This window comes from Halobaculum gomorrense (genome assembly GCF_900129775.1).
In the GTDB taxonomy this organism is placed as follows: domain Archaea; phylum Halobacteriota; class Halobacteria; order Halobacteriales; family Haloferacaceae; genus Halobaculum; species Halobaculum gomorrense.
Genome location: NZ_FQWV01000008.1, coordinates 1 through 57,671 on the forward strand (window position 1 = coordinate 1; position 57,671 = coordinate 57,671).

A 57,671-nucleotide genomic window follows, 5' to 3' on the forward strand; every position below is an offset into this window, starting at 1 on the left:
AAACTCTAAGTTGATCTGGTCGATACTCCCGCTGAGGCGTGTGTTTTCGGGCATGAACCACTCAGAAAACACACCGCCTCACTCTTCATCCTTATTTGAACACGATGTTTCACACTGTCATCAGATAGATAGGCTTTCATCTGTCGATTAGGGTCAAGTCACGGAGTATGTCGTTTAGAAACGTTTTCTGAGTGATAGAAATGTCGAACCACAAGACTGCTCCTGTTTCACAGATTTAACACATGAACAGAAGGCACACATCAAAACCATCCTCCGAGGTTGTGGATCCCCGGTACGACGGGGAGTTGAGACTACAGTGGGTTTAGTGGGGCTGTGATGCGTGGTTTCGGGCGAATTTTCGAGGCGAAGCTGCTTCGGATCTACTCTCGATAGTCTTCTTGTGTCGTACTACCAACTAGACCGGTGAATTTCTAAGATCCCCGACAGCGTTGCCACTCAGGAATCCGGATTGTCCCGGACAGAGTATCTCTCTATCCGATTCCGGTCTCCTTCTTCAGCAGCGTGAGCGTATTGTCGGCTGTCACAATGGGTGAGTGCTCGTACTCATCGGTCAACTCAACCTGCACGAGCAGATCGACCGCTCGCCAGATAGAGTACAGCAGACACGCAAACGCGAAGTAGAAGAATCGAAGCCCGAAATCCTTCGACGTCGTCGCTGCCATGAACCGTTTGATCGACCTGTACCCACTCTCGATCTCCCAGCGATAGCCATACTCCGTGAGGTGCCCACTCCCGCAATTCGTCATGAACACCGAGTACTGCCGGTGATCGTCGTGCTCGGAGTCTTCATTCCGGCGGTAGACCAGCGTCGTTTCGTGCCACTCGTTCTTGCCCAGATGGAGCGTCCGGTCGGTTTCATACCGGTCTTGGTCCCGCTGGAGTAATCGCTTGGCTTGGGCTTTCTCGCTGGTCTGCATCCGCTTCGGCACGACATACGACAAGCCACGCTGGCTAAGCATCTCCAGGACGTGCTGACTATCGAACTCTCGGTCCATCAGCACGTTATCGACGTGGACGAGCTCTTCAGCCGAATCCAGCAAATCCCCGACGATCTCCTTGCGTGACTCGCCTTTCCGTACCGGGCGGGCATCAAGCACGAGTGGGATAGCGTTGCCGACCAACTGGACTGTCGCCCATTGGTAGGCGTACTCGTCGGTCTTCTCCTTCGTCCCGATGATTTCGTCTTCGTGGCCCGTTCTATCACCGGTGAAGGGGTTGGCCTCGGTGATATCGATGGCGATGATTCCGGCTCGGAAGAACTCCTCTGTCTCCTCGACTTCGCTCAGGAGCGTGTTGACGGCCTGTCGGTACATCTCGCGAGTCTCTGATACCGAGAGATTACGAATCTGCTCGCGATGGGCGTGACCTAACGGCGTCCGGTTTCGAGTTGACTCGTAGGTGAAGCTACGAGCGCCCTCGTTAGCAGCCAGCCGCTCGCGAAGCCCCAGATACGTCTGTAAGTCCCAGTAGGCGTTCTCGTGGATCTCGCAGCCGTCCCCACGATCCAGCGAAAATGCCGGGAAGACGACGCGGCTGACGTGGTCGGTGACCTTCTCTGCCTGCTCCAACGTAGTTTGATCGTCCGGGTCTGACTCACCAGACTCGTTCCCGTGGTATCGGAGCTTTCGTGTCGGTTCACGCGGAACCCCGACACCTGCATTCTGGGCTTTGATGAGGATCGTTCGAGCGGCTGTCTCCACTGTCTCTCGGAGGTCAGGGGTGAACCGCTCGTGCCAGCTTCGCCACAGTGTCGACTGGTCCGGGATCGTCCCGAAACCCAGTTGCTCGCAGAGGTCAGGACGATTCCCGAGATAGTCGACGAGTGCGGTTTCGTGCTCCCACCCGTGGCATTCTTGCAGGACGAACACCCGGAAGAGAGTGGCCATCTGGTAGCGTGTCGGCCCCGCATATCGATCGTGGGCGCTGAACCGGAAGTAGGCTAGCGGGAGTGCACAGACGAACTCCTCAACTGAGTGGTGGCCCTCGTGGTCGAACCACGTCTCTGAGACTGTCCTGACATCCGATTCCAGTCCAGCGAGCGACGTTCGATCATACAGTGGTGTCGAATTATAGGTCGGCCACTCGTGGTACGACATCATCGCAATCGATCGAAAGACGTCTCGGCGCGTGTGCTGAGTCGATTCCATTCGGTATAGCGAGAAAGGATCGCAAGAATGCATCTGTCGTCGTAGCACATCCACTACATTGGGGCTCAAATCCATCGCCCATTTTGGCAACTACCGACAAAAAACGAACGAATTATGAGCTCATATCGCCCCCTAGCGAGATGATAGGTAGGCGTGTGATGCTTTCACTCTGGATGAGGAGACATGATCGCGTTGTCGTGGAACAGCGGGTCGAACTGGTAGAAGACGAACCCAGCCGCTCGCGCTCCTTCGATGGAGGTGGTGATGTCGTCGTTCCCCCCCACCGGGGTCCCCTGGGAATAGGTCTCGTCAATCCAGTAGCCGTCGCTGCCATCGGTCCCGTTCTTGAAGAGGGTACCGTTCTCCGGGCTCAGGTACCAGAACGGCTTCCAGAGCGGCGTTGGCGGAATGATATCGCCACCGCCGTCCGCGGGATTGCGGAGGAACTTCGGGAAGATGAGCTCCTTGTCGCCGTCACCGTCGATGTCCATGTTCGTCAGGTTGCGAGGGTGAACGTCGCTGAGGTCGCCCTTCGGCATCTTTGCGACGCCGAACTGCTCTGTTTGACGGCCCATCAATAGCCCCTCGGTGCCATCGCTCTCGTGGAGTTTCTCCTGGCTGGGGTTGTCGGCGGTCCCGATGATCTTCTTCGGCGGGTTGAACCGCCAGGTGTTGTCGCCGCTCGTCGTCGAGAACCGGTAGCCGGTGTGGGATTCCCCATCGCCGTCCGTGAATGATTCCAGCTGCTCGCGATCAGTCGATCGCGGGAACACATCGTACTGCTGGATAACGTCTTTGTGCGGACGGAACCCCCAGCCAGAGCGCCACTGCATCTCGCCGCTTTTGGGCGCGCCATACAACGGCTTGAGATTCATGATCTCGAAACTGTGGCTCGCCCCCGACAGGTCCAGCGAGTCCGGGGCCGTCCGGATGTCGTCACCGACGCGGTAGCCGAAGTCGACCGCCCTGTAGTAGTGGGTGTGATCGTCGAGATTGATTACCTTCACGTCGAGCTGGTCGCCCTGGCTCCAGGGCTCCATCGTCTTGGCGCCGTCTGGCCCGTCGCCGTACATCTCGTTGTTGGCGTAGACAGTAACGTAGCTGTACGGCCCGAACTTTCCGCGGTCGATGCCTTCCTTCTCGAGGACATCCCAAGCTTCCGGCGGGAGCTGGAGTGGGTCGGCCATGAGATCGACCCACCCGTCGGCCGTTCCCCGCGGGTCGGTGCTGGAGTCGGTGAGCATCGCGTTGACCTCGCTCGGGCTGGCCGTGTCGTCCAAAACCGCACTAGCGACGGTGTAGGCTTTCTTTTCAGGGGCAGCGTCGCCGATGTCGTCAATCGAGAGGTTTCGGTTCCGGACGGCGAAATTCTTGCTTGGCGGATCGAGGACCACCTGGCCGTCGATATCGGTCTCGAAGACAGGCTGGAGAAACTGAATCTTTGGCGGGTGATCGCGCCAGCCCCACGTGTAGATGCCCCGAAGCAGTCCGAGGGGGGGCTTGTTGACCGAGATGTGTGCGACCTCGTCAGTGTGGACCTCGCTCCAAGTGGAGTCGAAAATCTTGAACGGGAGTCCGGCCGCGTCGTTGACGGCTGTTCCGGGGGAGAGTTCTTCTCGTTCCAATGAGTAGACATGGTAGTTCACCCGGAGCAGATCGTTCGGATGGGCATCGACAGGGACCCGCAGGAGGAACGTGTCGGCGTCGAACGACTCGCCGTACCAGAGCATGTTGACGTCGACCTCCCAGACGGTACGCTCCTTGCCGCCGATGCTCGTCTGGGTCTCCCCGGAGTCCCGCAGGCGCTTCATCTTGTACTCGCCGTCAATCTGGTCCTCGAGGTGGCCGCCCTGCGAGTAGTTCAGCAGCGGGAATCCATCGTAGATCCGCCCCTCGGTGTTGCCTTTGAGGATGGCCTCGATCTCATTGGCGGCGTCATCCATGGCGGCGGTGTCGCCGTCGTCGGCTGCCGTTGCCAGCTCGTCTAGTGCAGCCTGAAGGTCGTCGTGTGGGTCGCTGACTTGGGTGATCTCGTGGCCACGAACGCTGGTCGCACCGTCCGCATCCTCGACCGTATGACTGACCACCTGGTGAAGTTCCCCGTCTTTGACCTGATCGGTATTCGGGATACGGATCTCCGATCCGGACAGTTTCGTCTTGAGGGGTTCGAGGATTCCCGGATCATTGGGATCAGTCGATGCGGCCGCTGCTGTTCCGACTGCTGGCAGTCCAGTTGCCGCAAGTCCAGCTGCACCGCCCACTAGTCGCATGTAGTCTCGTCGGCCTAGGCCCGCACCTGACGTGTTCGATTTATTGTTTTCTGTCATAGATTGGTTGTCCGTGGCCGCAGTTTGTTCAATGTGCCACGGCTACCTCCTACATTGGAGTGAGAGGATATATAATCTATCTAACAATAACGTAACGTAGTACCGTCCTGATTACCGAGCAAGGGATTCCTCCTCTAATACCGTCCAGTCAACCGAATATAGCTGCTCAAATGCTGTATCAACTGGCATAGTTACTTACGCTGCAGTAACCGAGTCTAATCAAGACATCATAAATAATGAATATATCTCACTTTCGAGACCCGGCGATCTTTGATCGACTAATTTCTCTATTAGAGAGTATATCATGAGAAATTAAAATATCAAGGTGGTATAACGAGGACTATTCGAGCTAAACGAATTCGCCGAAAATACGGTTGGAAAATCGTGTAAGCGGCATTTCGGAGCGTCGATCAAGCAACCCGAGATATTGAATCCGTTGTTTGGGCCCGTTCGCAGAAAATATTTGTAAAACGACTACTTCTCATAATCGCAAGACGGGGAAATGATAGCAGAGTCGAAAACGGATATCGAAAGTGAGAGTAGACGTGTAATAGAGGTACACACGCGGGGGGCATTGATATCCTAGTCGAACAACTATTAGCACGGATGTCATCCGAAACAAACGAAGCTCTGGACTTCGGCGACTCTGTCGGCAAGGCCAACACGTCACGAGTGAATGTGAACTGGCGTGCCGTCAGAGCGACACTTGACCAGATAGGGCACAAGTGGCATCCATCGATAATTGATGAGTTGCTTGTGGAGAGCCCACAACGCTTCAGCGAACTTGAGGAGAGACTCGATGGTATTTCGAGTGCAACGTTATCGAACAGTCTCGAAGATCTCCAACAGAAAAAGCTAGTTACCCGTAGTGTTCAGGGTACAAGACCAGTTCGAGTTCAATACGGGCTAACCGAAAGGGGAAGGTCATTTGAACCAGTACTGGTTTCATTAAAGAATTGGGGGAAAGCCAACGTTTGCACGAAACGATTCCTCCAGAATAAATATCACCCCGAGATTATTTATTTACTAATGTTCAATGAACGCCTTTATTTCGCCGATTTAAAAGATTCGATCGGATTGGCAAATAAGTCACTCTCTGATAGTCTTGAACGACTGGAGAATATTGGAATCGTAGCTCGAACAGTTGAAAATAAAAAACCAGTTCGTGTCTCGTATTCGATCACGGAGAGGGGAGAATCCCTTTCTCCGGTCTTCCAGTCGTTATCCACCTGGGGAGAACGGGAGCTCGAAATCGAGAATCGATAATATGCGACGCTCTTGTGGCGAAGATTGTCGGTAGGGAATTTCCGTAGTGATCGGATCCACTCGAACCCCGATAGAAACGGTGATGGCTACGCTCTATCCTGTCGGTAAGGAAGTCGTCCCTACAGTAGTTAGTTATTGTGCTCTATTGAAAATGCGGTACGGTAGTACGATCATAGCTTCTCGGTGATCTTCTTGATGTTGTGGATCGCGAACATGAGGATGATCTCACGGAACTGGCGGTACCAGAACCGCGAACGCAAGGCGGAGTCTTGCGTTCGCTTGATCGTTGAGTAGGACGTTTCTGCCATCCAGCGTTGCGTGTACCCCTTCGCTCGGTTGAGGGCGTTGTGAGCTGCTGCCATCGGTGTTGAGCCGCGGTGGTGAACAAGATAGTCGAGATCTAGCGCAGCCAGCTCGTACTCGGTGTGCCAGTCCTGGAAGCCGTTGTCGGCGAGTACGGCCCGCAGGTCGTCCGCGTTCCGGCGGACGACCCGCGGGCCAGCCCTTGTATCGTGTTCCCGCTCGATACAGCAGTGGACGTCCAGCACCGCAAGTGACTCTGTATCGGTCAGCGTTGTCGCTTTGATCGTCTTGACGGTCCGTCCACTTCGCTGGAGGTAGTACTGGGAGGCTTGCTTGCGTTCGAAGAACGTGCTATCGAGGGCGACCTGTCCAGACTGGCGGAGTTGCTGCGCCGACGCGCGCAGCAACGCCCGCCAGACGTACATCGCGTAGCGGTCGAGCGAGTGATAGAACGTCGTTGGATCAGGCAGCGCATCCGGGTGAAGTCCAAGGAGTGCGCACACCTCCGGCATGAGTCCAAGCCGGTCGACGAGTTCGGTGAAGGTGTGGCTCTCTTCTTTGCGAATACAGTGGGCGACGATGTGGGCCTCGCGGGGAAGCCCGCCGGAGGCGGGCCTTCCCGCTCGATCCCCTAACGCTTGTTTAGCTACGCGTCGGACGTTCCGAACGAAGTCGAGGAGTGCGATTGCCATATCCCCCTCCTCGGCTTCGACTTCTCAAACGCTTCCGGAGTCATCCCGACGCAGTCCGTCGTTTTCAATAGAGCAGTCCAGAGCCGTCCCTACTCGTCTGGAAACGAGTTCCAGAAGATATCGGGGAGCTCCCGATCAGGGCTCTCCTCGAGATATCGCCGTTTCGTCAGGTTCGCTTCCTCGATCAGCGTGGCCGCCTCTCCCGCCCAGACGAAGAATCCGACGAGGCTCTCGCGGCGCATCCGCTCGAGATCGACCGAGTGGTACACGTTCACTACGCCACCGCCCTCCCGGTTCAGTTCGGCCCGCTGGAGAAGCCCGAGTTCAACGAGCTCGTTCAGGTATCGCGTCACCGTACTGCGGTCGTAGCCGAGCGCGTCGGCGACGTCACTCGCCGGGAGTGGGCCGTCCCCGATGACCCGCAGGCAGATGTCCAGTCCTGCCTTCGGGAGCCCGAAGGCTTGGAGGAGTACCTGCCTGACGTCCGGCCGCCGCACGTCCATCTCCGGGTCGGTCACGGGCTCCATCGGCTCCCCGTGACAGGTCATCGATGCCCCGTCACGACCGAGCGAGAGGACGGTGTTGTCACAGTGGGTGCATTCGAGGATCGTGTACCGGCTCGTCGACCGGTCGTACTGGACCCCCTCGTCGGTGTCGTCGCCGGGATCCGGCGTGCTTGACGACGTTGTCCGGTACTGGTGGCTCATGGTTCGGGGACGAGGACCCCCCGGAGTTCATCACGGGCACGCTCGGTCCACGCGTCGAGTCCGTCGCGGAGCAGTTCGCGGGCCTCTTCGATCTCGGTCGCGGTGTAGACGTAGCAGTGCCCGCCCTCCTGGAGGAGCCGTTGACGGCGACGAACGAGGTCGCGTTCGCGGAGTCGACCGAGCGAGCGGTTGACGTTCGAGCGGTCGATACCGACGACCTCCGCGAGCTCGTGGGTAGTCGCGCTGGGCCGGTCGATCAACGCGTGGTAGACCCGGAGGTCGTGCGTGCCCAGATCGAACGCCACCGAGAGGACGTCGTCGACCTCTGGCGAGACCGAGACGACGGTCCGTTCCTCCCGACTGGGGAATCCGCCTGCCGGGGATTCGGCGGTGTTACCCGACATCTCAGGCCACCTCCGGGTCCATGTGCTCGGTCGCCCAGTCGAGCATCTCCCCCAGCAACGGGTCGAGCGACTCGCCGCGTTCGGTCGGTTCGTACGTGACCCGGAACGGACGGTCGCTGACGACCGACCGCTCGACGAGTCCGTACCCAGTTTCGAGGGTATCGAGGCTCTCGGTGAGCATCTTCCCCGAGATACCGTCGATGTCACGTTTCAGTTCGCTGAACCCCATCGGGCCGTCGCGAAGCACTCGATAGAGGACGACCGGACACCACTTCCGGCCGAACAGGTCGGTCATCGAGATCAGTGACGCCTGGGGATGGGCCACGGTTCCGTTCCACCCGTGCGTGAGTCGTGATTCGGTGCTGCTCATAGTGATTCGCTCTACTCCTCTCGTGTGTGGACATCCTCCTGAAACGCGTCCCTGTGATCGTCGGTCGGCAGTACTCGAAACACGTTGGTACCGACACTCGCATCGATTCGACCACCCCGAGGCTACCAATGTACGTTGGGTCCGTGTCCGTATTCCGGCCGAGAACCCCTCGTGACCCCTAAGGCACCGTTCAGCCGACAGTAAGCAACCGGTAGCCGTCGGTCGCGAGTCGACCCACGTCGGGGCCATGCTCGTCTGGCCCGCCGTATAGTCGGAGTCCCGCGTCCAGACAGGTATCGCCGACGCCGTACCTGTGGGCACAGAACCCGCACGCACCCGCGATCAGCGACCGTTCTCGAGCCTCGTCGTAGTACTCCCGGAGCGGGTGATCGGCCATCGATTCCAGTTCACCGGGCCACTTGGTCGCCGGGCCGTCGAGGAACACCGAGACCTCGTGACCGTGGTCATCGAGCCTGAGGGCGTACTGGAGGGCGTTGACCGGCGGACCCACGCCCGCCGGGCCGGCGTTGAGCAGGATCGCGTATCGGGCCATCACCGACGGTTAGGAAGGGTGGAACATATGTCGCTCTCACCTGGGAGTGGGGGCGTTTCACGAGCGTAACCGGGGGTCGGTTCCCGATTCGGCAGTCCGACCCGGACGATCGCTGAACCCGACGTGGACGTGACTGCGGTCGAGAACGGGTAGACGCGGCACCCCGCCGGTACTGGCAGCGGCGAGAGCGACCTAGCTCACTCGCTGGCTAATTCGAGCGGGACGATCGCCTCGACGTCGGTATTCGTCGTGTTTCGCACGAACTCGTCGAGACCCGAGTCCGGCGGTGAGGCGACGAGATCGAGCAGTGCCTGACCGCCTTCGATCCGTAACGCTTCGCCATTCGTCCGCCCCACGAGAACGTCGCGGCTCCCGTCGTCGGCTTCCTCCGTCAGTGTTAGGTCGGTTCCGGCCCGCTCGCCCGCCGTCTCGCTCAGCACCTGCAGGTCAGCCCCGGAGAGGTCGCGGACGTGACCGGGCGGGGTGTCGAGGAACAGGTAGACGCCTCCCCCCTCGTGGGCTCCGATATCGCTGTCCGGGACGCCGACGACCACGTCCGGACCATCGCGCCCGGTCAGGTCGCCGACCGCGACGACGTAGTCGGGACGCGCCACGAGCGGGACGTCGTCGGCCCTGTCGGGGAGCGGATGGGTACCTCTCTCGGAGGTGGTCCCCTCGACGTGCTCGTTCCCGACCCGGAGTATCCCCCACATGCCGGACTCCAGGCGGCGGCGCTGTTTCGTCTCCTGATAGATGTAGTCCCCCGGCGTCTCGGTGGACCCGCCCGCACCGCCGATGAGTTCGAACGCATCGCATTTGCCGGGGATGTACTGCCCGTCGACGCCGATGACCGGCGACTCCGGGACGCCCTGGTACCGCTGCCACTGGTGGCCCGCGAGGTGGAACGAGACCCCACGCGCCTTGTCGGCCGCGTGAGCCACCCGGAACACGACGGGGTCGCCCGGGTCCGTCCGCAGGATCGGCGTGGCCGGGTCGCCGTGGACCCGTGAGCTGTAGACGAGGTGTTGTCTGTCGTCGGTCTCGAAGCGGCGGGCGAACGGCGCCGAGCGGTAGTTAACCGCCCCGTATCCCTGGCTCTCGTCGTTCCCGAGCTGGTTGCACGGTGCCCCGGCGTCCATCTCGTCGCCCGGTGGGACGACACACCTTGATGAGTCCTCCTCGTTGACGATGTACTGTGCGTCCGCGAACACCAGTGCCTCGGTCCGGAAGTCCTCCTCCCCGTCCGGGGTCTTCACCATCGCGGCCGCGGCGGTCCCGGACGCCTCGGCCGTCCCGTTCTCGAGGGTGATCGCGTCCCGCTGCTGGACGATCAGCTGGCCGTAGGCACCGTGGTGACGGTTGTTCCGCACGTCGGCCCAGTCGTTCAATACGACCGTCCCCAGCTCGATGTCGGCGTACCACTCGTAGGTGACCGTCTCCCCTCGGCCCACGGTCGTATCGTGGTTGAACCCCACCGCCGCCCCGTCGGAGCCGTTCACGTCGTAGCGGATCTGGTTGGGATGCAGCGATATCCGGGTCGAGCGGTCCCACTCCCGGTCGACTCGCATCAGCGGATGCGCGTGGTCGTCGTCGAGGCTGGCAGGGAGGTCGTTCGTGAGGTTGATCCTGATGCGCTCGCCGGCGTTCGCGCGCAGGGTCAGCGGTTCGGGCTCCCGCACCCCCTCCCTGATCTCCTCGACGTACCGGTCGGGGGCGAAGACGATTCCGTGAGGATCGTGGTCCCCGTGGTCGTTGTACGGGATTTCCGTCTGGAACGCCGTCACGTCGAACTCCCGGACAGGAGCGTCGTCAGGCGAGGGCTCTCCGGGACCGTCGGGGGACTCGGGGGGCTCCCCGACGTTGGGGTTCCGTCGGGCCGACTCGTCGGCCGGCAGCAGCCGGTCGTCGCCCTCTGCGTAGAGGCGTCTGGCACGCTGACCCGTCTCGGTCCAGTCGAATTCGGCGAACGGTGCCGGGTGTCCCATCTGTTCCAGGTCCTCGTTCGTGACCGTCTCGCTCGGCGACCCGTGGTCCTCCAGCGGCCGGAGGTGATCGACCTCGCCGCCCCAGACGCGCACGAGCCCCCACATCCCGGTGAACAGGTCGTCCACGACGTTCGACCCGTACCGGTAGTCCCGGACCGGCAGGCCGTCCGGGTTGGTCATCCTCTCGAACGGGAGCTGGGTCGCCTCCGGCTCGACGTCGAAGGTGAACGCCTCCGACGGGCCGATGATCTGCGAGACGCTGTCGGAGGGGGCGAACCCCTCCGGATCGATCCGGAGCCCGTCGAGCGCGAAGTTGTGACTGTCCTCGTAGGCACCCTGCAGGATCCGTATCTTCAGCGGGTCCCCCTCGTACGCTTCCAGGACTGGCGTCGCCGGATCCCCGTGGACGGCCGAGCTATGGACGTACGCCGAATCCGCGTCGTTCCGGTCGTAGAAGGGCGCGTTGCGGTAGTTGATGGCGAACGTCCCGAGGTTGACGTCGTGCTCCCGGTTCGTGTTGATGAGCTCCCCGTTCCGGTCCCGCAGGGGCACGAACCCGTGGTAGTGCAGTCCGATCTCTCGGAAGTCCTGCTCGTTGGCGTCCTCGGGGGTCAGGATGTCGGCCTGTGCGCCGCTGAAGATCGGGTCGCCCGAGTGGGGGTCGCGCCACTCCGAGTCCTGTGGCTCGACGAAGATGCCACAGAACATCCCGTGCATCCCCTCCTCGATGGCGAAAATATGGTCGTGGAAGAATATCGCCCCCGTCTCGTCGGCGTACCAGCGGTACTCGTTCGTCTCCGTGGGGTCGGTGCCTTGGCGATAGTTGTAGCCCATCCCGAGCGAGTCCGACCCGAGCACGTCGTACCCGACGAAGTGCGGGTGGATGGAGGCGCCGACGTCGAGTTCGTTCTTCAGGCGCAGCACCACCTCGTCGCCGACGTTGGCCCTGATGAACAGCGGTTCGGGGTTCATCTCCCCGTTCCGGACCAGTTCGGCGTCCTGAACCGGCACCGTCCCGTCGGTCACACCGGGGACGTTCGCCTCCTCGAGGACGTAGACGATGCCGTCCGGGTCGTGTTCGCCGGCGTCGTTGTACGCGACGGACGCCTCCATCACCGCGATGGTGTACTCGACGGTCCGGTTCGGATCCTCCGGGATCGGGTCGGCGTACGGCGCCCCCGGCCGGACGTCGTCACCGAGGGCTTCCCGTTCCTGCTCCGTCGGGTCACGCGGGTCCGTACGGGACAGCTCGGGGGGCTGGGGGGCATAGTAGCCCACCGGGTCCTCGACACCCTCGACCGCCTCGATGGCGTCGCCGACAAAATCCGGATAGCCGGGCGTAGAGGAGTCCGCAGGGACGAGCCCGCTCGTGTTCGGGAGCGACCGGAGGGACTCCCGTTCCTTGTCGAACACTCGCATCCCCGCCCACATCCCCTCGGCGTAGTGGGGAAAGAGATGACAGTGGAAGAGGACGTCACCCGCACTGCCGTGGACGTACCCGGCCCCGACTTCGAACGCCTCCTCGAAGCTCATCTCCGGGCGGACCGTCCCTTCACCGTGTCCGGCGACGAGGAACGACTCGAACGCGTCGCCGAGCCCGATCGTCTGTGCGTCGACGGTATCGGCGTCGGTTCTCGCGGCCTCCTTGTACCGGTGGTTGTGGAGGTGGTGGACGTGGTTCTCCTCGTGGCTCGCGCCGACGAAGACCAGTTTGACTGGGTCACCCGAGTACGCCTCGTAGATGTTGTCCCCGCCGCCGGGGTCGCCGTTCGTCCAGGAGTGGTAGAACGCCTCCTTCAGGTCGCCGTCGGGCAGTTCGTCGTTGACGCGCTGTCCCATCGGGTCCGACCGGTAGTTGATGGCGTGGATCGACTGCTCGGTGTCGCTGTCCGGCCACGTGACCTCCGGGGCAGTCCCCTCGGGGGTGTGGTACATGGCGACGAACTCCCGGTAGCTCGTCCCCAGCCCGTTCGGGTCGTGGACGTCGGCACGGAGGCCGCTCCGGAGCGGCTCTCCCGTCTGCGGATCGGTCCACGTTGCACCCGGCGGTTCGACCACGACGGCCCCGAACAGCCCCCGCGAGAGGTGGTTGGCCTCCTCGGGCGGCTCGGCGGCGCTGTCGATGGCCTGATGGGCGCCATCGTAGAAGAAGTGGGCTCCCTGGTGAGTCGCCTCCCAGCGGTAGGTCCGCGACTCGCCCGGCGCGACCGTCGTGTCGTTGTTGTATCCGACGGCCATCCCGTCGGAGGTCCGCACGTTGTACGGGAGGCCCGTCTGGTGGATCGAGGCACGCTGGTCGAGGTGGTTGACGAACTCGATCTCGATGGTATCGCCCTCGTTTGCCCGGATGACGAGCGGCTGGATCGGGGACGGGTCCTTGCGGTTACCGTCCTCGACGGTCGCGTAGGCGTCCTCGAGCGGCTCGCCCGACGCCTCTCTCACGGCGTCGAGGTCCTCCTCGAGGACGTACATCGCGCCGTTCGGCACGTGGAGGTCGAACCGGTTCATCACGATGTCGACCTCGACGGCGTGGACGGTGAACGTCCGAACCTCGCCGCCGGCCGTCCCGCGCGAGAGCTGGAGCCGCTCTCTGACCCGTTCGTCGTCGAGGAGTGACGTCGAAATCGGTAGGAGTCCGATACCCTGGACGAACGTTCGACGCCGGATCTGCTCCGAGAGGCCCATGAGCGAGGGTGATGTCGTCGTCGGTTATAGTGATATCTGACCGAACGGTGACCGACTGAGGTGGAGGTAACCCGCAGGGTCCGAGTGTTCGTCCGGACGCGAGATCTCGGAGGCGCGCCGGCCCGAAAGGAACGGAGCGGGGACTTGCGGGACAGCCCCACGGTAAGTCGTCCCAGCAGTCGGTCGGGCTACTCCGGATGGGGTGACATGATGGCGTTGTCGTGGAACAGCGGGTCGAACTGGTAGAAGACGAACCCGGCCGCGCGTGCGCCCTCCATGCTGGCGGTGATGTCCGCGTTGGCGCCGACCGGCGCACCCTGGGAGTAGGTTTCGTCGATGCGGTAGCCGTCGCTGCCGTCCGTCCCGTTCTTGAACAGCGTGCCGTTCTCCGGGTCGAGGAAGAGGAACGGCGCCCACAGCGGCGTCGGCGGGATGATGTCCCCCCCATCGTCGGCAGGATTTCGCAGGAACTTCGGGAAGACCAGTTCCTCCTCGCCGTCCCCGTCGACGTCCACGTTCGTCAGCCCGCGGGGGTGGACGTCGCTCAGGTCGCCCGTCGGCATCTTCCCGATACCGTACCCGGGGGTCTGCTGGCCGACGAGGAGCCCCTCGGTCCCGTCGTACTCCTTCAGCCGCTGTGAACTGGGATCGTCGGCGGTACCGATGATCTTCTTCGGGGGGTTGAACCGCCAGGTGTTCTGGCAGTGCGTAGAGGAGAACGTGTAGCCCTCCCGTTCGTTCCCCTCGCCGTCCGTGTACGGCGAGAGGTACTCGCTGTCGCTTCCCCGCGGGAAGACGTCGTACTGCTGGACGACGTTCCTGTGCGGGCGGAAGCCCCAGCCGGTCCGCCACTGCATCTCCGCGCTCTTGGGCGCACCGTACAGCGGTTTGAGGTTCATGATCTCGAAGCTGTGACTTGCCCCACTGAGGTCCAGCGAGGTCGGGGCGCTCCGGATGTCGTCACCGACGCGGTAGCCGAAGTCGACCGCCCGGTAGTAGTGGGTGTGGTCGTCGAGATTGATCACCTTCACCTCGAACCGGTCGCGCTGTTCCCAGGGCGTCATCGTATCGGCGCCGTCCGGCCCGTTGCCGTACATCTCGTTGTTGGCGTACACCGTGACGTAGCGGTAGGAACCGAACTCACCCCGCTCGATTCCCTCCTCTTCAAGCACGTCCCAGGCCTCGGGCGGGAGCTGCAGCGGATCCGACATGAGGTCGATCCAGCTATCGTAGGTCCCGCGAGGCTTCTTGTCGGCGTTCGTGAGCATCCCGGAGACCTTGCCCGGCCCCGCGTTCTCCTCGAGGACCGCGTAGGCGACGTGGTGGGCCTTCTTTTCGGGGGCGGCATCGCCGATATCGTCGAGCGAGAGGCTCCGGTTCCTGACGGCGAAGCTCGCACTCTTGGGGTCGAGGGTGACGTTCCCGTCGACCTCGGTCTCGAAGACGGGCTGGAGGAACTGAATCCTCGGGGGGTGTTTGCGCCAGCCCCAGGTATAGATGCCCCGGAGGAGGCCGAGTGGTGGCTTGTCGACGGAGATGTGGTGGACCTCGTCGCCGCCGACCGCACTCCACGTGGAGTCGAAGATCTTGAATGGGAGCCCGCCCATGTCGTTGACGGCCGTCCCGGGGGAGAGTTCCTCGCGGACGAGCGAGTAGACGTGGTAGTTCACCCGGAGCAGGTCGTTCGGGTGAGCCTCGACGGGGACCCGCAGGAGGTACGTATCAGCGTCGAAGGACTCGCCGTACCAGAGCATGTTGACGTCGACCTCCCAGACGGTGCGCTGGGTACCGTCGAGGCTCTCTTTGGTCTCGCCGGAGTCCTGCAGGCGCTTCATCTTGTACTCCCCGTCGACGTGATCTGGGAGATCACCACCTTTCGAGTAGTTCAACAGCCGGAACCCGTCGTAGATGCGGCCCTGCGTTTCCCCGGTGAGGATGGCCTCGACCTCCTTGGCAGCCGCTTCCATCGCGGGCTTGTCGCCATCGTCGGCCGCGTCGGCGAGGTTTCCGAGCGCGGTGCTGAGGTCCTCGTGTGGGTTACTGACCTGCGTAATCTCGTTGCCACGGACGCTAGTTGCCCCGTCGGCGTCCTCCGAGGTGTGGCTCACGACCTGCTGGAGTTCGCCGTCCTTGACCTGGTCGGTGCCGGGGATCCGCACCTCGTTGCCGGATAGTTTCGTCTTCACAGGTTCGAGGATCCCCGGCTCGTTTGGATCGAGCCCTGCTGCGGCAGACGTTTCGCCGAGGCCGATCCCAAGCGCGGACGCGCCTGCGAGCCCACCGATCGTTTTCATGTAGTTCCGTCGCCCAATGCTGAACGCATCGCCGATGTCCTTCCGTTCCATTGTCTTGTCTCCGGGACGGGATGTGGGGTGGTCATCGTCGCGGGCGAGTGTTCCTCTTCGATAGCCGACGTGCCCTGTGCCCCGTCCGCGTGAGAGCCGACGGCTGACTGTGGTATATGTCTAAAAGAGCTGAAAGTTAGAGACTGACCCGCACGGAATTACAGCCGTGTTATCGGATTACCTGTCCGAAAGTCCGCGGACCGTTCCGTTCATCACCCTCGGCGAAGACCTTTCCAGAGCGAACACGGAGACACACGAAACAAGAACCTATTTTCGATGCAGTCATTCAACAGGAGTGATGATTATCCCTGAAAACGAACGCCTCGTTCGGGACTTTGTCGCCGACGTGTTGAACGACAAGCGATACGACGCTATCACGGAGTACTGTCATGAGGACGTGGTCATGCACCGGCCCGGTGACGTCGACGAGGTAGGTCTGGATGCATACATCGAGCACTACCGCCACCTTCACCGGGCGTTTCCCGATTTCCACGCGACGATCGAAGATGCCCTCGCCGATGGTGACCGTGTCGGGCTCCGGCTCGCTCTGACAGGTACCCACGAGGGGGAGTTACTCGGCCGAGCCCCGACGGGCACGAGCGTCTCGTTCTCCGCACAGATCATCTACCGGCTGTCGGACGGTCGGATCGCCGAGGAGTGGCACGAGAGCGACCGGCTCGGACTCCTCAGACAGCTCAGCGCGCTCTGAGCGACGACTCCGTATCCGACGGCCGTCCCGCTCGTGTTGGTTGGGAACGTCCCTGAAGCCTGTGTCTACCCCCGGCATCGGGAGGATGGCCGACTCGGCACCGGCGGCATCACCGATCTGTAGTATGGACATCATTTATCTGCCTACGACGCCGGATGTGCCGTTAAGTAAGTGTTCGCTCATGGGTAGAGGATTGTTGGTCAGGTTGCAGCAGTAGCTGAAAGTCGTAGCGGGCAAGGGTGGCGCGTTCACGCCACCCGACGAAAGCATGATTCCACTCAAGACGTTCGTCTCGGAGCGTCGCGCCGCGAACCTGCTCCGACAGGTTCGCTGGCGTGACGGCGTCTATTGCCCACGCTGCCGTGCCGAATCTGTGATTCGGTACGGCAGCTATCGGGTGTTCCAGCGATACCGCTGTAAGAATTGCGACCGCACGTTCAACGACCAGACGAGCACCGTCTTTGAACACTCGGCGGTCGAACTCAGGAAGTGGTTTCTCGCGGTCTACACCTACATCCGCTTCAACACCAGTCTTCGGCAGTTAGACGTTGAAATCGATGTCTCCTACAAAACTGTGTACCGGCGCGTCCAGCGCTTCCTGCGAGCGCTGGACGCGCCTCATCCACAACTCGAAGGGCCGGTCGAGATTGACGAACTGTACGTGAAAGCCGGGCTCAAAGGCCGCGAGCGCGACCGACCGTCGCGCTCGCGTGGCCTGTCCACGCGCGGACGTGGCACGTACGAACAGGACAAGCTACCCGTGTTCATTCTGGCTGATCGCGGCACCGGCGAGCGCTACGTGATCCCAGCGAAAGCCGCCGACGAATCGACGATTCGACTCTTGCTTGCTGACCGCAATGAGGAGTCGCTGACCGTCTATACTGACGGCTTTCGGGCGTACGAACCACTTGACGAGGACGACGCATTCGACCGCGAATACGTCGTCCACGGCGACGGAGAATACGCCGATGGAGACGTTCACGTCAATACCTGCGAGAGCCACGGATCGCTGGCGCGATCCTGGCTCTCGCCCCATCGAGGCGTCTCCAAGGACAAGCTCACACCGTATCTCAGAGCCTTTCAACTTCGTCGTCGTGTCTACCGAAAACCAGGGAAAGAAGCGCTCAAAACCATTCTTGAAACTGTACTCTAACTCACCAACAATCTACGCCACAAGAGCGAAGTGTTTATGACGAAGGAATACGGTAGGTCCTATGTGTGGCAGCAGCTGTGTTCCGGGACGGCGGGACGAACGACGGGAACCCCGACGGCTCGGATCAGAGGATTCCTTTCCGTCGATACGTGAGGACTTCGCGAGACACCGCAGGGAGCTTCGATGGCGAGTGACCTCGACGTCGCGACGGTCGTCGCGGTCGGGGGGTATCTGTGTCTGGTGGCCCTGATCGCCTACTACGGGTACACGCGGACCGTCGACGAGGCGGACTTCCTGGTCGCGGGCAGAGAGGTCGGGCCCATCGTCGGCGCGGGCACGCTACTCGCCTCCCAGATCAGCGCCAGCACCGCCATCGGGGCGGTCGGCATCCACTACCTGTTCGGGCTCGGATTCATCTGGGTCTGGCTGGGTATCCTGGTCGGCTGGCTCGTCGCGCTCGCGTTCATCGCCCCGCAACTCAGGCGGTTCAGCGGCATGACCGTCCCGGACTTCGTCGGCACCCGGTACGCCGACGACGGGGCCGACGGCGACTACGCCCGCGCCATCAGCACGGTCCTCATCGTGGCCGTCTTCACGCTGTTCCTGACGGCACAGTACACCGCCGGCAGCCTCGTTTTCCGTGAACTCCTCGGCGTCCCAGAGCCCGTCGGGATCGGCCTCACAGCCGCCATCGCCATCGCCTACACCGCCTTCGGCGGGATGCGTGCGAGCGTCGTGACTGACTTCCTCCAGGCGGTCGTGCTGGTCGGCGGCCTGGCGCTCGTGGTTCCGGTCGCGCTGGCCGAGGTCGGCGGCGTCGGGACGCTCCTCACGCGACTGGAAGCGATCGACCCAGTGCTGGTCGGGCAGGCGTTTCCGCTCCCCCGGATTACCGGGTTCGTAGTGGCGTCGGCGGTCGGAATCGCCGCTGCGCCGGTCGAGATCTCCCGCTTTTATGTGATGCGCGACGAGGACACCGTTCGGACGGCTATCCGCATCTCGCTGGTCGCACAGGGTGTCATCGCCCTGTCGGTCGCCGCGCTGGGGCTGAGCGCACGGGTCCTCTTCCCGGAGCTGGGGACGCCGGACATGGCGGCGTTCGTCCTGACGGGACAGCTCCTCGGACCGGTTCTCGGCACGCTGTTCGTGTTAGCGGTGCTATCGGCGATCCTGAGCACCATCGATTCGGTGATGCTCGTCTCGAGCGCCGGGATCGCCCACGACGTCTACGCGCGCCTGATCCGGCCGGAGGCGTCCGAACGGCGGAAGCTCTGGGTCAACCGCGCTGCCGTCCTCCTCGTCGGGACGCTGCCGGTCGTGCTAACGCTCTACCGGGAGTTGTTCGGTGGGCTGATCACGCTAATCACGCTGTTGAACCTCTCCCTACAGGGCTCGATGCTGTTCGTCCCCGTCCTGCTGGGGATGCACTGGCAACGGGCGACGACCGCGGGCGGGATCGGAGCGATGGTATCTGGGTTCTTTACAGTCGTAGCGTGGCACGTCGGCACGGAACTGACCGGGGTCATTCCGCAGACACTCGCCGCGAGTATCGGGGATCCGGTCGTACCCGGGATATCCGTGAGCTTCGTTGTGTTCGTCGGGCTCTCACTGGCCACGGCCCCTCCATCGGATCGGTCGACGGAACCGTTCTTTTCCGAGACGGAGTGACCGTCGAGGTCGAGGGTCCGACCGGGGTTGCGAACGGTCGCGGCCGACAGCGAGTGTGAACGTCACGCGGACCACGACGCGTGGATGCCGACGTCTCTACGTGCGTCGGCAATCCTCCCGTCCCGGGGCGCGGGCACGGACGCGGTGGGTGTCCGGAATGCCGAACGGGACGGCGAGACCGCCGGTGCGGCCCGCCTCGTCCACCGTGAGCAGTACCCGTGCGAGGCGCGAGCGGGCGCGTCACTCGGTCTCGTCCCCAGCGCCGGTCTCGACCTCGGCCTCGATCCCCACCGGTTCGGCGGTCCCGTTCGGGTCGTCATCCTCGGCGCGGTCGAGACGGTGGAACGTCTCGCTGTACCGGCGGACCTTCCGGAGGAGGTACAGCCCCCAGACGCTGTCGTAGACGATCACGTACCCGATGAACCCCACGAGGGGCGGGACGCCGAGGAGGCCGGCGATGAGCGACGACCCGATGCCGACGGTCGAGTTGTACGTCGCGTGGATGAACGCCGCGATCAACAGCCCCTTGACGATTATCGGGCCACGGTTCTCGGGATTGAACTTCGCGAGGCCGAGGTAGTAGCCGGCGACCGCCGAGTAGATTACGTGGCCCGGCCCGGCGAGGGCACGAACGGCGGTGATCCCGCCCCCGACGCCGATGAGTTCGAGGACGCCGACGCCCATCCCGAGGTCGCCGACCTGCCGGGTAATGAACAGCGAGTTCTCGACGGTCGCGAAACCGAGGCCGGCCATCGCGCCGTAGACGGCACCGTCAATGACGCAGTCGAACGTGGGCCGGCCGTAGGCGTACAGCCGGACGGCGAGGAGTTTCACTGTCTCCTCGACCGGCCCGACGACGAGGAAGAACATGACGACCATCCCGAGGAAGCCGAACGGGTCGAACAGCGGCCCGAGGAGCGTGTTGACGACCGCAGCGAAGTTCGCGGTCAGGATCCCCAGCAGGAACGTCGCGACGAGCGCTGCGAGCGGTTCGCCGCTCGTCGTATCGCTGTAGTAGACGTAGAGGGCGAGGCCGAACGCCGGGATCGCCGAGAGCGCCGTCAGGGTCCCGACCTGCGGGTCCGTGAGCGCCGACAGCCCGCCGATCCCCAGCAAGATGAGTAACGCCACGACCACGACAGTCGCCCGGAACGTCAGCCTGAGGAGCCGATAGATAGTCGCGGCGAGGCGGTCGATCGGGGTACGCCGCTCCCACGTCGCGATGTCGTACAGGTCCAGGGAGCTGTCGTCCATGGCCCTGACCGGTTCTCGCTCGTCCATACCCGTGTCCTCTCGGAGTAGCGACTAATCCCTTGATTACCCGTGCGTAACTCCGAAGACGGTCGAGTCGAGGGTCGACAGTCGAGTCGGGCGTGGCGGGAATCACAGGGACCGTCCGCTACGTTGGCTACGACCGTCCGGAGAACGGAACGGTTGAGGCACGTGAAGGAACCATCAGTTCGGGTTCGAAGTGACTGGCGTCATACGGTCGTGCGTAGTCTTTTACCGGCGATAACCGATCTCGTCCGGGTAATCGCCAGTAAATCGTTACGCACGACCGTATCAGTCCTCAAGGACGGCGGCCAGCAACTTCCGTTCTGCCGTCCGGAGGTGCTGGTGGAGGGTCGCGGAAGCGACGTCCAGCGACTCGGCGAGCTCCTCGGCCGTGCTCCCTCGCGGCCAGTCGTAGTAGCCGGCGTAGTACGCCGCGGTGAGCGCGGATTCCTGCTTCTCGGTGAGCTGTTCGTCGAGTCGCTCGCGGACGGCGGCCGTCGTCTGCACACCTCGGTCGGTTTCGCGCTTGGCGACCAGCGACGACTCAGGGTTCCGGGCCGTGTACCCGTCGATGACCTCCCGGATGTCGGCGTCCGGCGGGGCCTCGACCACGAGGGTTCCGACCCCGTCCTCGGCCGTCGCCCTCGTGATGGTCGCGCCGACGTCCATCATCGCCTCGGCACCGGATTCGGTCTTGCGGACCTCAAGGAGACAGCCGTCCTCGTACTCGTCGACCACCCGGCAGTCCGCGACCGCTGTCGCCTCGGCTGTCACGGCCGCAGCTGTCTCGGCATCCACCCCGTCGACCCGCAGGTAGCAGAGGTGGTTCCCCTCGCGGGTGAGTACGGCCTGCTCGATGGCTGCGTAACAGCCGAGCTCCTCGGAGACGTCGACGGCGAGACACCGCTCGTCGGTCACCTCGAACTCGAGTTCGACCACCTCGTCGGAGAGAAGCAGCCGCCGGCTCTCGACGGCGTGGATGGCGAAGCCGATCGTGTCACCCAGCACCTCCAGGCCGGGCCTGATATCCGGGCCGAACGCGTCTGGATCGTCGGCCTTCAGCACCAAGACACCGTAGAGCCGGTCGTCGTAACTCAGCGGCACGGCAGCGGTCGAGTCCACACGAGTCGGCTCCGCGACGGTGGCCGCGCCCGGCGCCCCGTCGGTCCGGTAGTTACTGGTCACGCCGAACTCGCCGGTCTCGGCGGTCCGGGCGACGACGCCATCGTCGACCTGTTCGAGCGGGAGTTGTTCGACGAGCGTGCGGTACCCTTCGGAGAGTCCGGCGCTAGCCTTGAGCACTCGCCAGTCACCGTTGACATCCGTCTCTGCAAGCCACGCCCCCTTGTACCGGTCAGTGTCCGCGAGTCGTTCGCAGACCCCCTGCTCGAGTTCCTCTCGCGTGGGCGCTTCGATGAGTTCTCTGATCAGGTCCTGGACGAGTTCGTTGACGCGGTTGAGCGAGCTGAGTCGATTCCGTTGCTCGCGGACGGTTCGCTCGCTCTCGCGGAGCTCCCGTTCGCGCTCGGCCCGTTCAAGGTCGGCTGTGACGGTCTCTGCCAGCGCCTCCACCAGTCGTTGGTCCCCCGCAGAGAGCGTCTCGTCCGAACCGATCAGAACAGTGAGGATCCCGTACTCACTCAGGGGGACGTGGAGACTCCCCCACTTCGGCGTCTCGACGAACGGGTCGTCGGGATTCGGTCGGTCGAAGACCGGCTCGCCGGTCCGATACGACCGGCCGGCGAGCGTGGACTTCAGGTCGAACGCCGAACGGGACTCGACCAGCTTCGATGCATCGTCGGTCATCGCCGCCAGTTCGAACGAGTTCGAGTCCCGGTCGAACAACCGGACACAGGCGACGTCAGTCTCAAGGAGGTTTTCGGCGGTTTCGACCGCGGTCTCAGCGACCGCCTCTGCGGTGCGTGCCTGTGAAAGGTCGTGACTGGCCCGGTTGAGCACCTCCAGACCGCGGGTCCGTCGCCGGGGTTCACTGACGTCACGAACGACACAGACGTACCCGCCGTCGTCGAGCCGACTAATCGAGACCTCCTGCGGGAACGTCGAGCCGTCGGTGCGCCGTCCGGTCGCCTCGCCGCGCCACTCCCCTTCCTCGCGGACGGTCGGGAGGACGTCCCAGCGGAACCGTCTGGCCTCCTCGGCCCCATAGAGGATCTCCCACGATTCACCGACGAGATCTGATGACGACTCGCAGCCGTAGATCTCCGCGTGCGCCTGGTTGACGTAGACGAACTCGCGGTTCTCATCGAGGATCGCGATACCGTCCGACGCGGCGTCCATCGCCTCGGATCGACGGCGCAGCCGTGCCTCGCGCTCTCGATGCTCGGTAACGTCCCGGAGGTGGACCAGTACGTGACGATGCCCACCGACCGAAAAGAGCGAGAGGGTGATTTCCACGGTCGGTCGCTCGTCCCTGTCCGTACAGCAGTTGAGCTCTCCGGTCACTCGCCGACCGGTCTCCGCGAACTCCAGGAGCGACTCCGGGTCGTGCGGGAGGAGTTCGGCCGGTCGCCGGCTGAGCAGGCTCTCGCGTTCACAGCCGAGCAGGGCACACGCCCGGCCGTTGCAGTCGGCGACCCGGTCGGCAGTCGGGTCGATCACGAGCAGCCCGTCGTTACTCTCCTTGAAGACCCCCCTGAGGACACCCCCCGTCTGATCGAGCGCCCGTGACCCGGCCTGCCGTGGCGGCTCCGTCAACGAGAGCGTGTAGTGTTGCTCTCCGTCGTGGTCGGTCGTTCCGACCTCGATCTGGGTGGGGAAACGACGGCCCTCGGCGTCGGCGAGGTGGACGGTAAAGGTCCCGTCGAGGAGTCCGCCGTCCGACCGTGCAGCCTCCCTGACCCTCCGCATCACGTTGCCGTCCTCGTCGGCGAACAGTTCGTCGAGGGGTCGGTCCGACAGCCTCTCGGGCGAGCGTCCGACGAGCTCTCCGGCGGCGTCATTAGCAAAGACGATCGTCCCCAACCCGTCGACGACGACGAGACCGCTCTCGAGGCTCTCAAGGACGCCACGGAGAAACGTGTCCTCCTCCGTGCGAGTAATCGACATACACGATATAAGATGGATGAGGAGTAAAAATCCCTACCTAAGCACGTTGGTACCCGGAGGAACCGATTTCGGGGCCCACGTTTCCCTCGTCGAGCGCAGTCAGCGAGAGGTATAGGAACTCCTCGCCGGTGACGGTCACCCTCACCAGTCATCAGGGTACACCCATGCTGAGACACTCCCCTCGAACAGTTACTCGTCCGGGGATGACTCCCAGAAGATATCCGGCAGCTCTTGATCGGGGTTTTCTTCGAGATAATCCTGTTTCGTCAGATTCGCGTCTTCGATGAGGGAGGCTGCCTCCCCGGCCCAGACGTAGAACCCGATGAGCGTCTCGCGGCGCATTCGTTCGAGGTCGACCGAGTGATACACCTTGACGACGCCGCCACCCTCTCGATTGAGCTCGGACCGTCGGAGCAATCCCAGATCGACGAGTTTGTTGAGATACCGCGTGACCGTACTTCGGTCGTACCCGAGCTGTTCGGCAACTTCGTTCGCCGAGAGGGGCCCCTCACCGATAACGCACAGACAGATATCCAGTCCGGCCTTCGGAAGACCGAACGCCTGGAGGAGAACCTGTCGCACATCCGGGAGTTTCACACTCATATCCACCTCTGTCACCCGCTCCATTGGTCGATCGTGACAGGACATCGGTGGATCGTCGTTCCCGACCACGAGAACGACGTTGTCACAATCGGAGACGGTGCATTCGTAGATATCGTACCGACCGGAATTCGGATCGTACTTGACCTCGTCACTCTCGTCGTCGGACTGGGTTGTACTTCGATCAGCCATCGGTAGTGGGTACCTCCATTTATATCGACTGTTATGTGGGGAGCCGATAAATACTGGCCTCTCGATCGGTTCGCAGCTCCTAATTCGAATCGACGATCACCAGTTCATCGGTATCGAGAGCCAGTAGCTCTTCGCCGGTAATCGTTATCCTGACCCGACCGTCCGGGTACGTTCGGACCAGTTCGCACGCTGCGAGTCCATTCAGATGGGATTCGATCGTCCCTTCGTCGATCTCGAGCATCGCTGCGAGCGCCGCCGTCGTCGTCGTCTCTCTCTGGTCTGCGTCGCTTGCTGTGGCGAGTTGTTCCAAGACGGCTCGTCTCGTTACGGACATGGTTGAAAGGCGTCTGTGTGTACCGTACGGGTCGACACGGGCGGTTGTACCGGGGGTAGCGAGTTGGAGACAAGGATTCGCTCCGGAGATGGTCCATCACTTCGATATCCAACGACGGATCGACTTCGCTGCATGTGGTTATTCCTCGACTGTCTGGCTGATATCGAGCGTGTACGCTTCGAGGACGTCACGTCCGAGAAGGACAGGATAGGTCATCTCGGACCGATCGGTGATACTGGCTGTGACAGTCCGCCAGCTCCCGTTCAGACACAGATCCACGTCGACGAGTGGGCGTGTTTCGGTTCCACTGACGGTCCCCGAACGCACCTCGGTCGTCCCGACCATCGGGCCAGCCCCGATTTGACCCGCCAGGTCGGTGTCAATGCTCGTTCGCTTCGCACCGGTGTCCGACTTGGCGACGGCCTTCTCTGTTCCGTCCCGGCCGTGAATCCTGATCCGGGTGGTGTACCCGAGTACGTCCTCGTCTCCCTGATCCTCAACGAGCGGTGGCTTGCACTCCGGAACGGAATCGTCGAGGGTCGATTCGAGGTCGCTGATTGCAGAGTCCTCGACGGACCCGCCGGGCCGTTCGATCGCCAGTCGGGCGATGTGCGGTGCCGCAGAGATCCCAGTCGCGGAAAAGAGGCCCTTGAACCCAGCCGTGGCGTTCACCTCCAGAATATACCACGAGCCATCGATCGACATCAGGTCGACGCCGGCGACGTCTAATCCGAGCACCTGTGTCGCTTCACGCGCGAGCCGACGGGGTTCCGACTCGAGTTCATCCGTTATGCCTTCGACCTCACCACCGAGGGCCACATTCGTCCGCCAGTCACCGTCCGGAGCGTGTCGTCGCATGGCGCCGACGATGTCGTCACCGACGACGTACACCCGAACATCGGAGGGACGGTCACCACGTTCCTCGAGGAACTCTTGCACGAACGATTGCTCGTCGTCGATCGTCGGGCCGACAGGCTCGTTCTGGGAGACCACGGACATCCGCTGTCCGTTGGTTCCGATCGTGTGTTTGTGTGCGGCCTAGTCGGGCAGATGCTCCGGCCACTCCTCGAATGTTCGCGGTGATCGGCCGAAGTAGGCGTCGGGCACCGGGAGCCCCGCTGTGGCGAGTTTCGTCCCCGATCGGTATTTGTGGAGTGTGTTCGCGACTGCCTGCGGTGGGTTCACAACGGGTGTGGTGTCGGCGTAGAGTGCGGCCAGCTGGAGGTCCTCAAGCTGTTGGTCGCTTTTCGTGAGCAACAACCGGTTGACGAGCACGTCGACCTGCGGCGAAAGTTGAACGCTCCCGTTCTCGATCCACGAGCTAACGTTCTCATCGCGAATCCAGACCGGTTCGTGACCCAGAACGCGAACGGCGTTGAGGATCGCTTTGGTCTCCTTGCTATTGTGTGGACTCAACACACCGACACGGCACACTCCCGTTGCAGTCTGGGCACAATCGACGCTCGCAGACCGCGTCGTCTCCGTCATCCCGTCCGACTGTGATGAGTCGGGAGAAGCGCTTGTCATGGGAGTTGCCTCCCGTCTAGATCATCGGTGCCATCTATTACCGGTTCGGCGGGCGTGCAAGACAGTTACACCCGTTCTTCTCATTTAATTCGTAAGCCGTCCGAGTTTTGGGGCAATGAGCGATCAGCCGGAACCATTCACGTACGACGGTGGGCGGGTCGAACCGGGGGAGACCCAGCAGCTGCGCTACGCGGTGAGCGAGACGTATCTCGGTGACCCGGTTCGGATTCCCGTGACGATTATCAACGGGCCACGTCCTGGGCCGACAGCATTTCTCTCGGCAGCCATCCACGGCGACGAACTGAACGGGATCGAGGTCGTGCGTGAGGTCGCTCAGGAGTGGAATCACACGGACGTCTGCGGGGCCATCGTCTGTCTTCCCGTGTTGAACGTTCAGGGATTTACTGCGCAGGAACGCTATTTACCAATCTACGAGCGCGACCTCAACCGGGCGTTCCCGGGGAAACAGAACAGCACGAGCTCAAATCGCATCGCCCACAGCATCTATCACAATTTCATCGCCCCGTGCGACTTCGGTCTCGATTTTCACACCTCGACGCGTGGCCGGACCAACATGTTCCACGTCCGTGCCGACATGGACGATGAAGGTGCTGCTAGGCTCGCTCGGGCGTTCGGGACGAACCTCATCATGGCCGGTGAGGGTTCCTCGGGGATGCTCCGGCGCGAGGCGACCGAGGACGGAATTCCCACGATTACCCTCGAGATGGGCGAGGCCCACCGCTTCGAACGGGAGCTTATTGACCACGCCCTCGACGGCGTTCGAAGTGTCTTCGCCGAGTACGGAATCTATCAACAGGAGACCGTCCGCTGGCCGGGATGGCGAACAGTCATCGAGGGTTGGAGCGAGAAGACGTGGCTCCGGGCTGACGCCGGCGGCATCGTCGAGATGCGGCACGAGCGGGGCGATCTCGTCCACGATGGAGAGACGATCTGCCGGATCACGAATCCGTTCAAATCCGATGCGACAGTCGTCGAGGCGCCGTTCACGGGACTACTCGTTGGCGTGCTCGAAAATCCCGTGGTCTATCCAGGAAACCCGCTCTGTCATTTCGTCAAAATCGAGGAGATGCAAGAGCGGATCATCGAAGAACGAACGGGACAGACACACGAATCGACGGCGTAATTGCGTGAGAGGATGCGTTCAATATCCACACGCTGATGCTGGGACCGGCGCTGACCGACCTGATCGAAGACTATCTCCTACTGTGGATCCTGCTCTCGGTCGGAGCAGTTTCATGATATTGACGCCCGGACGCTCGGCCTCGTTCTCCCTGGGTACCTCACGGACCCGGTTTTTTGACTTCAATGTCGCCCAGGGATTCGGGTTGTCGCAGGAACTGGCGGTTGGGTTCGTCGTCCTCGTCGCAGTCACGCCCGAATTCGTGACCCTGGTGATGGCCAATCTCGCCGGCGGCGACATGGTACTCTCAACGACTGCACCGGTCGTCATCGGCGCACGGACGTACCAGCCTGAGCGCGTCGGCAGCTAGGACAGCTACTGTCCGGCGGTTTCGGTGTCGATAGTAATCCTCATGATCGGCAGAGTGACCGCGACGAACGCCGAAATCATTCGGACGACCCTGTCGTGCTGGTCGGAGTCGGGGCTGGCGTCGTCACGCTGAACGGCCTCGGCTACACAGTTGGGTTTCTTGTCGGCAGTCGGGGTTTGAGACCGAAACGAATCTTCTCGATCCTCTCGACCGGGATGCGGGACTTCGCTGTTGCAGCCGCACTCGTGAGCGCAGCCGGTCTCCAGACGATCGCGGCGCTTCCAGCAGTCGTGTTCCGTATCGTCAAGATGACGACGGGTATCGGTCTCATAAAATAATTTAGTCGAGGGACCTGAATTTTAAATCTAGGGAATGCGGGCTCTTTCGGTCACGAATCGTGTCGAGTCATGCCTGAATACGCCAAGCAACTGTCGCAGCCTCGAGGACCTCAAATGCGATCTCACTTCCGTCGGCGTCCCCCTTCTCAAACTCGGCGTCACCCTGTCCCATCTCATTCGTCACGTATGCGAAACAGACGACTGGCCGGGATGGCTCTCTAACAAAGGTATAGAGCGCAGGGACTTCCGTTTCGACGGAAAGAATCTCTTCCGACCGTGCGCGGTCGATTGCCGCCTGCGTTTCGCGAAACGGTGCGTCCGTGGTCCACGTCGCCCCAGTGTACACCGGCCGGGACACCAATCGACTCAGGAGTAAATCCGTTCGCCTTCTTGTTCAAACTCGAAGCGAGTCTCTCCACTCACTTCCCCTGTACCGGTGTTTGCAACGCCAACAAGCGTCCGACCATCGAGTGAGAGACCGTCTGTCATAGCCCGTTGTGTGCTCTATGGGGGCAAAAACCCTCGAATAGCGTTGCTGGCCACACTCTCTGGATCGCTCACGGTGGTAGTGGCAGACGAGTGGGCTCTCGGCTGTCCTTGTCGAATCGCGAACGCAGCTCTCGCGGCGACCCGACGTGTCGTGAATAGATCGGGTATCCAATCAAACCAGTCAGAGACGACCGGTGTCACTCTTGCTTCTCGCGGTCGTCACGACGGGTGTGGCACCGACCATCCACTACGAGGAGACCCAGTACTTTCGACAGGCGTGGCTGTGGGCGCTGCTGGTGGGAAGTGGCATTCCCGCCGCACTACTGGGTATTGGCGCCGTCGTCGCCGATGCGGAGGCGAGCACGAACGCCCCGCTGTGGGCCGCGGTCGTCCTCGTAGTCGTGTTCGGCCCCCTCATCTTGTTCTCCCGGTCAAACCTTCAGATCGAAGTCCACGATGATGTCTTGTTGTTGCGGCTGTGGCCGTTCCACCTCAGAGCGCGGCGCGTCCCACTTGGGGAGATAGACTCGATCACTGCGATGGAAATCTCGCCGATGGGTGATTTCGGTGGCCTCGGAGTACGGATTGAACCCACGTTCTACCGCTGGGGCATCCGTTTTGATGGGCCTGTTGGCTACATCGTCGAGGGAAACCGAGCCATCCGCATCACCCGGACGGATGGTCGTGAACTCGTCGTGACTTCGACCGACCCGCACACGCTCGTCCGAACGGTCGAACGGGTCGGAGAGAGTGGAAGGTGAAGCGACTTGGGCACTCGTGTCGTCCCCACAGTACTGCTGCGATACCGACGCGAACGGTGAAACGGATGCGAGCGCGGGGGGTTGCGGCGCCTGAACTGTCGCGTACGGTCCCTCGATGCAGCCGATCTCAACAAGTCCAAGTACGACGCCAGAACTCCCGCGCTGGTTCAGTTCAACCCGACCTCAAGAAGAGCTCACTAAGTCCACCGCCTGTATCTCGCACACCCGTTCTGACTGGATACGAGGCGTTCGTCAAGGCCGTGCTGGATAGCGGGCGTGAGTGGCACTGTTGAAACCCTCAGCAACTGATACGAATCGTGTGCTGAATACAGAGGATGTATTGGGCGATCTGTCACCCTTCATTTGGTGCTTGAAGGAGTGAACTGGCCGATAGAGACAGAATAGGTGGTTAGGATTGGACGCTTTCCCACGTCATAAGCAACCCGGCTATCAGGTTTCCCAGGGCTACCAACAACCAACCGGTTATATTCATAATCGAACCGTTTTCAGACCCCCGCACTACGAAGAGAAAAGCGATCAGTGCAGCGATGAAGCAAAACGCTCCGCCGACTGCCTTAGTCCGATTCGATTCGAGCGATTCCCTTACCTCTGAGGTCATAGAGGAAGGGTTCACAGCAATAACACATTAACATGTTTGGACGACCAACGAGTGACCGATTCGCGCCCTCTATGCAGCACGGCCTCAATCAACTGTCACAGGTAGCGGATGTCAACAGAGCCCGAAATCACTATGACGACCATAGTGTCTCTATACGTTGGTCTATCGCCGTGAGGATGGTGGAGTATACTTCGAGTGGATGGAGCGACGGGAGGTCGAGGTCGGTGATTTCGGTGGCAGACGGTGGCTTGTGGAAGTGCACCCGGGTGTTGTGCGCGTTCGGGTGCCGGTCCCAGCGACATTCCCAGCGTGTCCCGTCCTCGTGCTCTTCGACGTAGTGGACTGAGAAATCGCCAGTCGTGAACCATCGGATGTCGAGACGGGCCGCTGGTACTGGGTCAGGATATCGTCCAGCGTCGAGCAGTCCACGAAGCAGTCGAGGTTCGTATGAATCCGGGTCGAACGCAGTCTCGGCGATGAGCGAAGCCGACGACAGGTGTCGCTCCAGCAGGCGCAGCGTCTGTCTGTCCGCTGGCCCTGTCGAGTGTGAGCCCGAATCCTCCGGTGGCTGGCGCATTTAGGCCGGAATCAGATGGCCGTCGTTCTGGGAGAGCTGGCGAGCAAGTTCGTACAGTCTGAGATCCCGAATCACGCCCTGCCACTCGCTGATGGCGGTCATCCGCTCGTGGATGGTCTCGTGACTATCGTGATCAAACACGTTGACAGCCGTTGGGTCTGTCGTCTCGAACTGCGCTTCGTATTCCGTTCGCTGGGCTTCAAGCGCCTCCACGCGGTCGATGATCGCGTCGAGAGAGAGCTCGGTTGCGATTCGACTGGCCTCCTGCCATTCGAGATACCCCTCGTTTCGCTCGTATGTCGCCGGGCGAGTGTCTCTCTCGGCTCGAACAATGCCCATCTCTGCCAACCGGTCGAGGTGCTTTTTGGCAGCATTCGGAGAGCAGTCTGCACGCTCAGCGATCTCGGTGTAGGCAGTTGGAGAGGTAACGCCGAGGACGACATCGTAGACGCGACCAAACGTGTCTGTCTCCGTCTGCCACCGGCGCTGCGTATCGTCGGACGTGGGGGCCGGATCGAACTCGGTCATACCTCTCTGTAGGCGGCTACTCTCAATATATCTTTGGATTATTCAAATATATGTAACTGGGTGCTGTGTTGAGTTACGGTTTTTCGGATTCTGCCTCCTTGCGGCGGGTGTCGCACTCCTCGCCGTCGTTCAGTTTCAGGTCAACGCGTGGCTACTGTTCCCGATAGCTATTCTCCCCCTCGCGATCCTGACTGGCGTGGATGGGTACTGACGGGCACGGGCGTAACCGCTCACCGGATCGAACCATTCAGATCAGCCTCCGGACCGATTCGCGCCCCGTATGCAGCATCGGCTGGCAGAGCTACCGAGCATCTGCCAATACTCCTGTACGAAATACAGAGAGTGTATGCAGCACGAGCTTTGGGGGTGTCGCTCGCTCTCCTCTCTGGTCGAACACGTCGGCGTATCGCTCACGGCCACCGACACAAGATGTGTGTCGACACTCCGTCGAACAGAGGTATGAATCGGCGGGCGACACTCGCGGTACTCGCGATGAGCGTCCTGGTCGCCGGCTGTTTCGGCCCAACGATTACCGACCCGAACCTGTACGTCCACAACGAGGCGAACGAATCGGTGACGCTCCGAATCACCACCTACGACGACCTCCCCGGGCGGTCTGCAGAACCCGTCTTCACAACGACGGTCAGCGTTCCCCCGGACTCCATGCGCGCGGTGAAAGTCGTTGAACGTGGGACGGTGAGCGACGGCGCTGAGGGACAGTTCGACCTCGTCGTCGAGCGGGGTTCACAGTCCGTGCGGTTCACCGCGCGGCCAATCTGCCGGTCGGCAACGACGAATGTCACGGTCGAGCCGTCCGGGAATCTCTCGTACTACGTGACGTACTGCGAGGGGAACCCCGCGACGGGCGTCGCGACAACGGGCACTGCCTGATAGAAGCCCGGACGGCTGAATCAGCTGATTCAATCAGACCGCTTGTGGCCACCCGCTCGTGACCGACTCGCGCCCTGTGTTCAGCACGACCTCAAAAAATGTCAGTAACAGAGGATTTCAACAGAGCCGACATTGTCAAACACAATCTCTAAAAAATCAGCAGAGGGCTCTCCACCAACAATCCCCTACACAAGAGCGATTTTTTGTGTCGATACCGGCCAGTTTGAATCGCGGTCAGCTATAATCGCAGTCAGATCCTGTAGTATCACGACTGAGCGGTTGAACGCCTACGGACGTGTCGAGACAGACTAAAATATATATTAATGATATTAAATTCTGTCCGAGGAGTCGCGACGCAGACGGATTTCCTAGTCGTGTGATATCACGTTGATCGGAAAATAGTGTTGTCTCTTTTACCGGAAAATTATCAGAAAAAAGAAGGGTTTTATAGTGGGACGATAGGTCGGTCAACTATTATTCGTCTATTGAATCTTTAGTCGTCCTCGTTCTCTTGTTCGTTCTCGTCTTCCTGTTCGTCCTCGTTCTCTTGTTCGTTCTCGTCTTCCTGTTCGTCCTCGTTCTCTTGTTCGTTCTCGTCTTCCTGTTCGTCCTCGTTCTCTTGTTCGTTCTCGTCTTCCTGTTCGTCCTCGTTCTCTTGTTCGTTCTCGTCTTCCTGTTCGTCCTCGTTCTCTTGTTCGTTCTCGTCTTCCTGTTCGTCCTCGTTCTCTTGTTCGTTCTCGTCTTCCTGTTCGTCCTCGTTCTCTTGTTCGTTCTCGTCTTCCTGTTCGACTTCTATTTCCTTCTCGGTTCGGAATACATCACCGGAGGACCCGTCTACTCGGACCTCGGCCTCACCGGTGAGGTCGCTCGACTGAAGGGCGAACCGGAAACGGTAGTAGCCGTCATCTTCATGCACGCTCGACCTGACGAGCGTCCAGTCGTACGCCGAGCCAAGTTCGACAGTGGCCGTCTCCAGCGCAGTACTCCGGTTTACGTCAAGAGTGGTGCTGTTGTCGGTCCCGTCGATGTCGGAAAGTACGCCCGTCCCCACGGACGATTGTCCGATGTTGTTAGTCGATGCCGCCATCGCAGCACCGCTGCCGACGGTCACCAGCAGGACCGCCAGACCGATGCTGAGTAGCTTGTTTGGTTCCATGCTGCAGTCGAACTGTAGAACCAATATATTATAAATAGTATAAAAAGTCCCAGTGATTTGCGTGCAATTCGGTGAAAAAGTGATGCAAATAGATGGAAATCAGTGCAAATATGGACTCGCCGATTTGGACTCACCAAGGCAGCCTAGAGGATCACAGTCTCGTCGATCGATCCCCTCGTCAATCAGTCGTCTTCGGTGTCGGGGAGGCTGATGACGTTCTCGCGGCCGATACGCAGTTTTTTCACCTCTCCTTCGTCGGTTAGCCTGGAGACGACGCGCGAGGTCTTAGAATCCGACCAGCCGAACGCCTCGACAATCTCCTTCTGTCGGACCCGACCGCCATGCTCCTGAAGGAAGGTGCGGACACGGTCCCCATCAGTCAGGAGGTCGTCGGTCTGCTCCCTTGGTGCACCGCTGACCCCGTTCGTCTTCGAAGTCGGGTCTGTCACCACGGCATCCTCCGTCCTTTCGGCAGCAGGTTTGTCCGCCCCTCCATCGATACGACGCAGATAGAGCAGCCCTGCAACGCCGAGCGCACCCAGAACCCCGAGGATCACGAGCACTGTCGAGAGTGGACGGTCCTCACCGCCGTCAGATCCATCGTCACCGGTGCCGTCGTTGTCTCCCTCGGCGGCATTTGTCCCGTTCGAAAGGGTAGACTCGCTCGGAAGAGTACTCGTCGGCGTCGTGGAGTTGGGCTTGAAACGGACGCGTGGCCGGTCGTCGGCGAAGTCCACGCGACCAACCCACGTGAGTGTCCCGGCGTCTTGTCGATCTGGCGCGGGAGACACAGAATCGATTCGGTAGCCTGTCGGTGCGGCGATAGTGAGGGTGTCGTTCGCGGTGATAAAGAAGCCTCCACCGAAGACATCGCTGACGATGATAGCATCACTGTCGGGGCGAGTGACGGCGAAGTCCGTCCACGTGAACTCGTAGACCACGACACCCCACCGCCGGGGGACTTCCTGTATCCGGGTCGAGATGGTGAAGTTCCCCGCAGTCATTTCCCGCCCCGTCGCGTTGGCTGCGTCATTCACCACACCTCGCATACGCTCTCGGAATGGACTGAGATGTCGATCGCTGTTGTTCCGGATCCGCATTTGAAACACCTGAAATTGCTCAACGTCCCGTGCCGTCGTCAGCCGTGTCCGAATCCGGATGGTCCAGTGAGCCGTCCCGTTTTCGTAGACCTGGATCCGCGTGGCGGTGTTGTCGGCTTCCGGTTGGACCTGTGCTACCTGAAGGGTCCCCGCGACCGGGCCCGCGGCAGAGACCAAGAGCATCACCGCGAGAACCGACAGGACGCGACGTCGCAAATCGGCCATCTCTCTATTGGTTCGTCCGCCAGTGCATAAGTCGGTTTGGCAAGGATGTGTCAGTCCAGACCTCTGCAGTACCGATTTTCTCCATTGTGTTGGGATGAGTGTCCGTCGGCACCGATCCCTCGGTCATTTCGCCCGCGGCAATAAAATAAATGCAGCCACCTAGCTAGGACGGTCCGCAAACGTCTGCAAATGTTCCGAACTGAATTTAATTGACTGGGAAGAACCAATCCTCATATGATAGGCGGGCCTGTAGGTCAAGTATGAACCGACCCGTCGTCTACCTAATTGTCGTTGCATTGGTAGTCGTCGGGACAGCCTTTCCAGCGAATTCGGCCGCAGCTCTCGGGGAGATTGTACCAAACGCAGACGCGGCCGACACATCTGTTGCGGACGATACCGTATCTCGCACGGAGAACCACACCCAGGTCGAAGTCGGGACAGGCGCCCAGCTTGCCACAGTTATACAAGTGACTGACGACGACACACGGACGGATATGAGGGAAGGGGGGTTCGATCTGGCGTACGAAACCGATCGCTTGGCGGCGGTCGCCGACCGTAGCGAAGAGCTTCGAGAAAGGGCCGCGGAAATACGCGATGACTACACGGAGGCAACCGAGGCCTACCGCGAGGGTGAACTCACCCGGTCGGAGTTCGCACAGCGACTGGCGACCCTTTCCGCCCGTGCGGGAAACGTTCTCGCATCCTACAACCAGCTCCGCTCGCGCATGGCGACCGTATCCGACGCAAAACTCCGCGCAGCCGGAGTGAACCGCTCTGCGCTTCGAGTCAGCATGGCGGGCTTGGATAGTTTGCAGGGAGCAGGCACTACAGCGTTGCTTGCCCGATTCACCGGCCAGAGCGATGGAGAGGTCCAATTGAGACTTAAGGATGGGCTCTTCATTGAGGTGGAAAGCGAGGGGGGTGAACGGTCCCGAGAGATCGAACGACCTCGAGACGACGATCCCGGCCTAACAGTCAACCAGTCGACGGCGCTTGACGCTGCCCGAAGCGCTCTCAGCACACCTGAAAGAGGAACTTGGACGCTCCAATCGTCCGATATCGACAAAGAAGACGGTGTCTACACCTTCGAGTTCGGGCTCAGCGCGACGAACCTGACCGGTGAGGCCGAAGTGGAGGTTGATGGGTCATCCGGCACGGTGTTCTCGCTCGAAGAAGAAATCGAGCAAACAGACGGGACAGAAAAGACAGAGAGCAGTAGCGACGAACTCGTTCTGAGTATTGTGGAAGGGGCCCTTGAACCAGAAGAGACTGTGACGATTCAGGTTCGAGCGGCCGGTCGCCCGGTTCGAGATGCCGTCGTCAGGCTGAACGACCGTGAGGTGGGAACGACTGGAAACAACGGTACGATCGAGATCACGCTCCCCCCGGGTGGCGACGTTGAAGTAAGCGCGACGAAAGGTGATAGCGACGGTAGATTGAGGTTCGAACTCGAAGAGACCCGAGATGCGGACGACGATGGGGATACACGGGAGCTCAGTCTCAGCGCATCTCTTGATAATAAAACGGTGACCATCGAAGTGACCAAGGGTGGGTCGACCGTCAATGGCGCGTCGGTCTTCGTGGACGGCGCCCGCGTGGGATCGACCGAAATCGACGGGCTGCTCGCGTTCCCACTTCCAGAAGACACCGACGAATTCGAGGTGACGGTCCTCCACGACGGGGCAGAGATTGAATCAGAGTACGTTGTACAGAATGGATCGTTGGTTCCGGAGAAGTAATATTTGAGATCCATACCACCTGTCTAATGTATGTCGTCGCTCGAACATGCTGATCGGGTCACATCACCAGACTGGACCGAGATCGCGCGATTCGGAGCTGGCACGGGGCCCCAAACTGAGCGATTTCGTGCGACTCACCCCACGGGACGACTCGGCTCTCGTCTGGTGTACCACCACGAAGCCAACTCTCCTCGGGAATGTTGATGAGCCCATCCATCCATGATTTTGAGGTCAACGTGAGTGCGATATACTGCTCGCCGTGGAACGGACGGCCTTCGTGGTTCGAGAGGATAAGCCAGGGACGAGCGTCTTCCTCGCCTTTGAACGGGTCATCGCCATAGACGACGTCGCCCCGCTCAAAGATCGGTGTCTTTTCGTCGGTCACTGCTCATTCTCGGCGCTCGGGTGGGGCTCCTCCGGTGCGTGCTCGCGCCACGCCTCCTTATCCTCTGCACCGAGTTGGTCGTTGAACAGTGCGGTCGCCCGCTCGTACCCGCTGTATCCTTCGAGGCGTTCAGCATCGTCAGTCACCGCCCAGTACGTCGCCTTGTGTTCGACCAGACCGCGGTCCTTCAATCGTGAGAGCGCAGTACTCACCGCCCCCTCATCAACGCCGATTTGAGAGGCAATTTTGCGAGCCTTGAACGCCCGAGCCTCGTTGGCGGCGAGAAACCCGAGGACCTGATCTGGGATCGAAAGATCCGCGAGCTCATCCTCGCTCGTGTTCTCGAAAGTGTCTCGGTCGATGGACATCGTTGAAGAGAGATACGCCATTCACTGTAAAGAGTGTTAGGTCTGAAAGCTGCGAAAGTACCGGAGGCGAAAAAATCACCGTTGACGATGAAGCGATTCGAGAACCGTATGCATTGAGACGACCAGTCTCAACTTCCCACAACCTCGGAGGATGGCTTTGATGTGTGCCTTCTGTTCATATAAAGGACCTGTGAAACAGGAGCTGTCTTGCGGTTCCGTAATTTTATTACTCAGAAAACTTTTCTGAGCGACATACTCCGCGACTGCAGCCTAATCGCCGGACGAAAGACGATCCATCCACAGACCACGTGAAAATAAGGCACGCATCAAAATCCAAACTCCGAAACTCTGCAACTTCCCCGGTACGACAATTCGATATCGCGCTGTAGAGTTTACGCCGGCACGAAGGCCTCCACCGGTTCCGGGTCCGCGATCCGGCAGAGGGCGTCCGGGGTCAGCGCGAACACCGCGTCCGGCGTTCCGGCCGCAGCCCAGATCCGGTCGTGAGCGAGCAGCGACTCGTCGAGGTACGTGGGGACCGACGACTCGTGGCCGAACGGCGGAACGCCGCCGATGCTCCAGCCGGTCGCCTCCTTCACTTCCCGGGGGTCGGCGGTTCGAACGGTGTCGACGCCGAGTTCTGATGCGAGCCCGTCGGTGTCGACGCAGTTATGGCCCACCGTGAGCATGACGATCACTTCGCCGTCCGCCGCGAACACGAGGCTCTTGACGATCTGAGCGATCGAACAGCCGACCGCCTCGGCCGCGTCCGCCGCGGTCTTCGTCCCCTCCAGAAACTCCTCGATCGCCGCCTCGAAGCCGTACTCGTCGCCGACGCGCTCGGCGAACCGTGCCGCGCTGGTGTGTATACCGACACGGTTTCCGGCGATCTGCAAGTAGCTACGGGCGCCGACACCGCTCCGAACGATCGCCAGAGGAGCAGACAGCGAGCGTCGCCCCCGACCGTGACACCCCGGCCGGTTCGATGCACATCGACGAGTGCTTCGGCGTCGGGTGGAGCGTCCGCGGCCGCCGCGGCCCGTAACGGGATCGCGACGACGACGGCGCGCCGGCGGGGCACCGACGACGCCACGGGGGGAGACGGTTCGTTTGTTTCGGCGGGCTTTAGGCCCGCATCCACGACACCACATCCATGAGCAGCAAGGACACCGACACCCGCGAGGCGTTCCCCACGGACGCGCCGGCGGTGGTGACGTGCGGGCTGCCGTACGCGAACGGCGACCTCCACATCGGCCACCTCCGGACGTACGTCGGCGGCGACGTGTACTCGCGAGCGCTGGAGTCGCTCGGCCAGGAGACCGCGTTCGTCTGCGGGTCGGACATGCACGGCACGCCGATCGCCGTGCAGGCTATCGAGGAGGGCATCGACCCAGAGGCGTTCGCGCTGGAGTGGCACGAACAGTACGAGGAGACGTTCCCGAAGTTCGGCGTCGAGTTCGACAACTACGGCCACACCCACGAGGACGCGAACCGGGAACTCACCTACGAGATCGTCGAGCGCCTCGAATCCGAGGGCTACGTGGACGAGAAGAAGATCAAGGTCGCGTGGGACCCCGTCGACGAGCAGCCGCTCCCCGACCGCTACGTCGAGGGGACGTGCCCGTACTGCGGCGAACACGCGCGCGGCGACGAGTGCGACGAGGGCTGCGGACGCCACCTCGAACCGGGTGAGATCGAAGATCCCGTCTCGACCATCTCCGGCAACCCGGCGGAGTACCGCGACCGAACGCACAAGTTCTTCAAAGTCTCCGAACTCGCCGACTACCTCGACGGGTTCCTCGACCGACTCGAAGGAACCTCGAACGCTCGCAACCAGCCCCGACAGTGGCTCGAAGACGGCCTGCAAGACTGGTGTATCACCCGGGATCTGGACTGGGGATTCGACTACCCCGGCGAGGAGGATCTGGTCCTCTACGTCTGGGTCGACGCGCCCATCGAGTACATCGCCTCGACGAAGCAGTACACCGACCGCGTCGGGATCGACGAGTACGACTGGGAGGAGACGTGGCGCGACGACGGAGAAATCGTCCACATCATCGGCCGCGACATCATCCAGCACCACACCATCTTCTGGCCGGCGATGCTGGAGGTGGCGGACTTCCAAGAGCCGCGCGCCGTCATGGCGAGCGGCTTCATGACGCTCGACGGGGCCGGCTTCTCCACCTCCCGAAACCGAGCGGTGTGGGCGCGCGAGTACCTCGACGAGGGGTTCCAGCCCGACCTGCTGCGCTACTACCTCGCCACCAACGGCGGCTTCCAGCAGGACGTGGACTTCTCGTGGGAGAAGTTCCGCGACCGCGTCAACAACGAGTTGGTCGGGACGGTGGGCAACTACCTGTACCGCTCGCTGCTGTTCGCCCACCGGAACTTCGAGGGCACGCCCGAGGCCGAGGTGAGCGACGAGGTCGAGCGCCGCATCGAGGAGGCGATCGACGACTTCGCGGCCGGCGTCAACGACTACTCCGTCAGGGCGGTCGGAACCGCCACGGTCGAACTCGCTCGCTTCGGCAACGAGTACATCCAACGCGAGGAGCCGTGGAACCTCGTCGGCGAGGACGACGAGGCCGCCGCGCAGGTGATCTGCGACTGCGTTCAGATCGCGAAGGCCGTCGCCGTCCTCTTCGAGCCGATCGCCCCCAGCGCGAGCGAGGAGCTGTGGGAGCAACTGGGCGAGGACGGCTCCGTTCACGACGTGACAACGGATGCCGCGCTGGCGGCGCCCCCGCGCGACTTTGGCGCGCCCGAGGAGCTCTACGAAAAGATCGACGAGGAACGAGTCGAGGAACTCAACGAGAAGCTCGAATCGCGCGTCGCCGAGGCGGCCGGCGCCGACGGGAACGACGGCGAGGCCGCCGAAACCGAAAGCGACGAGGCCGAGGCAGACGCCGGGTCGGCCATGAGCGACATCGAACCCGTCGCCGACGACCGCATCAGCTTCGACGAGTTCAGGCACCTGGACCTCCGCGTCGGTGAGATCCTGACGGCCGAGCCGATCGAGGACTCCGACAAGCTCGTCAAGCTCACCGTCGACATCGGCGTCGAGGAGCGGCAGGTCGTCGCGGGTATCAAGCAGCTCCACGCGGTCGACGACCTCCCGGGGACGACGGTCGTCATCGTGGCGAACCTCGAGAAAGCCGAGCTGTTCGGCCAGGAGTCCAACGGCATGCTGCTGGCCGCGGGCGAGGGCGCGGATCTGCTGACGACCCACGGCGACTCGCCGGTCGGGACGAAGATCCGGTAAGCCGTCCGCCGCGTCGCCGACTGTTCCGTTCGAGCTGCCGACTCGCCAGCCGCTGCGCCGTTTCTCGAGCCGTCCGAAGCCGTGAGACCCGTGACAGAACCGGAGCCAGTTGATAAATCGCTATCTGCGATACAGAATGTCTGCTCGGACGAAGTTCACAGTTTCGGATGATTAGCTAGTTTTGGGGTAAATATCCGTAAACTCGCCAAGTTATTCACTAATATGGAATTGGATTTGAATCTATTTTCCAGAACTACCCGACGAATATGAGAAAATCACATGAATTTTGGCAGTGCTAAAGAGTATTGCCACTCCAGAGTGGCAGACTCAGCGGAGTGCAGCCGTTTAGTCGGGCGGAATCAACGCCGAGGTGATTAGCTCCGCACACTCGCCGGCAGTTAACACGGGTGCGTAGTCGATCTCACCGTCGACGCCCGCTTTCAGCAGGAAGTCGGTGAGCCGCCAGATGTTGTATAAGAGCACGGCGAACACGAAGTAGAACAACCGAACGCGATAGTCCTTCGAGGAGGTCTTCGCGAGGAAATCGTACTTGAGCGAATTGTACTCGTTTTCGATCTGCCAGCGGCGGCTGTAGCGCCGACAGAACGACTCAGCCTCTTTCGGGCCGACTCGGATATTCGTGGTGAAGACGGTTGTGGCCTCACCATTCGTCGACGGCACGTACAGGAACTGCATCGAGTGACTTCCTGATTCGACGTGAACAGACGCCGATTCTACCGCGACAGCTTGTCCGTTGGTCTCCATTGTTTCTATGGCTTCCCGCTCAGTGCTGTTGATTCGCGTGGGAACGAGGTAGTTCACCCCGAGATTCGAGAGCGTCTGGTAGACGTTCTTGGAATCGAACTCGCGGTCACACAGCACTGTCTCCACGGGGACGTGTTCTTTCGCTCGTTGAACGAGCCGACGGACGACGCGGTGAACCTGATTCGGCGGATTCCTATCCCACGCCGAACTCTCCCGAATCGGCTCCAAAGCGAGCACCAGCGGGATGTTCTCGCCGACAATCGACAGCGTCGCGAACTTGAATGCCCGCTCTTCCTCGCCCTGCATCCCACTGACCATCGGCATCTCTTCGACGTCGCCGTAGTACGGGATTGTCGTGATGTCGATTGCCGCAGTCACCGGACGCCGAAACGATGCCTCCGAGGCGATAGCCGAGAGCAATCGGTCGCTCGCCTGATCGAAGCCCTCGATTAGCGCTTCCGGCTCGAATTGCTTGACCGCCCGTAGATGCGTGTCCCCATGCGGGCCATACTCTTCGCCCCGTCGGAATTGAAACCGTGCGGCGCCCTGCGCGGTGCCACAGCCGACCATTCCCATGAACGTCTGTAACTCGAAGAACTGTGTATCCTCGTAGGAAGCGTTCTGTGCTCGATCAGAGTCGAACCCATCGAAGCCATAGTCCCGTGCGAGGCGTGTCGTCCGGTGAATCTGCTCGTCTGAGAACTCAAGAGCCCCAGGCTCGTCGTTCCCATCGTCTTCGGACGACTCCGGCTTCGGGTCGGTGACTTCCTCCCTTGGACGTACTGCGGGGGTTGTGGGGCCGTAGTCGTGGATCTCTTTGACCACAGAGTGAGCGGCGACGGTCACGTATTCACGAACACCATCGTCGAAGCGGGTCCGCCACGTGCGTGAGAGGACAGATTCGTCGGGGATGTGGTCCAAACCGAACGGTTCGGCGATTTCCTGATACGTTTCGAGCGTTCGGTAACTGTCGCCCGGGATCTCTCGATAGATGAACAGCTGGAGCATTCCCTCGAACGACTCGGGTGCCGGATGCCAGTCTGGATACCCGTCCTCGAGATATTCTGTGTAAATAGCGACCTCGCTCACAGCCGTCCGGAGACACTCCTTCTACAGAGTGTCCTACTCTGGACGACAGTCCGACACAGGACCCAAAACCGGACAGTATCCGATACGAGGTAGCAATCGCTGATGCTGAGAACTCCAGTGACCTCTACTTTACTGCTCAATTTCCGCAGCAGGGGGATTCTGATTCGACCAATGAGGAACTGGATTTGGCTTTGGATATAATCGGTGGGACAGGTGCCTACGCAGCTATCGGTGCAGCTGTGGGCAATTATCTCATAAATAGTGACAATGTCAGCGTTGATCTCCCTGGCGATCAGTCGTCAGTCACATGAGATATGGATCTCACGGGGGATTCGGATGACCTTCCACAAGAAAAGAATGGGGAAGCGAAAGCAGTGCAGCTGAGTACACGAGTGCACAATAATTATGATAGCGGCGATCATTACGTGAAATTTATCCCTGAATATACGATGCGAATTCCTCGCATTGATCAGGTCAACTGCCGCTGTGAGCCGTACACACTTTATAAAACGACTGCACCCGGCGTAATCGGGTTTGCAGGGTACGAAGCACAGCCGTAGAATATCTGCTGCCTTAGTTTTTTGAAGAACTACGACTGTACACTTCAAGTCCGCTCTGCTTAGTAATACGGATTGTAAATCGGTTTAAACAATCTTTAGCACATGACACGCTCAGGTTTGTCAATTGATCCTCTGATTCGTTAGTCAGTGAGACTGTCAATTGAAGATTATCACCCTGTTGAAGTTGACTAAACTCCGCCTCAAATGTGTAATTATCACCATCGGGTGTTACTCCAACATCCAGCGATAGAGACGCCAGTTGCTCGTCCTCGTGGGTGAGTGTGCAGTCAATTGGTTGAATTCTATCAGATACGTTGAAGAGAAGTATCCGAACAGTCTGAGTTCCACCGCTCTGGATAGCCGAGCATCCAGTTATTCCGATTGTTAGCGGTAACGCAGCGATCATTCTCCGTCTCGTGAGGGACATAATTTATAACTGTTTCACTAGTATATTAACTCCATGGTCTATCTTGACTTGTTGTTGGGTAGGCTCTCGTCTGGTGATTACCGAATTGAGGATGCGTGTGTCGTTCAAAAAGTTTTTGAGTGATATAAAACCGAAACCACCAGACTGCTCCCCGTTCACGGCCACTTCTGAAGAATAAAAGAGACGCATCAATTCCGTCCTCCGAGGTTGTGGAAGTTGCGACCGTTCGGAGCGTCAGGGGACTACGGCCTGAGGAGGAGATGCGGGAATCACGACGGGGTTGTCCCGCTCGCGAGCACCGCGGAGTCCTCGCCGTTCGCCGACACCCAGATCACTCGCACGGTCGCCCCCGCATCGACGCCCGTGACGGTCGCGATCGATCCGGCCGACACCGCTCCGTCGAACTCGTCGGTTCCACCGGGCGTCAAGAGCTTCACGGTCTCCGGTTGCGGGATCGTGTCGCCGCCGGTGTGCCTCGCCGTCACGTTGTAGGTGCCGCCGCCGGCGTCACTGTAGTCGAACTGGAAGTTCGCGTTCGGCGAACTCGGCTGTACCTGACCGCCGATCCCGAAGACGAACGAGCTGACGACCGCGGCCAGAATGACCGTGATCGCGACCATGAGGATGACGCCGATGATCGGCAACACCGCGCGCTCGTCCTCGCGTTCGAGTAGTGCGTGTAGCTTTATGATCGTGCAGCCCGTCGAAGCACGAGGTATCCCCCCTCGGCGTGGCCGGGCGCTGATTGGGGTCTCTCCGAACACGACATAAATCCCGCGTAAGAATCTGTTGAACTAATATGGCGTTCGAGAGACAAGATACCGGGGGCGACGGGAGCTCGTCCCGCTGTCGACCTACTCGTCTTCGCCCTGGGCGTCGACGACGGCGACGCCAGCGAGGTTGACGATGTCCTTGACTTCGTCGCCGCGCTGCATCACGTGGACCGGCTGGTCCATCCCGACGAGCATCGGCCCGATCGCCTCCGCGCCGCCGAGGCGCTGGAGCAGTTTGTAGCCGATGTTCCCGGATTCGAGGTTCGGGAACACGAGCACGTTCGCGGGCCCGTCGAGCGTCGAGAAGTCGTAGGTGTCCTCGAGGATGTCCTCGACGACGGCGGTGTCGGCCTGCATCTCGCCGTCGACGGGGAAGTCGACCTCGGGGTCGTCGTGGAGCAGCTCGACCGCCTCGCGCGGCTTGCGCGTCCCGGGGTTGTCGACGGAGCCGAAGTTGGAGTACGACAGCATCGCCGCGCGCGGCTCGACGTTGAACCGCCGCGCCAGCGTCGCGGTGTGTTTCGTCACCTCGGCGAGCACCTCGGCATCGGGCGCCTGGTTCACCGTCGTGTCGGCGCAGAACACGACCCGGTTCTTGAACGTCAGCATGTACACGCCGGCGACGTACTCGGCGTCGGGAGCGGTCCCGATGACCTGCAACGGTGGCCGCAGCGCGCTCGGATAGTGGTGGGTCAGGCCGGTGAGCAGCGCGTCCGCGTCGTCCTGCTCGACCATGACGCTACCGAAGTAGTTCGTGTCCCGGCGGACCAGTTCGCCGGCCTCAGATCGGGTCACTCCCTTGCGCTTGCGGAGGTCGTGGAGTCGATCGGCGTACACGTCGGCCTTGCCGTCCGCGTCGGGGTCGACGACCTCTGGGTCGAACTCCAGCCCGAGGTGCGCGGTGGTCGACTCAATCGTGTCGCGGTCGCCGAGCAACACCGGGTCGGCGATCCCCTGTTCAGCCATCTGGTAGGCGGCGCGGATCATCTTCTCGTCGGTTCCCTCCGCGAGCGCGACGCGCTTCGGCTCCGACCGCGCCTTGTTGAGGACGACGCGCATCATCTCGCGGCTCTTTCCGAGCCGTGCCTCCAGCTGCTCGGCGTACTCGCCGGTCTCGACCTCGGTGCGGGCGACTCCCGATTCCATGGCGGCCTCTGCCACCGCGGGCGCGACCTCGAAGAGGACGCGCGGGTCCAGCGGCTTCGGGATGACGTACTCGGGGCCGAACTTGAGCGGCTGATCGCCGTACGCCTTCACGACCGCGTCGGGCACGTCCTGGCGGGCCAACTCCGCGAGCGCCTCCGCGGCCGCGCGCTTCATTTCCTCGTTGATGTCGGTCGCGCGCACGTCGAGCGCGCCGCGGAACAGGAAGGGGAACCCGAGGACGTTGTTCACCTGGTTGGGGTAGTCGGAACGGCCGGTGCCCATGATGACGGTGTCGTCGCGGGCCTCCTTCGCGTCGTCGTAGGTGATCTCGGGGTCCGGGTTCGCCATCGCGAAGATGATCGGGTCCGAGGCCATCGACCGCACCATCTCCTGGCTGACGATCCCGCCGACCGAGAGGCCGACGAACACGTCCGCTCCCTCCATCGCGTCGGCGAGGTCGCCGCCCTCGCCCTCGGTGGCGAACTCCGCTTTGTACTCGTTCACGTCGCCGGCGGCCGCGCGCTCCTCGGTGATGATCCCGGAGGAGTCACACATCGTGATGTTGTTGGGATCCGCCCCGAGTTCGACGTAGAACTTCGCGCTCGCGATGGCGGAGGCGCCCGCGCCGGAGAAGACGATGTCGAGGTCGACGAGGTCCTTGTCGACGATGTCGGCGGCGTTGATCAGCCCCGCGCCCGAGATGATTGCCGTCCCGTGCTGATCGTCGTGGAACACGGGGATGTCCATCCGCTCGCGGAGGCGCTCCTCGATCTCGAAGCACTCGGGCGCCTTGATGTCCTCGAGGTTGATCCCGCCGAACGTCGGCTCCATCGCGGCGACCGTCTCGACGATGGCGTCGGCGTCGTCCTCGTCGAGCTCGATGTCGAACACGTCGATGTCAGCGAAGCGCTTGAACAGGACGCCCTTCCCCTCCATCACGGGCTTGGAGGCCTGGGCGCCGATATCGCCGAGGCCGAGCACGGCCGAGCCGTTCGAGACGACCCCAACCATGTTGCCCTTCGCGGTGTACTCGAACGCGCGCTCGGGGTCGGCGTCGATGTCGCGACATGGTGCGGCCACCCCCGGTGAGTACGCCAGCGAGAGGTCGCGTTGGGTGTTCGTCGGCTTCGTCGTCGATATCTCGATCTTTCCCGGCGGCTCAGATCGGTGATACTCCCGCGCGTCGTCGTCTAGTCCCATACCGTCGCGACCGCAGGATAATGGAAAAATCTACCGAGCCGACACCTGGATCGCCCGATCTCTGAAACAAGAACTCGCGGGCGAGTTACTCTCGCTCGCCTCGGTGTTCCTCCTCCGTATCGCCGGGCGACTCCGTCCCGTCAGTCGGCTCTTCGACTGCCGTGGACGCCGGCACGAATCCGCCGAATTCGTCGGCCTCAGGCGTGTCGTCGTTCTCGCCGCCGTCTTCCTCGTCACCGCCGTCGTCGTCCTCGTCACCGCCGTCGTCGCTGAAGGCGGTGTCGTCATCGTCCTCGTCGTCGCCGTCATCTCGGTATCGCCCGACCAGATCCAAACTCTCCGAGAACCGACCGAGCGCGGCAAGTTCGTACGCCCGCTGGTACGTCACCGTCAGTACCTGTATCGGGAGCAGGACGACGGCGACGAACACCGGGATTCCGACCGCGGCCCCGGCGAAGACACCGACGCCGACGCCGACATCTGTCGAGACGGCGCCGCTCGTGACCGCGCCGACCGCGAAGCCGATCCCCGCGGCGACCGCGCCGACGGCGAGGAGCCCGACGAGCAGCAAGACGACAGAGACGATCGAGACGCCGATCCCGACGAGCACGTGCATCACGATGTAGACGACCGTCTGGCCGAGCTGCTCGCGCAGACGCGGCCACACCCGCCGCCAGCCGTCGATGACGCCGCCGCCGTCGGCCACCATTGCCGGAACGACGAACTCGACGGTGAAGCGGTCGAGAAACGCGAACGCGAGGACGTACGCGAGCGCCACCAGCGCCAGCGCGACGACCACGGGGACGTTGTCGAACAGCGGGGCGACCCGGGTGTCAGTCAGAACTACCGCGGCGACCACCGCCGCCGGCGGGACGACGAACGCCGCGAACAGCCCGATGCGGAACCCGATCAGCCGGATCCCGTTTGTCAGGTGAGTGCGGGCGTCGCGGAGGACCCTGAGGTCGTCGCTCGCGATGGCGTCGACGAGGACGAACTCGAAGATCGGGGGGAGCAGCACCGCGATCAGGACGACCGCGAGGACCACGACGAGGAAGGCGATTCCGAGCGTGCCGACGGCGCCGACCTCGGGGATCCGCCCCGCCTGGAGCACGGATCCGGTGCGGAGGGCCTGTCCGGCTCGGAGGAGGCCGTCAGCTCCTCGGAGCGGACCGCTCGTGGCGACCGCGCCGACCAGGACCGCCGGGACCGAGAGCACCAGCGCGGCCCACGCGCCCGCGTTCCCGGAGGTTCCGGTGTATCCGGTGCCGGCGAGGCGCGCCCCGAGGTTCCCGGCGTTGCTGGCGATCTGGCCCGCCCCGCCACCGCCGCCGGTGAAGAGGCTCACGACCGCCATCCTGATCCACCGACCGACGCTGAAGGGAAAGAGGAACTCGCGGGTCACGTCGATCGCGTCGTCGACCGCGTCGACGCCGTGCCAACTCATGGCGGCACCTCATAGTCACACAACATGAAGGTTGTTCCTCGGACTCCTGACGAGTCCAGCCGTCAGTTCTCAAGGATCGCAGGACGCTGGAGCGCGAGCCCGTCGGCTTCGACGGTCTCGGTCGGCCACCGTCCGGAGTCGGTGAGCACCTCGACGGCGTCGTCGGTGACGTAGGCGGTGTCCTCGCTTTTCGCTCCCCGAACCGTCGGATTCCACGCGTAGGCGGCCTCGCTCGCGACGGGCGCGTCGCTGTCGGGGGCGGCGAACCACTCGCGGCCGGCGTAGCCGGTCGCCCCGCCCTGGTGGTGCTCGCGCCACTCTCCGTCATACCCTTCTTCTGCGTACGCCTCCCGGATCGCCGCGAACACGTCGCCTGCGGTGCCGTCGTCGCGGCCGGCGGCCTCGCGGGTCGCCGCCAGCGCGCGGGTCTCGACGCGCTGTGCCGCGCGGTGGCGCTCCGCCAGCCACTCCGGCGGGTCGAACGCGACCGTCCGGGTGCAGGAGGCGTGCAGGCCGCCCCGCCGAGCGGTGACTATCACGAGCGCGTACTCGCCCAGCGCGGCGTCGGTCGGCGTCGGGTGGCGGTACTCGGGGGCGCGCTCGCCCCCGCCGACGAGCACGACCGGCGCGTCGATGTTCCGGCCGGCCAGCGAGATCCGTAACCCTGCGGCGACCTCGTGTTCGGTGTCCTCCGGCTGGAGTTCGCGACACACCGTCTCGACCGCGAGCGCGACCTCCCGGCCGAGGTCGCGGTACGCGGCGAGGTCGTCCTCGCCGAGGCGCAGGCGCAGGCGCGTCGGGTCGACCGACTCCAGTCTGGGGACGTCGAAGTCTGCCGCCGCGGGCGTCGGCGAGCGCGCGGCGACCGACTGCCCGAGTGAGGACTCGTACCAGTCGTCGGCGGCGACGGACATCGACAACTCCGCGGGCAGCTCCTCGGCGGTCAGCCGCTCGGCCTCGATGTTGTTCGTGACGACCGTCCACTCGCCGTCGCCGAGGTAGCCCGCCGCGGCGTCACCCATGTCGGCGCTCGCATCGACCCAGTTGTCGCCGCCGGTGAGCCACGCGAACGCGTTGGGACGCGCGAACCACACCGCCTCGTACCCCTCCTCAGCGAGGAAACGCTCCAGCCGCTCCTCGCGCTCGTCGATGTCGACCATACTCGCGGGTCCGACCGCCCGGGCTTCAATCCCGCGGCATCGTCGCCGGCAACCGGCGTCGCCGGGCGCTGGCGGACCGAACCCCTAAAGAGGCGATACCCGAAACCCCGACGTAATGATGACGACGCTCGGGAGCGCGAGTGCGCCCCCCGGGGAGTTCGACGCGGGACGGCTCGCGGTCGGCGAGACCCGCGACGGCTCGACCGTTGGGCTGCCCGTGGCGGTGCTCAACGGCGCCGATGACGGAAAGACGCTCTACGTGCAGGCCGTCAGCGACGGCGACGAGCTCAACGGGCTCGGCGTGATCAACCGGCTCGTCCCGCAGCTCGATCCCGCGGAGATCGCCGGCGAGATCCTCCTCGTCGGGATCGTCAACTACCACGGCTTCCAGGTCGCCGAGCACCGCAACCCCATCGACGACACGAAGATGAACCGGGCGTACCCCGGCGACGCCAACGGCACCTCCTCCGAACGCATCGCCGCCGCGACGTTCGAGGCGGCCAAGCGCGCCGACCTGGTCGTCGACCTCCACCAGGGACGCACCTCCCGGATGATCAACGAGGCGCGCGTGCGCTGCGGTCCGCGTCACCGGCTCCACCGCGAGTGCCTGGAACTCGCGAAGGTGTTCGGCACCGGCTACGTCCTCGACCAGAAGGGCCCGGACGGGCAACTCGCGCGGGCGGCGCCCGACAACGGGATCCCGACGATCGACCCCGAACTGGGCGGCGCGGTCGGCTGGGACGAGGAGTCGGTCGAGGTCGGCTTGGAGGGGATGCTCCGTGTGCTCCGCTACTACGGCTTCCTCGACGGCGACGTGGAGCGCGAGATGCAGACGCGCGCGTCCGGCTTCGACCAGTACGGCTCGCCCGCCGGCGGGCTCGTCAGCTTCGAGAAGGGTCTCGGCGAGCGCGTCGACCGGGGCGACGCGCTGTTCGAGGTGACCGACACGTTCGGATCGCTCAAGGGACGCGTCACCGCCGACAACGACGGCATCTTCTGGCGCTCGCGGCGGCTCCCGCAGGTCGCGACCGGCGAGTACGTCTGCTCGGTCGGGACAGACGTAGACCAGTTCTAATTTCGACGCGGTTCGCGCGGTCTCAGCATCGGTTCGCGCGGTCTCAGCATCGGTTCATTCGCTCGGGCTCGACAGTCGCTACCGACCGGTTCCCGGCCCGGAACCAGCTCGAACGGACGATGCACGTATCGTGGAGAAGCTCGATGCCCACCTGTGACGGAATGAGACGCATACTCTGGTAGCCTGAAGACACCTTCATGACCGGACTCGAGTAAGCACGTCCTATGCCGGGTGAGACCGCTCGATGTCACTGAAGCAACGTATCGGCGCGAACGGGGACGCGCTCGATCAGGTCGCGGGGATCACGGGGATCGGCTGGACGGCGTCCGTCCTTGGGTATCTGAGCGCCGTGATCGGGTACGGTAACTCGCTTGTCACCAATCCGCAGGCGCTGTTGTACCTCGGCGGTGCGTTCTTTATGACGACGCTCGGTCTCGACCGACTCAGGTCGAGGCACTCCGAAGATCCCAGCGAGTAGTCGAGCGACGGACACGTTCTCGCCGCCGGTACTTCGAACCGTCACCTACTGGTCGCTCGACCCCCGGCGATCACGCATGACCGCTCCGTCGCTCCGCTGTCCCGACTGCGGCGCCGTCTACGCCGACCGCTGGCGCTGCGAGTGCGGCCAGCCTCTCGACTACGCCGACCGGCCGCTCCCGGACGGTCCCACGCCCGACCCCGCCGCGTTCGACGCGCGCGACGGGCTGTGGTCGTTCGCCGAGTTCATTCCCGAGTCCCCGCTCGTCACGCTTGGGGAAGAGATGACGCCGCTCGTCGACGCCGACGGGTGGGACGCACAGTTCAAGTTGGAGTACGTGTTCCCCACCGGCTCGTTCAAGGACCGCGGCGCCACGACGACCGTCTCCCGGGCGGCGGCACTCGGCGTCGACACGCTCGTTGAGGACTCCTCGGGCAACGCCGGCGTCGCGATCGCGACCTACGCCGCCCGTGCGGGCATCGACGCGGAGATCTACGTGCCCGCGTCGGTGAAGGACGCGAAGCTGACGGCGATCCGCCGCGCCGGCGCGACGCCCGTCGAGACCGAGGGACCGCGCCAGGCGACCACCGAGGCCTGCATCGATGCGGTCGAGCGGGCGGCGCGAAGCGCCGCCGACGGGGCCAGCGGCGACGAGCCGCGAGTCACCCGCGCCGGCTGGTACGCGAGCCACGCGTGGAACCCCGCCTTCTTCGCTGGGACGGCGACGGTCGCCTACGAGACCGCCCTCCAGCGCGACTGGGAGGCGCCCGACGCCGTGGTGCTCCCGCTGGGCCACGGCACGCTCTTCCTGGGCGCCTACCGCGGCTTCAGCGCGCTCCGCGGGGCCGGCTGGATCGACGAGCTTCCGCGCCTGCTCGGCGCGCAGGCGGCGGGCTACGCGCCCATCGTCGAGGCGCTCCACGGCGCCGAGGCGGCCGCCGGCGACAACGACGCAGCGGACGGGATCCAGATCCCCGAGCCGGTGCGCCGCGATGAGATCCTCCAGGCGGTCGACGACAGCGACGGCGACGCGATCGCGCTCGGGAGCGACGCCGTCGAGGCCGAACTGGCCGACCTCCACGCGGCCGGCTTCTACACCGAACCCACCTGCGCAGTCGCGCCCGCGGCACTTCGCGCGTACCGGGAGCGAGGGGTCCTCGACGGCGACGAGGATGTCGTCGTGCCGCTCACGGGGAGCGGGCTGAAGACGTGACCCCGGACTCGTCGGTGCGGCCCGACGGGGTGGTCCTGCCGTGATCACCGTTGCCGGCGACCACTGCCCGCTGTGCGGCACCGAACTCGACCGCGTTCGCGTGGACGGGCGCGACCGACGACACTGCCCCGCGTGCGACCGCGTGGTCTGGCGCAACAGCAAGCCCGTCGCGAGCGTCGTCGTCCGCGACGGGGACGAGGTGCTGTTGGGCAAACGCGACGTGGACCCCCACCGCGGGCTGTGGGGCGTCCCCGGCGGCAACCTCGAACACGACGAACACCCGGCCGCGGGCGCCCTCCGCGAGCTTCGCGAGGAGACCGGCGTCCGCGCCGACCCCGACGACCTGGAGCTGGTCTCGGTGGACCACATCGCGAAGAAGCGACAGTCGGTGGTCGGCGTCCGCTACGTCGTCGACCGGGGCGCCACCGCGGGCGGGCCGACCGCCCGCGACGAGACCAGCGCCGCGCGCTTCGACACGCTCGACGCGTTCCGCGCGGACGGCGGGATCAGCCCGTGGGAGCGCGACCTGCTCGCGGCCGTCTTCGACCGGTAGCTCCCGGCGCTGGCGTGGGGAACCGACCGAGCGGCGTCACCGCTCGGGATGCGTCGGCGCGTCGAAGCCGCCGCGCACGAGCGGCTTGCTGATGTGCCGGCGCGCGCACGGCGGCACCTCGTACCAGCCGGGGTCGAGATCGCGGTCCAGCGGCGCCTCGACCCGCTCCGGCTCGCTCGTCCCGCAGTCGCGACAGCGGTACCCCTGCCCGGCGCCCGCCGACTCCATCGACCGTTCGCAGTCGGGGCACGCGGGTACCACCCGCTCCGTCTCGACGAGCTCGCGGACGGCGAACTTCTCCAGCTTCAGCGTGCCGTCGGCGACCTCGCCGCAGACGGTGAGGCGGTCGTCGACGCGGAGGGCGCGCACCCGGTCGCGGAAGCGCTTCGTCGGCTCGAAGGCGACGCAGTCGACGACGGGACTCGCCCGCTCCGTGGCGTCGTTCGGGTCGGCCACCCCGAAGAACACGTGGCCGCCGCGGCGCGTCTCCGGGGCCGCGGTCACCGTCGCGTCGACGCGGTACGCGCGGCCGTCTTGAAGGTCGCCGAGGTCGCCCTCGCGGAGGTGCGCGTCGGTCCCCTGGTTCGTGACGAACAGCGCCGCGCGCTCGGCCGGCTCGCTCTCGATCCCCGCGGCGACCGCGCGAACGGCCTCGCGGTCGTCGCCGCGGACCCCGTGGAGGATCGGGCCGGGCGCGCTCGGGACGCACACCGCCTCGCCCTCGCCCCGGTCGACGGTGTCCCACGCCTGCGGGTACGCCTCGGCGGCCGCCTCGAAGACGCTCGCCTCGGCGACCTCGCGGGGCGTGCCGCACCGGTCGAACTCGCGGTACGTGATGCGCTCGAAGGTCCAGTCGTCGAACGCGCGCCAGGCGCCGACGGCCGCGAGCGCGCCGATCCGCCCGCGACCGGCGACGGCCCCGTCCTCGCCGCCGCTGGAGGTCGCGCTGAGGGGGTCGCCCTCGCTGCCTCCCCACCCGCGATGGTCGAACCCGGCTTCGTCGGCGAGCGCGACCGCGTCGCCGAGGTCGTGGAACTCGCGGACGGCCTCGCGTGCGAACGCGGCGACCCCGTCCGGCACCTCCTCCGGGGCGCAGTCGGCGACGACGAGTCCGGGGGAGGTCCGGGGGTCGTCGCCGGCGGCGTACGCCTCGACCAGGTCGCTGGCGACGGCGAGCGCCTCCTCGGGGTCGGCGTTCGTGTGGAGCGCGAGCGCGGCGTTCCCGCGGGTCTTGTGCTCGACGGCGGGGTTGAGCCGGACGAGCAGGCGACGGCGGACGGCCGCGCCGGTCGCTTCGAGGGCCTCGGCGGCCAACGCGGCGAGGTAGGTGCTGCACATCCCCGCGGTTCGCGAGTCGGTGTCGTCGATGCCGAGGACCGTCACGCGCGGTGGGAGGTCGGGGGCGGAGTTGTGCCTTTCGCGTCCCGGGCCGGAGGCGTGCTCGTGGAGCGGCCGGAGCCGTCTCCGATAGCTCTATCAGCCGTAGCGGCCCATAGACCGGTTGACGGCGCGGGACACGGCGTGACGGCCCCGGCACAACCCCTTTAAGCTGTGAGTCGCCTATGTACGGGTATGTCGCGGAAGGCGTTGGTCGGGAACGTGACCGCAATGCTCGCCGACGCCGACTTCCTGGTCAGCGACCGCTGTGCGGTCCGCCCCAAGAGCTTCGACGTGGCCGCCCGACGCGGAGAGGACCTGCTCCTCGTGAAGGTGCTGGGCAACGTCGACGCGTTCGACCGGGCCACGGGCGCGGAGATGCGCCGGCTCGGCGAATACCTCTCGGCGACGCCGATCCTCGTGGGGATGCGGACGCGCGACGAGGACCTCAAGCCGGGGGTCGTCTACTTCCGGCACGGCGTCCCGGCGATTCACCCCGAGACGCTGTACGACCTGCTCATCGAGGAGGTGCCGCCGCTCATCTACGCCGCTCCCGGCGGCCTCTACGTCAATATCGACGGCGACACCGTCGCCGACGAGCGCAAGGACCGCGGGTGGAGTCTCGGCCAGCTCGCCGACGAACTCGGCGTCTCCCGGCGCACCGTCGCGAAGTACGAGGACGGCATGAACGCCTCCGTCGAGGTCGCGGTCCAGTTGGAGGACCTGTTCGACCGCCCGTTCTCCGACCCCGTTCGGGTGATGACTGGTGCCGAGGAGGTCCGCGAGGCCGACCCCACGCCGGAGCCGCCGGACGTGGACCCAGACGACGAGCACGTGTACGGCGTGCTCTCGCGGGCGGGGTTCGCCGTCCACCCGACCCAGCGTGCGCCGTTCACCGCCGTCGGCGAGGACGAGGCCGAACCGCGGGTGGAGTTCACCCTGCTCACCGGGCACTCGCCGTTCACGAGGACCGCACAGAAGCGCGCGAAGCTGATGGGCTCGCTCGGGCGCGTCACCGGCACGCGGGCCGTCTACTTCACCGAGGGCGACGACGAGCCGAGAGAGGAGACCGTCGACGGCACCGCGATCGTCACGATGGTCGAACTCTCGCGCGCCGACGACCCCGAACGCATCCGAGAGCTGATCCGCGAGCGCTCCGACGAGCCCGCGGAGGCGTGAGCCTCGACCGGACACCGACGCCAGCAGTCACGAATCGTCCGCGTCCAACCCCGACAGCGCCGCGGCCGCGTTCGTCGCGAGCACGCGACCGAGGTACTCCTCGGTCTCGGTGACTCCGTCGCGCTCCGGGTCCGACAGCGTGAGCAGCCCCCACCCGTCAACCGGGAGGTACACCTTGCTCGCGACGCCCTCCCGCTGGAGGGCCGCATCTCCCGACACCGTGATCGATTCGCCCTCGTCGAAGGCTCGCCACGCGTGGGCCGCGTTGGGGTCTCCGCGCTCGTACGCCGTCCGTTCGCGGTCGTACCGCTCGGCGGCGCTCGCGGTCGTCTCGCCCGGAACCAGTCTGTCAGCCGCCCGGTCGTACCGGCGCGTTCCGTTGTCCGGGAACCCGAGCACGTCGGCCGCCGCCGACAGCGCGATCCGCTCGACCTCCTCGGGGATGGTGGCGGCCATGAGATCCCGCGTCGCTTCGTGCAGGTCCGCGAGGGCCCGTTGTCGCCGCTCTGCTCGTCGATATCGGTGAACACGACGTTACCGCTCGTCGCCGTCGCTCCCGGTGGCGACGACCGTGACGAGGAACTCGTGCTCGCCGGCGGGCGTCCGACACGTCAGCTCCTCGCGGACCCCGGTCGACGCGCCGGCGACCGCCTCGACGGACCCCTCGCCGACCACCTCGACGAGCGACGCGACCGCCGCGCCGATCGTTCGCTCCGGGTCAACGTCGAAGCGCCGCGTGAACGCGGGATTCATCTGGGAGACCGGCATCGTCGGGTCCGTGGCGGCGACCACGACGGCCGGCGTGGGTATCGACTCGAACAGCGACTCCAGCGTCGCGTCCTTGGCTGCCAGCGACCGCCGCGCGGCCTCGTGCTCGCGCTCGGCTCGCATCCGGGCGAGCGCCCGCTCGACGCTGTTTGCGAGCACGGTGAACGACTCGGATCCGCCCTTCTGGACGTAGTCGGTGACGCCCGCCGAGATCGCTTCGCTCGCGATCTCCTCGCTCCCGCGACCGGTGAACAGCACGAACGGGAGCCGGTCGTCGATCTCTCGCACGCGCCAGAGAAGCGACAGCCCGTCGATGTTCGGCATGTCGTAGTCGGAGACGAGACAGCTCGGCTCCCCGCGCTCGACCGAGTCGAGCGCGGCGGCCGGGTCCGTCGTCCCCGACACGGCGACACCGTCGAGGTCTCGCTCCAGCCGCTCGGTCAGGAGGTCCGACATCGCCGGGTCGTCGTCGACGACCAGCACCGGCTGGGACGACGCGACAACGCCGCCGAGCGGAACGTACATCGACCGTACGTCACACCCGAATCAAAAAGGTCCGAGCGACTGGCAGCCGTCGGATACCGCCGTTACGCCGCTGCGTTGCCGCCGTACGTCTCTTCGAGGTACGCGACGATGTCGTCGGACTCGGGCATCCCCTCGACGCCGTGCGCCTCGTCGACGAGGACGGGAACGCCGGTCTGACCCGACACCTCCTCCACCTCGGTGCGCTCGTCGTGCGAGCGCGGCACCATGATCGACTCGTATTCCAGCCCGAGTTCGGACAGCTTCTTCGTCACCTTCGCGCAGTACGGGCAGCCTTCCAGTTCGTAGAGGATGAGATCTGACATCGCATCCATCTGTAGCGCCGCCTGTAACTTAAACTCCGTCGGGGTGTGCGCCCGCGGTGCGGAGGCGATCGGGGAGCGAGTGACTCCGTGCCACCGGTGCGCACACGCGAGGGACGGGGTATCCGCGCCGGCGCGACCGCCGACGCGTCTTCCCCGACCGAATCTTGACGGAGGGGCTCCGACTGGACCGTCACGCCGCCGCCGTCGACGAGCTCGCCTGCTCCGAGCACGCCCGCCGACGGCGGCCGGTGACCGACCGTCGGTGTGACCCGCCCGGTCGCGTTCAGTCCTCGTCGCGGGCGTCCGCGATCGCTCGCTTCGTTCGCTCGTCGGCGCCCGCGACGACAGCGCCGCTTTTGATCACGACGCATGGGTCGTGCAGCGTCGTCAGGTCCGCGGTCGGGTTCGAGTCGAGGACCAGCAGGTCCGCGTGCGTCCCCGGCTCCAGCGTTCCCTGGCCGTCGAGGCCCACGGTCTCGGCGGCGGTCTCCGTCATCGCGACGATCGCGTCCAGTGGCTCCAGCCCGTGCTCGTGCATCAGCAGTACCTCGGTGGCGTTGGTGCCGTGCATATTAAACGGCGTCCCCGCGTCGGTGCCGCCGGCGATCCGGACGCCCGCGTCGACGGCGCGGCGGAAGGAGTCCAAGTGGCGTTCGTACACAGCCTCGGTCTTCTCGCGGTCCTCCGCGGTCGCGGCCTCGACGTTGCGCACGATGCGGTGGGGCGCCGACAGCGTCGGCACGAGCGTCACGTCCGCGCGGGCGAGCGCGTCGACCGCCTCCTCGTCGAGGAGCGTCCCGTGCTCGACGGTGTCGACGCCGGCGGCGACGGCCGCCTTCACGCCTGCGGCGCCGTGAGCGTGGGTCGCCGCATGGAGGTCGCGGCGGTGGGCCTCGTCCACGATCGCCTCGACCTCCGCATCGGTGAGTGCGACCGCGCCAGGGTCGCTGCCCGGCGTCGTCACCCCGCCGGTCACCATGAACTTGATGAAGTCGGCCCCCCGCTTCGCCTGCTCGCGGACCGCCCGACGGGCGTCGGCAGCACCGGTGATCTCCCGCCCGAGGTGGTGGCCGTGCCCGCCGGTCGCCGTGATCGACCGGCAGTTCGCGACGGTCTGTGGCCCCGGGAGCTCCCCGGCGTCGACGCGGTCTCGCACGTGCACGTCCACGTCGCGCGCGCCCATCACGCGGGCGCCGGTGACCCCCGCCTTCAGCGTCCGGCGGGCGTTGCGCGCCTCCACCAGCGCGAGTTCGGCGTCGCTCAGTCCCGCGACCTCCTCGACGGTACGCTCGCCCGACAGCGAGAAGTGGACGTGCGCGTCCACCAGCCCCGGTACCA

At 63.4% G+C, this 57,671-nt stretch carries 50 protein-coding genes (1 of these 50 running past the window's edge); 16 read left to right on the top strand and 34 right to left on the bottom strand.

Translation table 11 applies throughout. The features are described from left to right. Positions 1-491 precede the first annotated feature (491 nt). Together BUE16_RS13055 and BUE16_RS13060 are read right to left on the bottom strand one after the other, a co-directional pair. Positions 492-2,168, bottom strand: coding sequence for a transposase (locus tag BUE16_RS13055; RefSeq protein WP_073310452.1), 1,677 nt, complete (start codon positions 2,166-2,168; stop codon positions 492-494). A 164-nt stretch (positions 2,169-2,332) separates the two neighbouring features. Next, on the bottom strand, positions 2,333-4,438 hold the full coding sequence (locus BUE16_RS13060; RefSeq protein WP_143165441.1) for a hypothetical protein: 2,106 nt from the start codon (positions 4,436-4,438) through the stop codon (positions 2,333-2,335). A gap of 663 nt (positions 4,439-5,101) precedes the next feature. Here BUE16_RS13060 and BUE16_RS13065 point away from each other — a divergent pair. After that, a complete protein-coding gene (locus BUE16_RS13065) occupies positions 5,102-5,761 on the top strand; it encodes a winged helix-turn-helix transcriptional regulator (RefSeq protein WP_073310457.1) in 660 nt (219 codons plus the stop codon). Positions 5,762-5,931: 170 nt separating this feature from the next. On the opposite strand, the gene BUE16_RS13070 is transcribed toward BUE16_RS13065, so the two are convergent. The 7 genes from BUE16_RS13070 to BUE16_RS13100 form a co-directional block, all read right to left on the bottom strand. Next, complete coding sequence (locus tag BUE16_RS13070; protein WP_073310459.1) at positions 5,932-6,756, bottom strand: IS5/IS1182 family transposase; 825 nt, start codon at positions 6,754-6,756, stop codon at positions 5,932-5,934. 89 nt (positions 6,757-6,845) lie between these two features. Next, positions 6,846-7,463, bottom strand: coding sequence for a helix-turn-helix domain-containing protein (locus BUE16_RS13075; protein ID WP_073310462.1), 618 nt, complete (start codon positions 7,461-7,463; stop codon positions 6,846-6,848). Beyond that, positions 7,460-7,867, bottom strand: coding sequence for a helix-turn-helix domain-containing protein (locus BUE16_RS13080; RefSeq protein WP_073310464.1), 408 nt, complete (start codon positions 7,865-7,867; stop codon positions 7,460-7,462). Before BUE16_RS13080 ends, BUE16_RS13075 begins: the two co-directional genes overlap by 4 nt. Before the next feature lies 1 nt (position 7,868). Then, positions 7,869-8,237, bottom strand: a complete 369-nt coding sequence (locus BUE16_RS13085) for a winged helix-turn-helix transcriptional regulator (protein ID WP_079991650.1) — start codon at positions 8,235-8,237, stop codon at positions 7,869-7,871. Between the two features lie 190 nt (positions 8,238-8,427). After that, positions 8,428-8,790, bottom strand: a complete 363-nt coding sequence (locus BUE16_RS13090) for a DsrE family protein (protein WP_073310467.1) — start codon at positions 8,788-8,790, stop codon at positions 8,428-8,430. Between the two features lie 197 nt (positions 8,791-8,987). After that, on the bottom strand, positions 8,988-13,460 hold the full coding sequence (locus BUE16_RS13095) for a multicopper oxidase domain-containing protein (protein WP_073310469.1): 4,473 nt from the start codon (positions 13,458-13,460) through the stop codon (positions 8,988-8,990). A 188-nt stretch (positions 13,461-13,648) separates the two neighbouring features. After that, positions 13,649-15,805, bottom strand: coding sequence for a hypothetical protein (locus BUE16_RS13100; RefSeq protein ID WP_073310472.1), 2,157 nt, complete (start codon positions 15,803-15,805; stop codon positions 13,649-13,651). A 298-nt stretch (positions 15,806-16,103) separates the two neighbouring features. On the opposite strand from BUE16_RS13100, the gene BUE16_RS13105 reads away from it, so the two are divergent. From BUE16_RS13105 to BUE16_RS13115, 3 genes are all read left to right on the top strand, one after another. Then, positions 16,104-16,514 (top strand): ester cyclase, encoded by a 411-nt coding sequence (locus tag BUE16_RS13105; protein WP_073310474.1) that lies wholly within the window; start codon positions 16,104-16,106, stop codon positions 16,512-16,514. Between the two features lie 268 nt (positions 16,515-16,782). Beyond that, positions 16,783-17,667, top strand: a complete 885-nt coding sequence (locus BUE16_RS13110; protein ID WP_073310476.1) for an IS1595 family transposase — start codon at positions 16,783-16,785, stop codon at positions 17,665-17,667. 183 nt (positions 17,668-17,850) lie between these two features. After that, positions 17,851-19,335, top strand: a complete 1,485-nt coding sequence (locus BUE16_RS13115; RefSeq protein WP_073310478.1) for a sodium:solute symporter family protein — start codon at positions 17,851-17,853, stop codon at positions 19,333-19,335. A gap of 240 nt (positions 19,336-19,575) precedes the next feature. Here the strand turns inward: BUE16_RS13115 and BUE16_RS13120 are convergent, their stop codons facing one another. The 6 genes from BUE16_RS13120 to BUE16_RS17255 form a co-directional block, all read right to left on the bottom strand. After that, positions 19,576-20,616, bottom strand: a complete 1,041-nt coding sequence (locus tag BUE16_RS13120) for a PrsW family intramembrane metalloprotease (protein ID WP_073310480.1) — start codon at positions 20,614-20,616, stop codon at positions 19,576-19,578. Positions 20,617-20,898: 282 nt separating this feature from the next. Beyond that, positions 20,899-23,676: a bacterio-opsin activator domain-containing protein gene (locus BUE16_RS13125; protein ID WP_073310483.1), complete on the bottom strand. Its 2,778-nt coding sequence runs from the start codon at positions 23,674-23,676 to the stop codon at positions 20,899-20,901. Positions 23,677-23,865: 189 nt separating this feature from the next. After that, entirely contained in the window at positions 23,866-24,468 is a 603-nt protein-coding gene (locus tag BUE16_RS13130; protein WP_073310485.1) for a helix-turn-helix domain-containing protein, read from the bottom strand. Between the two features lie 79 nt (positions 24,469-24,547). After that, a complete protein-coding gene (locus BUE16_RS13135) occupies positions 24,548-24,778 on the bottom strand; it encodes a hypothetical protein (RefSeq protein ID WP_073310487.1) in 231 nt (76 codons plus the stop codon). A gap of 162 nt (positions 24,779-24,940) precedes the next feature. Continuing rightward, positions 24,941-25,801, bottom strand: coding sequence for a putative ATP-dependent zinc protease (locus BUE16_RS17250; RefSeq protein ID WP_234972396.1), 861 nt, complete (start codon positions 25,799-25,801; stop codon positions 24,941-24,943). A 39-nt stretch (positions 25,802-25,840) separates the two neighbouring features. After that, a complete protein-coding gene (locus BUE16_RS17255) occupies positions 25,841-26,290 on the bottom strand; it encodes an ATP-grasp domain-containing protein (RefSeq protein WP_234972397.1) in 450 nt (149 codons plus the stop codon). Between the two features lie 154 nt (positions 26,291-26,444). Between BUE16_RS17255 and BUE16_RS13145 the strand changes: the two genes are divergently transcribed. From BUE16_RS13145 to BUE16_RS17010, 3 genes are all read left to right on the top strand, one after another. After that, entirely contained in the window at positions 26,445-27,473 is a 1,029-nt protein-coding gene (locus BUE16_RS13145; RefSeq protein ID WP_073310489.1) for a succinylglutamate desuccinylase/aspartoacylase family protein, read from the top strand. 112 nt (positions 27,474-27,585) lie between these two features. Then, complete coding sequence (locus BUE16_RS17005) at positions 27,586-27,840, top strand: hypothetical protein (protein ID WP_200778442.1); 255 nt, start codon at positions 27,586-27,588, stop codon at positions 27,838-27,840. Positions 27,841-27,935: 95 nt separating this feature from the next. Then, positions 27,936-28,178, top strand: a complete 243-nt coding sequence (locus tag BUE16_RS17010) for a hypothetical protein (protein ID WP_200778443.1) — start codon at positions 27,936-27,938, stop codon at positions 28,176-28,178. Positions 28,179-28,245: 67 nt separating this feature from the next. Here BUE16_RS17010 and BUE16_RS13155 read toward each other — a convergent pair whose 3' ends face one another. Both BUE16_RS13155 and BUE16_RS17375 read right to left on the bottom strand, forming a co-directional pair. Further along, entirely contained in the window at positions 28,246-28,524 is a 279-nt protein-coding gene (locus tag BUE16_RS13155) for a phosphorylase family protein (protein WP_073310491.1), read from the bottom strand. 20 nt (positions 28,525-28,544) lie between these two features. After that, the gene (locus BUE16_RS17375; protein WP_268762500.1) at positions 28,545-28,667 is read right to left on the bottom strand and encodes a hypothetical protein; all 123 of its coding nucleotides are present in this window, start codon (positions 28,665-28,667) and stop codon (positions 28,545-28,547) included. Positions 28,668-28,897: 230 nt separating this feature from the next. On the opposite strand from BUE16_RS17375, the gene BUE16_RS13160 reads away from it, so the two are divergent. Beyond that, entirely contained in the window at positions 28,898-29,428 is a 531-nt protein-coding gene (locus BUE16_RS13160; protein WP_073310728.1) for a hypothetical protein, read from the top strand. A gap of 749 nt (positions 29,429-30,177) precedes the next feature. Here BUE16_RS13160 and BUE16_RS17260 read toward each other — a convergent pair. Together BUE16_RS17260 and BUE16_RS13170 are read right to left on the bottom strand one after the other, a co-directional pair. After that, complete coding sequence (locus tag BUE16_RS17260) at positions 30,178-30,624, bottom strand: hypothetical protein (protein WP_073310493.1); 447 nt, start codon at positions 30,622-30,624, stop codon at positions 30,178-30,180. Next, positions 30,625-31,152, bottom strand: a complete 528-nt coding sequence (locus tag BUE16_RS13170; RefSeq protein ID WP_073310495.1) for a winged helix-turn-helix domain-containing protein — start codon at positions 31,150-31,152, stop codon at positions 30,625-30,627. Between the two features lie 459 nt (positions 31,153-31,611). Here BUE16_RS13170 and BUE16_RS13175 point away from each other — a divergent pair, with 459 nt between their 5' ends. Further along, a complete protein-coding gene (locus BUE16_RS13175; protein WP_073310497.1) occupies positions 31,612-32,043 on the top strand; it encodes a hypothetical protein in 432 nt (143 codons plus the stop codon). A 493-nt stretch (positions 32,044-32,536) separates the two neighbouring features. On the opposite strand, the gene BUE16_RS17015 is transcribed toward BUE16_RS13175, so the two are convergent. Continuing rightward, positions 32,537-33,199, bottom strand: a complete 663-nt coding sequence (locus BUE16_RS17015; RefSeq protein ID WP_073310499.1) for a hypothetical protein — start codon at positions 33,197-33,199, stop codon at positions 32,537-32,539. Between the two features lie 182 nt (positions 33,200-33,381). Continuing rightward, a complete protein-coding gene (locus BUE16_RS13185) occupies positions 33,382-34,524 on the bottom strand; it encodes a helix-turn-helix transcriptional regulator (RefSeq protein WP_073310501.1) in 1,143 nt (380 codons plus the stop codon). A 260-nt stretch (positions 34,525-34,784) separates the two neighbouring features. Between BUE16_RS13185 and BUE16_RS13190 the strand changes: the two genes are divergently transcribed. Further along, complete coding sequence (locus BUE16_RS13190; RefSeq protein WP_143165443.1) at positions 34,785-36,263, top strand: DUF7096 domain-containing protein; 1,479 nt, start codon at positions 34,785-34,787, stop codon at positions 36,261-36,263. 58 nt (positions 36,264-36,321) lie between these two features. On the opposite strand, the gene BUE16_RS13195 is transcribed toward BUE16_RS13190, so the two are convergent. The 3 genes from BUE16_RS13195 to BUE16_RS13205 all read right to left on the bottom strand — a co-directional run bounded on the left by BUE16_RS13195 (position 36,322) and on the right by BUE16_RS13205 (position 37,885). Then, entirely contained in the window at positions 36,322-36,648 is a 327-nt protein-coding gene (locus BUE16_RS13195; RefSeq protein ID WP_234972398.1) for a type II toxin-antitoxin system PemK/MazF family toxin, read from the bottom strand. After that, a complete protein-coding gene (locus BUE16_RS13200) occupies positions 36,645-37,016 on the bottom strand; it encodes a MarR family transcriptional regulator (protein WP_073310505.1) in 372 nt (123 codons plus the stop codon). The genes BUE16_RS13195 and BUE16_RS13200 overlap by 4 nt, the downstream gene beginning before the upstream one ends. Positions 37,017-37,408: 392 nt before the next feature. Next, complete coding sequence (locus BUE16_RS13205; RefSeq protein ID WP_073310730.1) at positions 37,409-37,885, bottom strand: YbaK/EbsC family protein; 477 nt, start codon at positions 37,883-37,885, stop codon at positions 37,409-37,411. A 284-nt stretch (positions 37,886-38,169) separates the two neighbouring features. Between BUE16_RS13205 and metG the strand changes: the two genes are divergently transcribed. Next, a complete protein-coding gene (gene metG, locus BUE16_RS13210) occupies positions 38,170-40,278 on the top strand; it encodes a methionine--tRNA ligase (protein WP_073310507.1) in 2,109 nt (702 codons plus the stop codon). Between the two features lie 345 nt (positions 40,279-40,623). On the opposite strand, the gene BUE16_RS13215 is transcribed toward metG, so the two are convergent. The 5 genes from BUE16_RS13215 to BUE16_RS13235 all read right to left on the bottom strand — a co-directional run bounded on the left by BUE16_RS13215 (position 40,624) and on the right by BUE16_RS13235 (position 48,842). Further along, positions 40,624-42,132, bottom strand: coding sequence for a transposase (locus BUE16_RS13215; protein WP_073310509.1), 1,509 nt, complete (start codon positions 42,130-42,132; stop codon positions 40,624-40,626). Between the two features lie 1,256 nt (positions 42,133-43,388). After that, positions 43,389-43,766 (bottom strand): type IV pilin, encoded by a 378-nt coding sequence (locus BUE16_RS13220; protein ID WP_234972399.1) that lies wholly within the window; start codon positions 43,764-43,766, stop codon positions 43,389-43,391. Between the two features lie 207 nt (positions 43,767-43,973). Continuing rightward, a complete protein-coding gene (locus BUE16_RS13225) occupies positions 43,974-46,238 on the bottom strand; it encodes an NADP-dependent malic enzyme (RefSeq protein ID WP_073310512.1) in 2,265 nt (754 codons plus the stop codon). Between the two features lie 85 nt (positions 46,239-46,323). Continuing rightward, positions 46,324-47,682 (bottom strand): DUF7544 domain-containing protein, encoded by a 1,359-nt coding sequence (locus BUE16_RS13230; RefSeq protein WP_073310514.1) that lies wholly within the window; start codon positions 47,680-47,682, stop codon positions 46,324-46,326. Between the two features lie 62 nt (positions 47,683-47,744). Further along, a complete protein-coding gene (locus BUE16_RS13235; RefSeq protein WP_073310516.1) occupies positions 47,745-48,842 on the bottom strand; it encodes a M24 family metallopeptidase in 1,098 nt (365 codons plus the stop codon). A gap of 118 nt (positions 48,843-48,960) precedes the next feature. Between BUE16_RS13235 and BUE16_RS13240 the strand changes: the two genes are divergently transcribed. From BUE16_RS13240 to BUE16_RS13255, 4 genes are all read left to right on the top strand, one after another. Continuing rightward, a complete protein-coding gene (locus BUE16_RS13240) occupies positions 48,961-49,917 on the top strand; it encodes a succinylglutamate desuccinylase/aspartoacylase family protein (RefSeq protein WP_073310734.1) in 957 nt (318 codons plus the stop codon). Between the two features lie 244 nt (positions 49,918-50,161). Further along, the gene (locus BUE16_RS13245; RefSeq protein WP_073310519.1) at positions 50,162-50,395 is read left to right on the top strand and encodes a hypothetical protein; all 234 of its coding nucleotides are present in this window, start codon (positions 50,162-50,164) and stop codon (positions 50,393-50,395) included. Positions 50,396-50,471: 76 nt separating this feature from the next. Beyond that, the gene (locus BUE16_RS13250; protein WP_073310521.1) at positions 50,472-51,608 is read left to right on the top strand and encodes a pyridoxal-phosphate dependent enzyme; all 1,137 of its coding nucleotides are present in this window, start codon (positions 50,472-50,474) and stop codon (positions 51,606-51,608) included. Between the two features lie 40 nt (positions 51,609-51,648). Beyond that, positions 51,649-52,161: an NUDIX hydrolase gene (locus tag BUE16_RS13255; protein WP_073310523.1), complete on the top strand. Its 513-nt coding sequence runs from the start codon at positions 51,649-51,651 to the stop codon at positions 52,159-52,161. A 36-nt stretch (positions 52,162-52,197) separates the two neighbouring features. Here the strand turns inward: BUE16_RS13255 and BUE16_RS13260 are convergent, their stop codons facing one another. Then, a complete protein-coding gene (locus BUE16_RS13260; RefSeq protein WP_073310525.1) occupies positions 52,198-53,544 on the bottom strand; it encodes a tRNA(Ile)(2)-agmatinylcytidine synthase in 1,347 nt (448 codons plus the stop codon). Between the two features lie 189 nt (positions 53,545-53,733). Here BUE16_RS13260 and BUE16_RS13265 point away from each other — a divergent pair, with 189 nt between their 5' ends. After that, positions 53,734-54,717, top strand: a complete 984-nt coding sequence (locus BUE16_RS13265) for a transcriptional regulator (protein WP_073310527.1) — start codon at positions 53,734-53,736, stop codon at positions 54,715-54,717. A gap of 27 nt (positions 54,718-54,744) precedes the next feature. On the opposite strand, the gene BUE16_RS13270 is transcribed toward BUE16_RS13265, so the two are convergent. The 4 genes from BUE16_RS13270 to BUE16_RS13285 form a co-directional block, all read right to left on the bottom strand. Beyond that, positions 54,745-55,173: a GAF domain-containing protein gene (locus BUE16_RS13270; RefSeq protein ID WP_073310529.1), complete on the bottom strand. Its 429-nt coding sequence runs from the start codon at positions 55,171-55,173 to the stop codon at positions 54,745-54,747. A 78-nt stretch (positions 55,174-55,251) separates the two neighbouring features. Next, positions 55,252-56,010, bottom strand: a complete 759-nt coding sequence (locus BUE16_RS13275; RefSeq protein WP_073310531.1) for a response regulator — start codon at positions 56,008-56,010, stop codon at positions 55,252-55,254. 62 nt (positions 56,011-56,072) lie between these two features. After that, on the bottom strand, positions 56,073-56,333 hold the full coding sequence (locus BUE16_RS13280) for a glutathione S-transferase N-terminal domain-containing protein (RefSeq protein WP_073310533.1): 261 nt from the start codon (positions 56,331-56,333) through the stop codon (positions 56,073-56,075). 283 nt (positions 56,334-56,616) lie between these two features. Further along, positions 56,617-57,671: the 3' portion of a metal-dependent hydrolase family protein gene (locus tag BUE16_RS13285; RefSeq protein ID WP_073310535.1), read on the bottom strand. The gene runs 142 nt beyond the window's last position; the window shows 1,055 of its 1,197 coding nt (coding positions 143-1,197); its start codon lies beyond the right edge, outside the window; it ends in the stop codon at positions 56,617-56,619.

Coding starts and splice junctions, on each gene's coding strand:
- BUE16_RS13055 (WP_073310452.1), bottom strand. CDS start 2,168: ATGGAATCGACTCAGCACACGCGCCGAGACGTCTTTCGATCGATTGCG.
- BUE16_RS13060 (WP_143165441.1), bottom strand. CDS start 4,438: ATGCGACTAGTGGGCGGTGCAGCTGGACTTGCGGCAACTGGACTGCCA.
- BUE16_RS13065 (WP_073310457.1), top strand. CDS start 5,102: ATGTCATCCGAAACAAACGAAGCTCTGGACTTCGGCGACTCTGTCGGC.
- BUE16_RS13070 (WP_073310459.1), bottom strand. CDS start 6,756: ATGGCAATCGCACTCCTCGACTTCGTTCGGAACGTCCGACGCGTAGCT.
- BUE16_RS13075 (WP_073310462.1), bottom strand. CDS start 7,463: ATGAGCCACCAGTACCGGACAACGTCGTCAAGCACGCCGGATCCCGGC.
- BUE16_RS13080 (WP_073310464.1), bottom strand. CDS start 7,867: ATGTCGGGTAACACCGCCGAATCCCCGGCAGGCGGATTCCCCAGTCGG.
- BUE16_RS13085 (WP_079991650.1), bottom strand. CDS start 8,237: ATGAGCAGCACCGAATCACGACTCACGCACGGGTGGAACGGAACCGTG.
- BUE16_RS13090 (WP_073310467.1), bottom strand. CDS start 8,790: ATGGCCCGATACGCGATCCTGCTCAACGCCGGCCCGGCGGGCGTGGGT.
- BUE16_RS13095 (WP_073310469.1), bottom strand. CDS start 13,460: ATGGGCCTCTCGGAGCAGATCCGGCGTCGAACGTTCGTCCAGGGTATC.
- BUE16_RS13100 (WP_073310472.1), bottom strand. CDS start 15,805: ATGGAACGGAAGGACATCGGCGATGCGTTCAGCATTGGGCGACGGAAC.
- BUE16_RS13105 (WP_073310474.1), top strand. CDS start 16,104: ATGATTATCCCTGAAAACGAACGCCTCGTTCGGGACTTTGTCGCCGAC.
- BUE16_RS13110 (WP_073310476.1), top strand. CDS start 16,783: ATGATTCCACTCAAGACGTTCGTCTCGGAGCGTCGCGCCGCGAACCTG.
- BUE16_RS13115 (WP_073310478.1), top strand. CDS start 17,851: ATGGCGAGTGACCTCGACGTCGCGACGGTCGTCGCGGTCGGGGGGTAT.
- BUE16_RS13120 (WP_073310480.1), bottom strand. CDS start 20,616: ATGGACGAGCGAGAACCGGTCAGGGCCATGGACGACAGCTCCCTGGAC.
- BUE16_RS13125 (WP_073310483.1), bottom strand. CDS start 23,676: ATGTCGATTACTCGCACGGAGGAGGACACGTTTCTCCGTGGCGTCCTT.
- BUE16_RS13130 (WP_073310485.1), bottom strand. CDS start 24,468: ATGGCTGATCGAAGTACAACCCAGTCCGACGACGAGAGTGACGAGGTC.
- BUE16_RS17250 (WP_234972396.1), bottom strand. CDS start 25,801: ATGTCCGTGGTCTCCCAGAACGAGCCTGTCGGCCCGACGATCGACGAC.
- BUE16_RS17255 (WP_234972397.1), bottom strand. CDS start 26,290: ATGACGGAGACGACGCGGTCTGCGAGCGTCGATTGTGCCCAGACTGCA.
- BUE16_RS13145 (WP_073310489.1), top strand. CDS start 26,445: ATGAGCGATCAGCCGGAACCATTCACGTACGACGGTGGGCGGGTCGAA.
- BUE16_RS17005 (WP_200778442.1), top strand. CDS start 27,586: ATGATATTGACGCCCGGACGCTCGGCCTCGTTCTCCCTGGGTACCTCA.
- BUE16_RS17375 (WP_268762500.1), bottom strand. CDS start 28,667: ATGACAGACGGTCTCTCACTCGATGGTCGGACGCTTGTTGGCGTTGCA.
- BUE16_RS17260 (WP_073310493.1), bottom strand. CDS start 30,624: ATGCGCCAGCCACCGGAGGATTCGGGCTCACACTCGACAGGGCCAGCG.
- BUE16_RS13170 (WP_073310495.1), bottom strand. CDS start 31,152: ATGACCGAGTTCGATCCGGCCCCCACGTCCGACGATACGCAGCGCCGG.
- BUE16_RS13175 (WP_073310497.1), top strand. CDS start 31,612: ATGAATCGGCGGGCGACACTCGCGGTACTCGCGATGAGCGTCCTGGTC.
- BUE16_RS17015 (WP_073310499.1), bottom strand. CDS start 33,199: ATGGAACCAAACAAGCTACTCAGCATCGGTCTGGCGGTCCTGCTGGTG.
- BUE16_RS13185 (WP_073310501.1), bottom strand. CDS start 34,524: ATGGCCGATTTGCGACGTCGCGTCCTGTCGGTTCTCGCGGTGATGCTC.
- BUE16_RS13190 (WP_143165443.1), top strand. CDS start 34,785: ATGAACCGACCCGTCGTCTACCTAATTGTCGTTGCATTGGTAGTCGTC.
- BUE16_RS13200 (WP_073310505.1), bottom strand. CDS start 37,016: ATGTCCATCGACCGAGACACTTTCGAGAACACGAGCGAGGATGAGCTC.
- metG (WP_073310507.1), top strand. CDS start 38,170: ATGAGCAGCAAGGACACCGACACCCGCGAGGCGTTCCCCACGGACGCG.
- BUE16_RS13225 (WP_073310512.1), bottom strand. CDS start 46,238: ATGGGACTAGACGACGACGCGCGGGAGTATCACCGATCTGAGCCGCCG.
- BUE16_RS13230 (WP_073310514.1), bottom strand. CDS start 47,682: ATGAGTTGGCACGGCGTCGACGCGGTCGACGACGCGATCGACGTGACC.
- BUE16_RS13235 (WP_073310516.1), bottom strand. CDS start 48,842: ATGGTCGACATCGACGAGCGCGAGGAGCGGCTGGAGCGTTTCCTCGCT.
- BUE16_RS13240 (WP_073310734.1), top strand. CDS start 48,961: ATGACGACGCTCGGGAGCGCGAGTGCGCCCCCCGGGGAGTTCGACGCG.
- BUE16_RS13245 (WP_073310519.1), top strand. CDS start 50,162: ATGTCACTGAAGCAACGTATCGGCGCGAACGGGGACGCGCTCGATCAG.
- BUE16_RS13250 (WP_073310521.1), top strand. CDS start 50,472: ATGACCGCTCCGTCGCTCCGCTGTCCCGACTGCGGCGCCGTCTACGCC.
- BUE16_RS13265 (WP_073310527.1), top strand. CDS start 53,734: ATGTCGCGGAAGGCGTTGGTCGGGAACGTGACCGCAATGCTCGCCGAC.
- BUE16_RS13270 (WP_073310529.1), bottom strand. CDS start 55,173: ATGGCCGCCACCATCCCCGAGGAGGTCGAGCGGATCGCGCTGTCGGCG.
- BUE16_RS13275 (WP_073310531.1), bottom strand. CDS start 56,010: ATGTACGTTCCGCTCGGCGGCGTTGTCGCGTCGTCCCAGCCGGTGCTG.
- BUE16_RS13280 (WP_073310533.1), bottom strand. CDS start 56,333: ATGTCAGATCTCATCCTCTACGAACTGGAAGGCTGCCCGTACTGCGCG.